This is a genomic window from Myxococcus sp. AM011 (assembly GCF_013372595.1).
In the GTDB taxonomy this organism is placed as follows: Bacteria; Myxococcota; Myxococcia; order Myxococcales; family Myxococcaceae; genus Myxococcus; species Myxococcus eversor.
On sequence record NZ_JABXEM010000035.1, the window covers coordinates 1 to 54,873 of the forward strand.

Annotated in this window: 40 protein-coding genes; 26 read left to right on the plus strand and 14 right to left on the minus strand. The window is 70.7% G+C overall.

The window, feature by feature from the left end; genetic code table 11:
• The 5 genes from HUW62_RS09845 to HUW62_RS09865 form a co-directional block, all read left to right on the plus strand.
• A partial coding sequence (locus HUW62_RS09845) for a cytochrome P450 (RefSeq protein ID WP_217911241.1) occupies positions 1–1,099 on the plus strand: 1,099 nt, incomplete at its 5' end.
• Positions 1,096–1,440, plus strand: coding sequence for an antibiotic biosynthesis monooxygenase (locus tag HUW62_RS09850; protein ID WP_163868977.1), 345 nt, complete (start codon positions 1,096–1,098; stop codon positions 1,438–1,440). The genes HUW62_RS09845 and HUW62_RS09850, both read left to right, overlap by 4 nt.
• A gap of 105 nt (positions 1,441–1,545) precedes the next feature.
• Positions 1,546–2,940 carry a class II fumarate hydratase gene (fumC, locus tag HUW62_RS09855; RefSeq protein WP_163868978.1) on the plus strand — a complete coding sequence of 465 codons (1,395 nt, stop codon included), beginning with the start codon at positions 1,546–1,548 and terminating at the stop codon, positions 2,938–2,940.
• A gap of 142 nt (positions 2,941–3,082) precedes the next feature.
• On the plus strand, positions 3,083–3,697 hold the full coding sequence (gene clpP / locus HUW62_RS09860; protein WP_163868979.1) for an ATP-dependent Clp endopeptidase proteolytic subunit ClpP: 615 nt from the start codon (positions 3,083–3,085) through the stop codon (positions 3,695–3,697).
• A 193-nt stretch (positions 3,698–3,890) separates the two neighbouring features.
• A complete protein-coding gene (locus HUW62_RS09865; RefSeq protein ID WP_163868980.1) occupies positions 3,891–4,316 on the plus strand; it encodes a hypothetical protein in 426 nt (141 codons plus the stop codon).
• A gap of 18 nt (positions 4,317–4,334) precedes the next feature.
• Here HUW62_RS09865 and HUW62_RS09870 read toward each other — a convergent pair whose 3' ends face one another.
• The gene (locus tag HUW62_RS09870) at positions 4,335–6,269 is read right to left on the minus strand and encodes a bifunctional UDP-sugar hydrolase/5'-nucleotidase (RefSeq protein WP_176434266.1); all 1,935 of its coding nucleotides are present in this window, start codon (positions 6,267–6,269) and stop codon (positions 4,335–4,337) included.
• A 126-nt stretch (positions 6,270–6,395) separates the two neighbouring features.
• Complete coding sequence (locus HUW62_RS09875; RefSeq protein ID WP_163868982.1) at positions 6,396–6,854, minus strand: DUF3293 domain-containing protein; 459 nt, start codon at positions 6,852–6,854, stop codon at positions 6,396–6,398.
• A 168-nt stretch (positions 6,855–7,022) separates the two neighbouring features.
• On the opposite strand from HUW62_RS09875, the gene HUW62_RS09880 reads away from it, so the two are divergent.
• Together HUW62_RS09880 and HUW62_RS09885 are read left to right on the plus strand one after the other, a co-directional pair.
• Positions 7,023–7,787 carry a hypothetical protein gene (locus HUW62_RS09880; protein WP_176434267.1) on the plus strand — a complete coding sequence of 255 codons (765 nt, stop codon included), beginning with the start codon at positions 7,023–7,025 and terminating at the stop codon, positions 7,785–7,787.
• Positions 7,788–7,870: 83 nt separating this feature from the next.
• Positions 7,871–8,497: a hypothetical protein gene (locus HUW62_RS09885; RefSeq protein ID WP_163868984.1), complete on the plus strand. Its 627-nt coding sequence runs from the start codon at positions 7,871–7,873 to the stop codon at positions 8,495–8,497.
• Positions 8,498–8,504: 7 nt separating this feature from the next.
• Here HUW62_RS09885 and HUW62_RS09890 read toward each other — a convergent pair whose 3' ends face one another.
• Both HUW62_RS09890 and HUW62_RS09895 read right to left on the minus strand, forming a co-directional pair.
• Entirely contained in the window at positions 8,505–9,020 is a 516-nt protein-coding gene (locus tag HUW62_RS09890) for an ester cyclase (protein ID WP_163868985.1), read from the minus strand.
• A 68-nt stretch (positions 9,021–9,088) separates the two neighbouring features.
• A complete protein-coding gene (locus HUW62_RS09895; RefSeq protein ID WP_163868986.1) occupies positions 9,089–11,428 on the minus strand; it encodes an acyl-CoA dehydrogenase in 2,340 nt (779 codons plus the stop codon).
• A 142-nt stretch (positions 11,429–11,570) separates the two neighbouring features.
• Here HUW62_RS09895 and HUW62_RS09900 point away from each other — a divergent pair, with 142 nt between their 5' ends.
• A complete protein-coding gene (locus HUW62_RS09900) occupies positions 11,571–12,851 on the plus strand; it encodes a phosphatidylserine/phosphatidylglycerophosphate/cardiolipin synthase family protein (protein ID WP_163868987.1) in 1,281 nt (426 codons plus the stop codon).
• A gap of 3 nt (positions 12,852–12,854) precedes the next feature.
• Here the strand turns inward: HUW62_RS09900 and nth are convergent, their stop codons facing one another.
• Positions 12,855–13,625: an endonuclease III gene (gene nth / locus HUW62_RS09905; RefSeq protein ID WP_176434268.1), complete on the minus strand. Its 771-nt coding sequence runs from the start codon at positions 13,623–13,625 to the stop codon at positions 12,855–12,857.
• Between the two features lie 92 nt (positions 13,626–13,717).
• On the minus strand, positions 13,718–14,224 hold the full coding sequence (locus HUW62_RS09910; RefSeq protein WP_163868989.1) for a GNAT family N-acetyltransferase: 507 nt from the start codon (positions 14,222–14,224) through the stop codon (positions 13,718–13,720).
• Positions 14,225–14,427: 203 nt separating this feature from the next.
• On the opposite strand from HUW62_RS09910, the gene HUW62_RS09915 reads away from it, so the two are divergent.
• The 3 genes from HUW62_RS09915 to HUW62_RS09925 all read left to right on the plus strand — a co-directional run bounded on the left by HUW62_RS09915 (position 14,428) and on the right by HUW62_RS09925 (position 21,669).
• Complete coding sequence (locus HUW62_RS09915) at positions 14,428–20,160, plus strand: hypothetical protein (RefSeq protein WP_217911242.1); 5,733 nt, start codon at positions 14,428–14,430, stop codon at positions 20,158–20,160.
• A 73-nt stretch (positions 20,161–20,233) separates the two neighbouring features.
• Entirely contained in the window at positions 20,234–21,190 is a 957-nt protein-coding gene (locus HUW62_RS09920) for an NlpC/P60 family protein (protein ID WP_217911243.1), read from the plus strand.
• Between the two features lie 68 nt (positions 21,191–21,258).
• Positions 21,259–21,669, plus strand: a complete 411-nt coding sequence (locus HUW62_RS09925; RefSeq protein WP_240356896.1) for a hypothetical protein — start codon at positions 21,259–21,261, stop codon at positions 21,667–21,669.
• 40 nt (positions 21,670–21,709) lie between these two features.
• Here the strand turns inward: HUW62_RS09925 and HUW62_RS09930 are convergent, their stop codons facing one another.
• On the minus strand, positions 21,710–24,247 hold the full coding sequence (locus HUW62_RS09930; protein ID WP_255203339.1) for a protein kinase: 2,538 nt from the start codon (positions 24,245–24,247) through the stop codon (positions 21,710–21,712).
• 221 nt (positions 24,248–24,468) lie between these two features.
• On the opposite strand from HUW62_RS09930, the gene HUW62_RS09935 reads away from it, so the two are divergent.
• The 7 genes from HUW62_RS09935 (at position 24,469) to HUW62_RS09965 (ending at position 40,106) form a co-directional block, all read left to right on the plus strand.
• On the plus strand, positions 24,469–34,017 hold the full coding sequence (locus HUW62_RS09935) for a flagellar hook-length control protein FliK (protein ID WP_176434270.1): 9,549 nt from the start codon (positions 24,469–24,471) through the stop codon (positions 34,015–34,017).
• A gap of 20 nt (positions 34,018–34,037) precedes the next feature.
• The gene (locus tag HUW62_RS09940; RefSeq protein ID WP_163868994.1) at positions 34,038–34,637 is read left to right on the plus strand and encodes a hypothetical protein; all 600 of its coding nucleotides are present in this window, start codon (positions 34,038–34,040) and stop codon (positions 34,635–34,637) included.
• A complete protein-coding gene (gene queC / locus HUW62_RS09945) occupies positions 34,637–35,329 on the plus strand; it encodes a 7-cyano-7-deazaguanine synthase QueC (protein WP_176434271.1) in 693 nt (230 codons plus the stop codon). Before HUW62_RS09940 ends, queC begins: the two co-directional genes overlap by 1 nt.
• 2 nt (positions 35,330–35,331) lie before the next feature.
• Complete coding sequence (locus tag HUW62_RS09950) at positions 35,332–36,024, plus strand: M15 family metallopeptidase (protein ID WP_176434282.1); 693 nt, start codon at positions 35,332–35,334, stop codon at positions 36,022–36,024.
• Between the two features lie 121 nt (positions 36,025–36,145).
• Positions 36,146–37,573 carry a von Willebrand factor type A domain-containing protein gene (locus tag HUW62_RS09955; RefSeq protein WP_176434272.1) on the plus strand — a complete coding sequence of 476 codons (1,428 nt, stop codon included), beginning with the start codon at positions 36,146–36,148 and terminating at the stop codon, positions 37,571–37,573.
• An 8-nt stretch (positions 37,574–37,581) separates the two neighbouring features.
• Positions 37,582–39,405, plus strand: coding sequence for a HAMP domain-containing sensor histidine kinase (locus tag HUW62_RS09960; protein WP_176434273.1), 1,824 nt, complete (start codon positions 37,582–37,584; stop codon positions 39,403–39,405).
• Positions 39,402–40,106, plus strand: a complete 705-nt coding sequence (locus HUW62_RS09965) for a response regulator transcription factor (protein WP_163868999.1) — start codon at positions 39,402–39,404, stop codon at positions 40,104–40,106. The genes HUW62_RS09960 and HUW62_RS09965 overlap by 4 nt, the downstream gene beginning before the upstream one ends.
• A 7-nt stretch (positions 40,107–40,113) precedes the next feature.
• On the opposite strand, the gene HUW62_RS09970 is transcribed toward HUW62_RS09965, so the two are convergent.
• Together HUW62_RS09970 and HUW62_RS09975 are read right to left on the minus strand one after the other, a co-directional pair.
• Positions 40,114–41,034, minus strand: coding sequence for a hypothetical protein (locus HUW62_RS09970; protein WP_163869000.1), 921 nt, complete (start codon positions 41,032–41,034; stop codon positions 40,114–40,116).
• On the minus strand, positions 41,031–42,893 hold the full coding sequence (locus tag HUW62_RS09975; protein ID WP_255203340.1) for a protein-arginine deiminase domain-containing protein: 1,863 nt from the start codon (positions 42,891–42,893) through the stop codon (positions 41,031–41,033). Before HUW62_RS09975 ends, HUW62_RS09970 begins: the two co-directional genes overlap by 4 nt.
• A gap of 244 nt (positions 42,894–43,137) precedes the next feature.
• On the opposite strand from HUW62_RS09975, the gene HUW62_RS09980 reads away from it, so the two are divergent.
• From HUW62_RS09980 to HUW62_RS10000, 5 genes are all read left to right on the plus strand, one after another.
• On the plus strand, positions 43,138–44,775 hold the full coding sequence (locus HUW62_RS09980; protein ID WP_163869001.1) for a DUF1800 domain-containing protein: 1,638 nt from the start codon (positions 43,138–43,140) through the stop codon (positions 44,773–44,775).
• Positions 44,776–44,892: 117 nt separating this feature from the next.
• On the plus strand, positions 44,893–45,555 hold the full coding sequence (locus tag HUW62_RS09985) for a hypothetical protein (protein WP_163869002.1): 663 nt from the start codon (positions 44,893–44,895) through the stop codon (positions 45,553–45,555).
• Between the two features lie 19 nt (positions 45,556–45,574).
• Entirely contained in the window at positions 45,575–46,981 is a 1,407-nt protein-coding gene (locus HUW62_RS09990; RefSeq protein ID WP_176434274.1) for a lipopolysaccharide assembly protein LapB, read from the plus strand.
• A gap of 126 nt (positions 46,982–47,107) precedes the next feature.
• Positions 47,108–48,337: a DUF1501 domain-containing protein gene (locus tag HUW62_RS09995; protein ID WP_163869004.1), complete on the plus strand. Its 1,230-nt coding sequence runs from the start codon at positions 47,108–47,110 to the stop codon at positions 48,335–48,337.
• A 35-nt stretch (positions 48,338–48,372) separates the two neighbouring features.
• A complete protein-coding gene (locus tag HUW62_RS10000; protein WP_163869005.1) occupies positions 48,373–49,182 on the plus strand; it encodes an alpha/beta hydrolase in 810 nt (269 codons plus the stop codon).
• 56 nt (positions 49,183–49,238) lie between these two features.
• Here HUW62_RS10000 and HUW62_RS10005 read toward each other — a convergent pair whose 3' ends face one another.
• From HUW62_RS10005 to HUW62_RS10020, 4 genes are all read right to left on the minus strand, one after another.
• On the minus strand, positions 49,239–49,679 hold the full coding sequence (locus HUW62_RS10005; RefSeq protein ID WP_205522781.1) for a CBS domain-containing protein: 441 nt from the start codon (positions 49,677–49,679) through the stop codon (positions 49,239–49,241).
• A gap of 146 nt (positions 49,680–49,825) precedes the next feature.
• Positions 49,826–50,359 (minus strand): SRPBCC family protein, encoded by a 534-nt coding sequence (locus HUW62_RS10010; RefSeq protein ID WP_176434275.1) that lies wholly within the window; start codon positions 50,357–50,359, stop codon positions 49,826–49,828.
• On the minus strand, positions 50,352–50,825 hold the full coding sequence (locus HUW62_RS10015) for an SRPBCC family protein (RefSeq protein WP_176434276.1): 474 nt from the start codon (positions 50,823–50,825) through the stop codon (positions 50,352–50,354). The genes HUW62_RS10010 and HUW62_RS10015 overlap by 8 nt, the downstream gene beginning before the upstream one ends.
• Entirely contained in the window at positions 50,822–51,193 is a 372-nt protein-coding gene (locus tag HUW62_RS10020) for a helix-turn-helix transcriptional regulator (RefSeq protein ID WP_176434277.1), read from the minus strand. Before HUW62_RS10020 ends, HUW62_RS10015 begins: the two co-directional genes overlap by 4 nt.
• A gap of 107 nt (positions 51,194–51,300) precedes the next feature.
• Here HUW62_RS10020 and HUW62_RS10025 point away from each other — a divergent pair, with 107 nt between their 5' ends.
• From HUW62_RS10025 to HUW62_RS10035, 3 genes are read left to right on the plus strand one after another with little or no spacing between them, the layout of a single operon-like run.
• The gene (locus HUW62_RS10025; RefSeq protein ID WP_176434278.1) at positions 51,301–52,185 is read left to right on the plus strand and encodes an S-methyl-5'-thioadenosine phosphorylase; all 885 of its coding nucleotides are present in this window, start codon (positions 51,301–51,303) and stop codon (positions 52,183–52,185) included.
• Positions 52,182–53,288 carry an S-methyl-5-thioribose-1-phosphate isomerase gene (mtnA, locus tag HUW62_RS10030; protein WP_163869009.1) on the plus strand — a complete coding sequence of 369 codons (1,107 nt, stop codon included), beginning with the start codon at positions 52,182–52,184 and terminating at the stop codon, positions 53,286–53,288. Before HUW62_RS10025 ends, mtnA begins: the two co-directional genes overlap by 4 nt.
• Positions 53,285–53,947 (plus strand): class II aldolase/adducin family protein, encoded by a 663-nt coding sequence (locus HUW62_RS10035; protein ID WP_163869010.1) that lies wholly within the window; start codon positions 53,285–53,287, stop codon positions 53,945–53,947. Before mtnA ends, HUW62_RS10035 begins: the two co-directional genes overlap by 4 nt.
• Before the next feature lie 7 nt (positions 53,948–53,954).
• Here the strand turns inward: HUW62_RS10035 and HUW62_RS10040 are convergent.
• Positions 53,955–54,873 (minus strand): metallophosphoesterase (locus HUW62_RS10040; protein WP_176434279.1); only part of this gene is annotated, 919 nt, incomplete at its 5' end.

Below are 54,873 nucleotides of genomic sequence, written 5' to 3' on the forward strand. Positions count from 1 at the left end.
GTACTGGGATGACTCGCTTCGGTTGTGGGTTGCCTCCAGCGCGGAGGCCGTCCAGGCCGTGCTGACCCATCCCTCCTGCCGCGTCCGCCCTCCCTCCGAGCCCGTGCCGCGCCCCCTCCTCGGGTCGCCTCCCTCCGAGGTCTTTCGACTCCTCGCTCGCATGAACGACGGCCCTTTTCATGCGCTCGCGCGACGCGCACTCGTTGGCCTCCTGGCCACTTTTGATTCGCCTCGGGTCGTCGAGGTCTCCCGGCGGTGGACCCTCCGACTCGCGCTTCCGGAGTCGGCCCATTCACTCCCCTTCCTGCTCCCGGTTCATGTCCTCGGTGAGCTGCTGGGGCTTCCTTCCGAGTCACTTCCACGGGTCGCCTCCTGGACGCGGGACTTCGTTCGCTGCATCGCTCCGGGGGCACACCCGGACAGCCTGGCGGCCGCGGTGGAGGCCACGCGGTCGCTGTGCTCATTGTTCCGCTCCTATCTGGAGGCGCAGTGCTCCTCGGGTGACGGGGCTCTTGCCTTGCTGGTTCGGGAGTCGATGGCGCTGGGGCTCCAGGACGCCTCGGACGTGGTGGTCGCGAACGCCATCGGGCTGCTCTTGCAGGCACATGATGCGACGGCGGGACTGCTGGGACAGGCTCTTCGCGTCCTCCTGCTTGACTCCTCCCTGCTGACGGAGCTGCGCGCGGAGGTTTCGCTGCTTCCCTCGTTTCTCGACGAGGTGCTCCGGTTCGAATCTCCGGTCCAGAACACCCGGCGGTTCCTGGCCACGGACGCCGTCATCGCCGGACAGTCCATGGCCTCTGGTGACGCGGCGCTCGTCGTCCTCGCCGCCGCCAACCGGGACCCCTCCCTTCATCTGGAGCCGTGGCGGTTCGACCTCCATCGGACGCAGCCTCGGGGACTTGCGTTCGGCGCGGGCGCTCACGCGTGCCCTGGCGCGGCGCTGGCGAAGGCCATCTCCCAGGGCGCTCTCCTCGCGCTGCTGCCCGCGGACCTTCGCTCGCTTCGCTCGGCCTGCCTCGGCGCTTCGTGGATGCCCTCGCTCAATGCTCGCGTCCCTGTGTTCTCCGCTCCCTCTTCCCTGGAGGCTCACTCATGATCGCCGTCATCTTCGAAGCCCGGCTCAGCGCGGATGGACAGCGCGAGTACCTGGACCTCGCCGCCGAGCTGCGTCCCCTGCTGGCTCGCATCGATGGATTCATCTCCATCGAGCGGTTCCAGAGCCTGTCCTCTCCGGACCGGCTGCTCTCCTTGTCGTTCTGGCGCGACGAGGCCGCCGTCCAGCAATGGCGTCAGCTGGAGGCCCACCGCGCCGCCCAGGCCCGGGGCCGGGACTCCGTCTTCGCCGACTACCGCCTGCGCGTCGCCACGGTCCTTCGCGACTATGGACCCCACGAGCGCGAGCAGGCCCCCGACGACAGCCGACGGGTGCACGGCTGACTCCTGGACTGCTCACGGACCGACGGTCCGCGCTCCTTCCAGGTGCCGAAGGCTCCAGCCTGTTATTCGTGGGCTCACGGACACTTTCCACCAGGAGCCCCGCGCGTGAGCACCCAGAACGTTCGCATCGAGAAGGACACCTTCGGCCCCATCGAAGTCCCCGCCGACCGCCTCTGGGGCGCGCAGACCCAGCGCAGCCTCCAGAACTTCGCCATCTCCACCGAGCGCATGCCCCCCGCCCTCATCCGCGCGCTCGTCCTCGTCAAGAAGGCCGCGGCCCTCGTCAACGTGGAGAACGGCAGTCTGCCTCGCGAGAAGGGCGACGCCATCGTCCGCGCCGCCGATGAAGTCCTCGCCGGAAAACACGACGCGGAGTTCCCCCTGTCCGTCTGGCAGACCGGCAGCGGCACCCAGACGAACATGAACACCAACGAGGTGCTCGCCAACCGCGCCTCGGAGCTGCTCGGCGGAGAGCGCGGCGAGGGCCGCAAGGTCCACGCGAACGATGACGTCAACAAGGGCCAGAGCTCCAACGACGTCTTCCCCACCGCCATGAGCGTGGCCGCCGCCACCGCCCTCATCGAGCACGTCATCCCCGAGGTGAAGGCCCTTCGCGACGTCCTCGCCGACAAGTCCCGCGCCTTCATGGACGTGGTGAAGATTGGCCGCACCCACCTTCAGGACGCCACGCCCATCACCCTGGGCCAGGAGCTGAGCGGCTACGTCGCGCAGCTGGACCTCGCGCGCTCCCACCTGGAGCGGACCCTCCCGCACCTGCATGAGCTCGCGCTCGGTGGCACCGCCGTCGGCACCGGCCTCAATGCTCCCAAGGGCTACGCCGAGCGCGTCGCGAAGGAGATTGCCCGCCTCACCGGCCTCGCCTTCGTCACCGCCCCCAACAAGTTCGAGGCGCTGGCCGCCAACGACGCGCTCGTCCAGGCCCACGGCGCCCTCAAGGGCCTGGCCGCCGTGCTCTTCAAGGTCGCCAACGACATCCGCTGGCTGTCCTCCGGCCCCCGCTCGGGTCTGGGCGAAATCACCATCCCCGAGAACGAGCCCGGCAGCTCCATCATGCCGGGCAAGGTGAACCCCACCCAGAGCGAGGCCCTCACCATGCTCTGCGCCCAGGTCATGGGCAACGACGTCGCCGTCTCCATCGGCGGAGCCTCCGGCAACTTCGAGCTCAACGTCTTCAAGCCCCTCATCATCCACAACCTCCTGCAGAGCTGCCGCCTCCTCGCGGACGGCATGCGCAGCTTCCGGCTCAACTGCGCCGTCGGCATCGAACCCAACCGCGCCCGCATCCAGGAGAACCTGGAGCGCAGCCTCATGCTCGTCACCGCCCTCAACCCCCACATCGGCTACGACAACGCGGCGAAAATCGCGAAGCTGGCCCACAAGGAGGGCAAGACGCTCAAGGAGGTCGCCGTGGCGCTGGGCCTGCTCACCTCCGAGCAGTTCGACCAGTGGGTCCGCCCGGAGAAGATGACCGGCCTGTAGGCACCCCCTGTCCTACACCTCGCCCGGACGCCCCACCGAGGGGCATCCGGGGGGCCTTCCCCCGTCCCAACCGTGGGCCAGCGCACGCTGCGGCAAGAACGAGCGGGCGCGAGCGCCACAGGACGATTAGGGTAGGGGAGCCATGAACGTCCCCTTCGTCATTGAGACCACGCACCGCGGCGAGCGGGCGTATGACCTGTACAGCCGGCTCCTCAAGGACCGCATCATCATGCTGGGCACGCCCGTCAACGACGACGTGGCCAACATCATCGTCGCCCAGCTGCTGTTCCTCGAGTCCGAGGACCCCGACAAGGGCATCAACCTCTACATCAACTCGCCCGGCGGCTCCGTCACGGCCGGCCTCGCCATCTACGACACCATGCAGTACGTGAAGTGTCCGGTGTCCACCATCTGCGTGGGACAGGCCGCCTCCATGGGCGCCCTCCTCCTGCTGGCCGGTGCGAAGGGCAAGCGCTACGCCCTGCCCAACAGCCGCATCATGATTCACCAGCCGCTCGGCGGCGCCCAGGGCCAGGCCACGGACATCGACATCCAGGCCAAGGAAATCCTCCGCCTGCGCAGCTACATCAACGGCCTCATCGTCAAGCACACGGGCCACACCGTCGAGCGCATCGAGAAGGACACCGAGCGCGACTACTTCATGAGCGCCGAGGATGCCCGGCAGTACGGCCTCATCGACGAAGTGGTGGAGAAGCAGCGCCTCATCTCGCCGCCGTCGTCCACCCCCAACAAGTAACACCCCGTCACACCGCCCCCGCTCTCGTGGCGGAGCGGGGGCCCCGGGTGGGTGCTTCGAGCCCGCCCGTTGATTCCCGCCACCCGCCGCGCGCAGCTCTTGCGCTGGTGCACCGAGCAGGCGCGAATCCCGCGCGCCGCCGTGCCCGCTCCCTCGGCTGCGAGTGGCACGGCCGATGCTCAAACTTGGACACATGTCCTGGCTCCGCTCGCGCACCCTCCGTCGCCTCCTGCTGCCCTCCGCCCTGCTGGTTGGAGCAGGCTGCGTGGGGCCCACAGGCCGCCCGCCCGTTCCCCCTTCCTCGGCCGACGTGCAGGCGGAGCTGGGCGAGCGCGACGTCATCCAGGCCGGCGAGGAATACGCCCGCAACAACAGCTTCGTCCTGGCGCAGGCCGGCGAGGCCGTGGAGGTCCGCCCCAACCTCTGGCGCATCCGCTTCGGCTTGAAGGACAAGCCCGGCCGGGGCGTGGAGCTGGAGTTCGACTCGCTTGCCCGCAGGGTGACGCGCGCCCAGGAGATTGAAATCGTCCCGGGCTCCACCACCCCCCCCGAAAAAGTCCCCGGACGCGGGGGCGAGGATGTGCCCTCCGGCGGTCAGGGGCGTGGACCCATCCCCTGACGTGGCCGGAGCCCGCCGCTACGGCAGCACGGTGACGCGATTGAGCGCGGGGGCGGGCAAGGGGCTCGCCTGACTGCTGTGCGCCTTCAGGTAGGCCTCCAGCGCGTCGCTGTCCACGGCGCCACCCAGCCGGTTCGTCCCCTCGGCGAGCACCGGGAAGCCATCACCCCCACCCGCGAGGAAGTTGTTCGCGGTGACGCGGTACTCCGCCGTCAGGTTCACTGGCACGCCGTTGATCCGGATGGACGCCGGGTCGACGCGGCTTCCGATGGGCGCCGACGCGCTGAACGCATAGGTGAAGCCCGCCGACGGAAGCAGCATGAGGGTGGCTCCCGACGGCCGCCACTGCCGCTCCAGCAGTTGCTCGATTTGCGCGCCCGTCAGCGTCAGGGTGACCAGGCTGTTGCCGAACGGCTGCGTGGTGAAGGCCTCGCCGTAGGTGACCTCGCCCTGGGCGATGTCCGCGCGCACGCCGCCCGGGTTCATGAAGGCCACCTGCGCCCCACCCAGGTTCGCGGGCTTCGTCGCCTCCAACTGCGAGTCCGCGATGACGAAGCCCAGGGTGGACTGGCCCGCGGAGTCCGTCTGTGTCCTGAGCGTCTGCGCCACCCAGCCGATGACCCGGTTGGCCCGCTGCGTGACGAGCTCCTGGTACTTCGTCACCAGCTCCTTCACCGCGCCGACCTCCTGCACGTCGCGAGTGACGATGACGTTGTTCGCTCGCGCCTGCACGACGTCGCCCGTCGCCTTGCTCAACGTCAGGTCGATGTCCGTGACGAGCTGCCCCATCGACGAGGCGCTCGTGACGACCTTGCCATCGATGACGCAGTTGTAGGCCTGATGGGTGTGGCCGCTGACGATGACGTCCACCGCGTCATCGAGGCCCTTGGCCATGCCCACGATGGCACCTGCGATGAGGCCGTCCGCACCCTCGCCCTTGCATTCGTTCACCAGCGAGCCCGAGGTCGGAATTCCACCCTGGTGCACCACCACGATGATGGCTTCGATGCCCTGCCGCCGCAGCTCCGGCACCAGCGCGTTCACCGTCTGCACTTCGTCCTTGAAGGTGAGCCCCGCCACGCCCGTGGGCGTGACGATTTCCGGCGTGTCCTCCAACGTCATGCCGATGAAGGCCACCTTCACGCCCTCGAACTCGCGCACGTCGTAGCGGGGGAACAGCGTGCGGTCCACGCCCGTGGCCACGTTGGCCGCCAGGAACTTGAACTTCGCGCCCGGGAAGCCATCCCCGTCCAGGCAGCCATCCACCGAGTGGCAGCCACCCGACTGCATGCGCAACAGCTCCGTGCTGCCCTCGTCGAACTCGTGGTTGCCTACCGCGACCAGGTCCAGGCCAATCAGGTTCATCGCCTCGATGGTGGGCTCGTCGTGGAAGAGCGCCGACAGCAGCGGCGAGGCGCCGATGAGGTCTCCCGCCGCCACCACCACTGTGTTCGGATTGGTGGCCCGCAGGGCCGCGATGTGCCGGGCGAAGTACGTCACGCCGCCCGCGCTCACCCGCACCGGCCCACCGTCGGGGGCCACGCCCGTCAGAATCTGGCCCGCGGGGGCCTCGAGCTGCCCGTGGAAGTCATTGAACGCCAGCACCTGCACGCTCACCGTGGTGGGACCCGAGTCGGACGTCCCCGAGTCGGACATCCCCGAGTCGGACATCCCCGAGTCGGACATCCCCGAGTCGGGCATCCCCGCGTCCGAGCCCGCATCCAGGGGCGGCTGCTGGGCGGGATGCTGCTCGCAGCGCTTGTCCTCGCAGACCCACTCCTTGCCCTCGGCCGGTGCGCTGTTGTCGAAGCGGCAGTCGGCGGCGTCCTGGCACTCGTCACCTCCGCAGCCGCCATGGGCGAAGAGGAACATGCCGGTGACGAACGCTCCGGCGAGCAGGAAGACGCTGGGGCGCGCTCCCAGAAGTGACGAGCGCGGTGTGGCTTGAGGCATCGACGGAACTCCAGCGAACAGGGAGGGGGAACCTACTCAAGTTCGTGGACGATGGCGCGACTTCATGGCGGCGCGGTGAAGCTCGCGCCCCGACTTCGTTTCGACAGGGGGGACTGTCGCCCGGACTCATGGTGCGGCTGGCGGCGCTTCGTTGCCACACAGCAGCAACTCCGCGGGACCTCCGGTGCGACCCACCAGGACGGCCACCTGACCGTGCGCGCGACCGAAGCGCTCCGCCTCCGCGCGGGGCAGGCCCGGGACGAAGAGGCTCTGCTCGGACCAGCTCCCGTCCTCCGCCTCGCCGATGGCGGGCGCCACCACCCAGCCTCCCGCGATGAGCTGGGAGACGAGTCGCTCCTGTGCGCGCTGGTTCTCGTCCTTGCCTCGAGGGCGAGAGCCCGGATTCCACGCCGTCATGAAGGCCCACTCCCGGTGGCCTCGTGCCGCCAGGGCGGCGTCGAGGGCGGGGTGCAGCCTTCCGACTCGCAGCACCTGCTCCACGCCATCCGTGGAGCCATGCGGGCGAATGACATACCGCGTCGTCCGGTAGGCTCCCAGCAACCGCTCCTGGTCGAGCTGTCTCATTCGCGCATTCTCGCGTTGCCGACACCCCGCTGTCAGCCCCCGGGGGCCGCGAGTCCTGACGAAAAGGTGTCTGGATTGGATATTCCCGGTGAATGTTCAGAACCCCCCAACGTCTGGAGCCCTCGCAACGTTCCAATGAGGGGGCGTTTGGACGTGGGGCGAATCCAGATGATGCGTCGTGCCGTGGTGGCTTTCGCGCTGTGCGCGGGCTTTGCGGGAACGGGCTGTGTTTCGGTGAGTCATGTGCAGACGGCGGACACGCTGGGCGCGGGCAAGTTCCAGTTCGCCATCGAACCGGGTGTCGGAGGCGCCGCAGTCATCGGCGACAGCGAGACGGGTTCGGGGGGCATCTACTATCCACACATCGACCTCGCTGCGCGCTTCGGTGTGACGGAACGCGTGGACCTGGGCGTGCGCTTCGGTTCGTCGCTGGCCGAGCTCCAGTCGAAGTTCCTGCTCACCAGTCCCGATGACCCGAACATGGCCATCTCCGTGGCGCCCTCGGTGATGGGTGTCTTCCTGGGGAGCGACGACGACACGGTGGGCAGCTACGTCAACGTGGCGCTGCCCGTGCTGGTGGGCTTCAAGACGGCGGGTGGCTCGGAGCTGGTGCTGGGTCCTCGGGTGTCCGCGACGCGAATCTCGGGGGGCAGCTCCACGGAGAGCGCGGCCGTGAATCTGCTGAGCGTGGGCGCCTCCGTGGGCTATGCGCTGCGTGTCACGGAGGGTTTCCGGCTGATGCCCGAGGTGGGCATCTCCGTCCCTGTCATTGGCGAGTTCAACACCACGGACTCCGAGTCGGAGCTGGGTGCGGGTTTCAACGGCGGCTTCATCCAGTTCAAGCTGGGCTTCCTCTTCGGCCGCGGTCGTCCCATCAACCGAGACACGCGGGTCTACGTCAACAACGCCGACTCGAACGACGTCGACATCTGACGTCACCGGTGGACGGTCCATCCGAGCCTTTTCCGCTAGGCTGTGGGGGCCCAGGGGCCGTTGGCCCTGGCGGGAGGCTCGAGATGGATTCGGTGGATGCGCGGCTGGAGCGACTGGAGCGCCGCTGTCGGCGGTTGCAGGGACTCACCTTCTCGGCGCTCGCGCTGGCGGGGGTGGGGCTGGGCACCGCGGCGCTGAAGCCCGCGCCGATGCTGGGTGGGGAGCTGGTGGCCTCGCGCCTGGTGCTCAACGACGCGCAGGGGCAACGTCGGGCTTCGCTGGGGCTGGATGACTCGGGCGCCGCGGGGTTGGTGTTGCATGACGGCACGGGCCGTCCGCGCGCCTTGCTGGGCGTGGCGGTGGATGGCTCACCCCGGCTGCGCTTCTCCACGGCCGGGGGCGAGTCCCTGGCCGAGCTCACCGTGTACTCGGATGAAGCCCCACGCCTGACGTTGTCCAAGCCGGGTGGCGTGGACCTGTTCTCGGTGGGCCTCCAGGTGGATGGCTCCTCGCGGCTGGAACTGGCGGACGCGGATGGCCGGCCCCGCGCGATTCTGGGCGCGGACGAGCACGGCTCTCCGGGACTGCTGCTGGTGGACCGCCGGGGTCAGGCCCGCGTGGAGCTGAGGGTGGGCCCGTCCGACGGGGCCAGCCTTCGCGTGGAGGGTCTCGACGGCGAGGTCTTCCAGGCGCCCGCCGTCCTCCAGTGACACCGCGTCACTGCTGGGGCGGGACGATTTTGTAACCACGTTGCAGCAGCGGGGCGAGGCGGTCGGAGATGTCCCACGACTCCACCACCTTGCCGTCGCGCATCCGGTAGAGCGAGTGGCCGTTGAGCGCGAGTTGACGGGGCTTGCCCGCCTCGTCCGTGTGCTGCGCGTCCGTGCCCTGGGCCTTCCAATGCACCAGCACCATGTCTCCGTCCGCCACCACGTGGAGGACGTCGAAGCGCAGGTCCGGGAAGGCCTGGAACGTGGCCTCGGCCTGCTGGCGCACGGCGGCCGGACCCACCACGTCCGTGGGCGCGCCCTGCGAGTGGTCGACGTAGTCCTCGGAGAACAGCTCCGCGACGCGGTCCAGCTTGCGCAGGTTGTAGAGTTCCTCGGTGAGCACCCGCGCCTGCTGGCGGTTCTGCTCCTCCAGCGCGGCGGCGCGCTCCACCGGAGATACGGACGCACACGCGGACAGCAGTCCGAGCATGCAGAGCCACATCGTCGTCGCGAGGCTTTTCATGGCCTGGGAAGCTGCGCAGCCCCACCCAGGCCGTCAGCCCCCCAGGGCCCGCGAGTGTTCACCTCACGTCACGCCGACAGGTGGCCCAGTCCGATGGGCGAGGCGAGGCAGGCGTCCGGAATGCCAAACGCATCCACCAGCGCCACCGCGTCCGGCCGCAGCTCCGTGCAGAGCTTCACGACCTCCTTGCGGATGGCCAGGGCCTTGTTGCCTTCCATCAGCCCGTTCTCCTGGAACCAGCCGCTCGAGGACTCCAGGCACGACAGGCCATAGAGGTCGCACAGCCGGCCCAGCACCACCTTGAGGCCCTCGTCCTTCACCGTCGCCACGCCGTGGAGGAACTGCTCCAGCACCACGCGTTCGATGTGCGCGTGCGCCACCGCCACCAGGTGCGCCTGGACCTGGTTGAAGGCGGTGAAGGCCTCCATGCCCGCGGACATCCGCTTGCGCAGCCGCTTCGCCACCGAGGCCAGCAGGTCCTCCTCGCGGTAGCGCAGGAGCCGGAGCTGGTATTCGCTGTCGCGCAGGTGCTCGCTGCCGGTGCGCCGCGCCGCGATGGGGTTGCGGTCCGCCACCGCGGTGGCCCTTTCGGCGATGAGCTTGAGCACCGCGAAGACGCGGTCGTCCTCGAAGCGCTGCCGGTAGTCCGTCAGCAGGCTCTTGGCGACCAACTGCATCAGCACCGTGTTGTCGCCCTCGAAGGTCGTGAAGATGTCCGTGTCCGCCTTCAGCCCCGACAGCCGGTTGGCCTCCAGGTAGCCCTGGCCTCCACACGCCTCGCGCGCCTCCTGGAGCACCGACGTCACGTTCCACGAGGCATACGCCTTGAGGCCCGCCGCCAGCGCCTCCACCTCCATGGCGTCCTCCTCGGTGCGCTTCACGTAGCGCTCCACCAGGTACTCCAGCGCGAAGTCGAGCGCGTACGTCTTCGCCAGCGGCCGGAGCAGGCGCAATTGGTGCGTCTGGTGGTCCAGGAGCCGCACCTCCGGCGCGCCCGGAGGACCGAACTGCCGGCGCATGTCTCCGTAGCGCACGGCGATGGTCAGCCCGCTCTTGGCCCCGCTCAAGGACGCGCACGCCACGCTCACCCGGCCCGCCACCAGCGTGCCCAGCATGGTGAAGAAGCGCCGGCCGTCGCTGGGGATGGAGCTGGTGTACTCGCCCTCGGCGTTCACCTGGCCGAAGCGGTCAAGCAGGTTCTCCCGAGGCACCCGCACGTGGTCGAACCAGATGCGGCCGTTGTCCACGCCGTTGAGCCCCATCTTCCGGCCGCAGTCCTCGATGCGCACCCCGGGCATCAGCTGGCCCCGCGCGTCGCGCAGCGGCACCAGGATGGCGTGCACGCCCAGGCCCTTGCCGCCGACTTCCAGTTGCGCGAACACCGTGGCGATGCGGCCGTGGACCGCGGCGTTGCCAATCCACTCCTTGCGCGCGGACTCCGTCGGCGTGTGGACCAGGAAGTTCCCGGCCTCCGCGTCGTAGCGCGCCACCGTCTCCACGTCGCGCACGTTGGAGCCGTGGCCCAGCTCGCTCATCGCGAAGCAGCCGGGCAGCTCCAGCGTGGCGACCTTCGGCAGGTACTCGCGGTGGTGCCGCTCCGTGCCGAGGAAGAGGATGCTCGCGCCGAACAGGCCGAAGTGGACGCCCGCCTTCACCACGAGGCTCATGTCGAAGAGCGCCAGCGTCTCGAACGCGGCGATGAAGGCGCCCAGGTCCGCGCCCGCCTCGTCACCCTCGGGAAAGGCGATGTGGCCCAGGCCCTCGTCCGCGAGCTGCTTGAGCCAGGTGAAGGTCTGCTCGCGCTGCTTCGCCGTGTCCAGCGTGGGCTGCTGGCGGAAGGCCGGGTCTTCCAGCCACGTGCGCACCTTCGCGCGGACGTCCGGGTACTTGCGGTCCAGCACCGCGCGCAGCGCCTCGGGCGCGAAGGAGGTGGGCTCGGTGGGGCCGATGCGGCGCGGCTCGTGCCCGGCGGAGGGGACGAGGGCGCGCACCGCATCCCGGCTGGAGACGCCCAGCACCGCCTCGACTGATGCCAGCGCGCGCACCAGCTCGGGGACGGAGGGGGGGAGCTCCGTGGTACCGGAGACCAGTTCGGCCAGCTTCGCGCCCAGCTCCGCGAGGCTGTCCTGGGCGCTGAGCGACAGGCGCGCGGCGGCGGAGCGGATGTGCTCGCGCACCAGGGCCAGCTCGTTCGACGTGGGCGGCAGCAGCGGGTCCAACCAGCGCGCGAGCACGGTGGTGGAGCGCAGGTCCAACCAGGGCTGGGCGCGGGCGGCGGCGCCGAGCATCCGAATCTCCGCGTGTGTCAGCTCTCCGTCCGTCCAGGCCACGTACAGCATGGGCACCAGGGGCGCGAGGCGCGGCAGCGACAGCAGCTCCTTCGCGGTTGGACGAATCTCTTCCACCATGGTCGGTACTCCATCAGGCGAGGGAACGGGCGCAGTGTGGCCAGCATGGCGCCGGGCGGCAATGGAAGAGAGCGCTCGGCTGTCGGGCAGGCGGGCAGGCCCTGCATGCCGGGGCGAGGAAGTGTTCCTAGCTTGCCACGTCATGGACGAGTCCCAGGACCTGTCGGAGATCGAGATTCTTCCCCAGCCCGGAGCCCACGGCTTCGACGGCGCGCGGGAGCGCAGCGAGCACGAGATGCATGGCCCGTATGTGCTGCCTCCCGGGCCCCAGGGCTTCTCGTTCTCTCTTTATCAGTCCACGGGCGCCGCGCTGATGCCGGGGCACAAGCTGGAGCTCTTGGACAACGGCGCGGTCTTCGACCGGATGTTGGAGGACATCCGCTCGGCGCGGGAGAGCGTCCACATCATGGTCTACATCTGGCGACCGTGTGACGTGTCGGACCGAATCGTGGCGGCGCTGGTGGAGCGCGCCCGCGCGGGAGTGGCGTGCCGCGTGGTGGTGGACCCGGTGGGCAGTGAGGAGCTTCGCGGCGACAAGGACTTCGACCAGAAGGTCGAGAAGGTCCTCTGTGAGGCCGGCGTGGAGGTGCACTACTACCGGCTGCTCGCGGGCAAGGTGATGGGGCGGCTGTTGGGACGCACGCACCAGAAGCTGGTCGTCGTCGACGGGCGCATCGCCTACACGGGCGGCTTCGGCTTCTGGAAGGTCTGGGAGGGCAACGGTCAGGCCCCCGAGGAGTGGCGCGACACGAGTGTCCGCGTCGAGGGCCCCTCCGCGCGTGAGATGCAGCTCACCTTCTCGCGGTACTGGCAGGAGGCGGGCGGAGGGCTGCTGCCGCCGAGCACCTTCCCGGAGCCTATGTTGGTGGGCGATGCCGAGGCGTGCTTCGTGGAGAGCTCGGGCAAGCTGGGCATCACCGACGCGGAGCGCATGGTGCGCATGGTCATCGCCGCCGCTCGCGAGCGGCTCTGGATTGCCAACGCGTATTTCTCTCCACCCAACGAGATTCTGGAGCAGTTGGAGGAGAAGTGCCGGCAGGGCGTGGAGATTCGCGTCCTGGGGCCCGGGCCCATCCACGACGTGAAGGTCATCCGCGCCTCGCAGCGCTCCACGTATGAGCGCCTGTTGGATGCGGGCGTGCGCATCTACGAGTACCAGCCGTCGATGATGCACGCGAAGACGATGCTCGTGGATGACTGGCTCGCGGTGGTGGGCTCCACCAACCTGGACTCGCTGTCGCTCAACAAGCTGGGTGAGGGCTCGCTCGTCATCAACGACGCGGAGTTCGTGCGGAAGATGGAGCGCTGCTGGGCCAAGGACCTGCGTGTCTCCAAGGAGATCTCCCTGGAGAACGGCGGCCGCACCAACCCGTGGCGACGACTGGCTCGCAGGGCGACCCAGTTGGTGGGCCATGACCGCTGACGGTCAGCGCGGGTTCGTCACGCCGACCTGACGACAGGCGTCGCGCACGGGGCACGTGGAGCACTTGGGCCGCGAGCCCGTGCACACGTGCTTGCCGAAGGGCACCAGCAGGCGATTCAGCTCCACCCAGTACTTGCGCGGGAGCTGCGTCTCCAGGGCGGCCATCGTCGCCTCGGGGGAGCGGGCCTTCACGTAGCCCCAGCGGTTCGTCACGCGGTGCACGTGGATGTCCACGCTGATGGCCTCGTGGCCGCACGCGATGCCGAGCGCCAGGTGCGCGCACTTGGGGCCCACGCCCTTGAAGGACTGGAGCACCTGGGCGTCGCAGGGCAGGGTGCCTCCGAACTCGTCCCGGGTGCGCACGGCGATGGCGTGGAGTTGGTGCGCCTTGGCCTCGTGGAAGGTGACGGCGCGGATGAGGGCGTCGATGTCGTCGGGGCTCATGCGCGCGAGGGCCTCCGGAGTGGAGGCGCGCTGGAGCAGCGCGAGGGCGGCGGGCAGGCTCACTTCATCCAGGGTTCGGATGGAGAGGATGCAGGCGACGAGCTGCTCGAAGAGGCTGTCGTGGCCTCGTGCGGAGAGCGCGAACATCGCCGCGTCCGCGAAGTCGCGCACCGACTCGCGCACGCGCGCCAGCACGTCGTCGATGTCGAAGGGGACCTTGTCGGGCCGCGGCTCGGGCTCCGTGACGACGCCTGGGGTGGGTTTCGCGCGCGCGGTCCGCGGGCTCGTGCTGGACGGGGCCCTGCGATTTCTTCGAGGTGCCGTCGACATCCCTCGCCTCCCTGGGTTTCGAGGGAAGGTGAGGGCCTGTTGATGCGGGGGCTCGTGGGTGCTTCCTGTCCGGTGGTGGGGCAGGGGGCGCGTCAGGCGCTCGGCTTCGTCAGGTCCAGCGCGTACCAGTGGTCGCAGCCGAAGTGCCCGGTGCTTCCCATGGGGGCGCAGAGCTTTTCGAAGCCCAGGCGTCGGTAGAGCTTCTGGGCCTGGGTCATGGAAGCGAAGGTCTCCAGGTAGCAGCGCTGGAAACCCGCCTCCCGGGCGAAGTCGAGGCAGCGGCGCACCATGCGCTCGCCGGCTCCCAGTCCTCGGACCTCGGGCAGGAAGTACATCTTGCGCAGCTCGCACACGCTGGGGTCACCCCCTTGCAGTGGCGCGATGCCTCCGCCGCCCAGCACCTTGCCCGCGCGCTCCACCACGAAATAGGCGTGGCGAGGATGCGCGTAGGCGGCGGTCATGGTGTCGACCTCGGCGTCATGCAGCGCGAAGCCGGGGCCATCCGCGCCGAACTCCGGCATCACCGCGCGGATGATGGCGGCGACGTGAGGGTTGTCTTCAACCTGGATGGGACGCAGTCGCAGCTCGTCTGTGCTCATGCGGGGATGACGTTTTCATGGAAGGGGGCCGAGGGCCAGCGGGACCCAGGGGCCTGACGGGTGCGTCGGGGTGCACGCACCTGTTGTGCACCCGGCTGCACAGGTGGCACACGACCGACGCACCTGGAGTCGATGGTCCGGTTTCCTCCCGTGGGAGAACCCGGGCATTCTGCGTGGCATGTCCGTTGTAGAGGGGGAACCCCATGTACTGCCCTGACTGCCGACAGGAGCGCCTGGGTCATTTCAGCCAGTGCGCCATGTGTGGCACGGCGATGACCTCGCGCCCCCGTTCCGAGCTGGAAGCGGAGCTTGCTCACGTCCACTTCCTCCTGTCCGAGCTGACCCGCTGGGATACCTCGGAGGTTCCCTCCAACGTCCGGCGCTTCCTCTCGGAGCGCTACGAGCGTCAGTCTCGAATCCTCCTGTCCGTGCTCGCCGAGTCTCCCGCGCCTGTCGCGATGGCTTCGCCGGAGATGGCGGGCTCGGCCGAGGCGGGCGTGGGGCATCACGCGGTCGCGGACGCTTCGGACGTGGAAGCGGTGCACGCGAATGTGACGGGCTTCTCGGCTTCGGGCGAGGAAGTGGCTCGGGCGGATGCGGCGCATCTCTCAGTCTCGGGGCTCTCGGATGAGGAGCTGGCGCGCGCGGGTGTGACGAACTTCGCGGCTTCGGATGTCGTGGAGCCTTCCGTCGCCTCGCAGCAGGACGCTGGCCTGCAGGGTCTGGTGGTTTCGCGGGATGAGGCGGCGCGGGAAGCCGCCGCGGCAGCGAGCGCGGCGCGGGCGGCGTCGGGCGCTTCGGTGGTCAAGGGCGAGGAAGCGGCGCGACTGCTGGCGGCCTCCGTGGAGGCGGCGCGGTCCTCGCGACATGGTGCCGCGTCGGGACCTCATGGTCCGGCCTCCGACTCGCAGACAGGGGCTGAATCCCAAGAGGCCCGTTCGGGTGCCCAGAGTCGGGTGCGTCCTCCGACGCGGCCTGGGGCGGATGCGCATCCGCTGCCGGAGAATCCCTCGCAGCCTTCGTTCGAGGCGCCTCCGCCCCGGAGCGCGACGGCGCGACTCGTCGAGGAAGTCTCCACGTGGAGCACGGTGTGGAAGCCGTTCCTCTACGAGCGCATTCCGTGGTTCATCGGCGCCTTCCTCATCCTTTCGAGCACCGTCTATCTGGTCTTCGAGAGCTGGGCGGGCATCTCCTCCGTCCACCGCTCGCTCATCGTCTTCCTCATGACGACGGTCTCCTCCGCCGGCTTCTCCCTCCTGGGCGGCTACCTCGCCCGCAAAGAGGAGCTGCGCGGTGCCGGGCGCATGCTGGGAATCATCGGCTCCGCGTCCGCGCCGCTCGTCGGCATCGCGCTGGGGCCCTTGGAGTTCGGAGATGCGCTGAACCTCGGGGGCGTCAACACGATGACGCTCATCCCGCTGCTGCTCGGCTGGTCCGTGGGCGCGGCCTTCCTCGTGCGCAAGCCCGCGGATGCGTACGACGCGCCTTCCCGTCCCTTCGTCCAGGTGGCCCTCATCGCGAGCACGCTGATGATGGGGCTGGCGCCGCTGGCCGCGAAGCTCGGGAGCGCCGCGCTGTGGCTGAACATCCTGCCGTGCGTCCTCTTCTTCCTCCTGTCCTCCCGGCCCGTGCCGAAGCCGCGCGAGGGCACCGCGCTCACCTTCGCCCTGGGCGCGTCGCTCTACCTGCTCGTCATCTACGCCGTTCGCCTCCACGTGGCGCTCGCCGCGGCCGGAACCCCGCCGGAGGTGAGCGTCTACGCGCCCTTCATCGCGTTCGTCCTCGCCGCCGCGCAGCGCTTCCGCTCGCTTCCTCCCGAGCGCGCGGCGGACCCGCTGGCCCTGGGTGTGGCCTCGCTTCAGGTGATGTGTCTGGTGGCCGCAATCGGTGCGCCGCCGCCGACCTTCTTCATCACCGCCGCCATCCTCACCTGGACGCTGGTGTCCCTGGCTCGCGGAGCCATCGGTCGCCTCCCGTGGGTGTACCCCGCCTATGCGGCGTCCTACTTCGCCTATGCCACCAGCGGGCAGCTCGTTCCCGGGCCCCTGAGGCGCCTGCTTGAGGCGTTCAAGGCCTCGCTGGGCTATCCCGTCGCGGACAAGCTGCCCGTGCAGTACGGCGCCCTGACGGCGCTTCCGTTCGTGCTCGCGGGCGTCGTGCTCGCGGTGTCGCGCCTGTGGCGCGGTGAGCGCACGGGCAATGCACGGGACATCGCCTTCGCGGAGGTGCTGTTCCGCTCCACCGCCGTGGCCAGCGTCGTCTTCACCTTCTACGGCATGGCGGGGCCCGACATGCGCCCGGCCTTCTGGAGCGCGCTCGGGCTGTCCATCGTGTGTCTGGCCACCGGCCTGCTGGTGGACCGCTTCAACCTGAAGGTGGTCGGAGCGCTGCTGTCGCTGCTGGTGCCGGTGTTGGGCGTCAGCGTGCTCTCGAATCCAGCCACCTCCGTCGTGTCCGGACTGCTGGTGCTCGCGCTCGCGGGTGTCTGCACGGTGTGCACGGCGCGGACGCGCGCGTTGCTTTCGCCCATCGTGGGCCTCGTGGCCACCGGGGGCTTCTGCCTGGGGCTCTTCCGCGACTTCAGCTTCCTGGGCATGACGGGCGCGGTGCTGTGCGCCGTGAGCATGCTCATCGTCGCGTGGACGCTCCGGAACGAGTACGCCCTGGCCTATGCCGCCCTGCTGGTGGCGGCCCTCGTTCCGAAGTTCGCGGTCCAGGTGTCCTCCACCGCGATGTCGTTCTCGCTGGTCTTCGTGGCGCTGGCCCTGGCGGTGCTCGCCGAGCGCGGAAGGGTGCTGCGTCTGCTGGGCGTGGTCGCCGTCTTCTACGCGGTGTTCGGTTTCGCGTCCGGCGTCATCGGCGAGGTGAGCGGACTGGGCATGGTGGTGCTCCTCTCCTCGGCGGCCGTCGCCGTGTCGTCGCGCATACTGCGTGGCGTCCGGCCCCTGGCGGTGGTGCTCGGCGCCTTCGCGCTGCTCCCCGACATCTCGAACTTCTACGCGCCCTGGCACGGAATGATGAAGCCGGGGATGTCCCTGGGGTTGTTCATCCTCTGGGGCCTGGGCGCCTCACTCTGCGCTGCGCGCTGGGGTCGCAGCGCGAGCACCATCACCGCCGCCGTGGTGACGTGGATCTTCCCGCTGGTCGCCGTGGAGCAGGCACGGAACTCCCAGGAGGGCTTGTTCCTGGTCGGCGCGGCGTTCGCGGCCCTGCTCACCGCTCGGGCGATACCGGCCGGGTTCAGCGTCGCGGTGGCCGCGCTGTACGCGACGATGGGATTGTATTCGGAGGGGCCGCTGGCGCTGCTGGGGTTGTCCGCCGTGCTGGCGGTGCTGGCCGTGGCGGAGGAGGTTCCAGCGGTGCTGGCCGTGGGCACGGGCGGAAAGCGCTTCGCGGGGGTGGCCACGCTGGCGTCGGCCCTGGTGCTGGCCCTCGTGGTGGTGGGCTGGGACGACGCGCATCCCGCGTGGATGGTAGCGGGCGCCATGCTGCTTCCGCTGTTGTGGACGCGCGCCAACCGGCAGCCCTTCTTGGCCAGCCTCTCGGTGCCGTACGCCTTCGCCGGCTTCCTGGCGATGGGCGGTGCTCCGCCGACCTGGGCGTACGCGCTGCCGCTGGTGTCGCTGGCCGTGGCGCGGGCCGCCGCGCACCTGCCCGCGTTCAGCTCCCTGCTGATGCGCTCCCGGGAGCAGGTGGACAGTGACACGCTGTCCATGTGGATGCAGGTGAGCCTCGCCGGCCTCACCTCGATGATGCTGATGTCGCCGTGGATGGAGCCCGTGTCCGTGTACTTCCTCACGGCGTCACTGGCGCTGATGCCAGGGCCTCGCCCGTTCATGCGCGTGTGTGGCGCCGCGCTCCTGCTGCTCGTCATTCCGGAGGCACGGCCCGTCGTCACCGTCCTGCTGCTCGCCGTGGCGCTGGCCGAGCACCATGCGCCGTCCGCGCTGTGGGCCTTCTTCCGAAGCCCGGCGGATGTCTACCTGCGGCGCGCCGCGGTCATCACCGCGCTGGCCGTCGCGGTGGTGCCGGTGCTGGATGTGCCTTCGCAGCCACGACTCGTGGGACTGGCGGCCGTGGTGGCGGCGTCCGCGTTCCTGCTGTCTCGCCGGTGGCTGCTGGTGCCCGCCGTCTGGGTGCTCGCGCTGGCGACAGTGGGGCAGACGGAGACGCATCGCTTCCTGGAGTGGAGGCCGGAGACGGGGCTCGCCTTCGTCGCGGTGGCGCTGGGCGTGGGCCTGTTGTCCGCCGTCTGTCAGGCGGGTGCCGTGCAGCGTGCGCTCAGCGCGGTGGCGTCGAAGCTGACGCCCGGGCTGGAGGGCACCTGGAGCGAGCCCTTGTGGGTGGGAAGCGCCGGAGCGCTGGCGCTGCTGCTCCTGGGCCGACTGGTGGATGCGGGGCCGGGCGCGCTCTCGGCGCCCATGGCGGCGGGCGCGGTCCTCACGTCGCTGGTGTTGATGTTCGCCCGCGAGCGGTGGATGGCGAACGTGGCCATCGGATTGCTCGCGGCCTCGTTGGTCGCCGCGGTGCCGTGGTTGTGGCTGCCCGCCGTCATCAGCGGCGCGGGCCTGGTGCTGTGCGTGAGTGGCATGGTGCTCGACGAGCGAGGGGTTCGCGTCGGGGCCTCGCTGCACCATGGTGGCTGGGTGCTGGCCCTGTTGTCGCTGGCCACGCTGAATGACCTGAAGCACGTGGCGACGCCGCTGTGCTTCCTCTTCGGTCTCGCCTCCGCGTGGACGGTGGTGTGGCGTCGGCGCGAGCGCGAGGTGGTGGGCTGGCTGGCGTCGCTCGCGGCGGCGCACGGCGCGCTGATGCACCTGGGCGCGGTGTTCTCATCCGGGCGCGGCTCGGAGTTCATCCTCCCGCACTTCGGCGCGGCCAGCGCCGTGCTCGCCGCGCTGGCGTTGTTCGTGGCGGGCGCGAAGGTGCGTCGGGGCGTGGGGCTGGGCTTCACCGTCGTCGCGCTCAGCGAGGTCCTGCTCGGCCTGACGATGCTGGGGGCGACGGGAGACGCGCTGCGCGAGGCGCTGGTGGCCTGCACGGCGCTGGCGGTGCTGTTCGTCGCGCTGGTTCGCCACGCCGCCGTGGAGAAGGACGAGCCGGCGGCGTTCCTCGCCCAGGCCGTGCTCGTGCTGGGCTACCTCTCCGTGCGCCTGTTGGGCATGGGGGCCAACCCGAGCACCGGGGACAGCCTCGCGGCGCTCGTGGGCGGCGCCCTCTTCACGGGCCTCTACTTCTTCGTGCAGCGCGAGGGCTCCAGCCTCGTTGTCTTCCGCAGGCCCGCGCTGTGGGGCGCGTTCCTCTTCCCGCTGGCGGGGTTGTTCTCCGCGCCGTGGAGCGAGCCGCTCCAGGTGGCCGCGCTGCTCGTGGGCCATGCCGCGCACTTCGCCGCGCTCGCGTCGCACCCGACGCGCAGAGGGGTGGCCTCGCTCGCGTCGGTGGTGGCCTTCAACGTGGCGCTCTACCTCGTGTGGCAGGGCACCGGAAACGGTGAGCCGCAGTTCTACGTCATCCCCGCGGGGCTCTCGCTGCTCGCGCTGCTGCGCGTGTTCCGAGGCGCCGTCGACGAGGACACCTACGCACGGCTGCGCGCGCTGGCCGTCACCGTCATCTACGTGGCGGGGGCGTGGAAGCCGCTGATGTTCAACGACGGCGGCGCCATGCTGCTGTGCGTGTTCCTCTGCGTGGTGGGCGTGGGCTTCGGCATCGCCCTGCGCATCCGCTCCTACGTGTACCTGGGCACCGCGTTCATGGTGACGTGCATCGTGGCGAACCTGGTGCGCTTCGGCATGAGGGACCACCGCATCGCCGCCGCGTCGCTGTTCGTCCTGGGCCTCGTCGTCATCGGCTCCATGGTGCTGCTCAGCGCCCACCGCGCCGCACTCCTCCAGAGGTACGCGCGGGTCCGCGCACTGCTGTCCACCTGGGAGGGCTGACACTTCGAGTTCTTGGCGGGACCCCCAAAAACGTGGGATTGAATGCGGCGCCAACTTTCGGAAGGGCCTCCGGTTGTCCCGTCTTCGCCTGCTCGCCACCGTTCCGCTGTGTGCCCTCTTCGGCTGCGCCACCGTGCAGTCCCGCGACGTCGGGGCCGCCCTGGAGGTGGCGCCACTCGCGGCGGTGGCACCCACCGAGCAGGTCGTGGCGGCGCCCTCCACCGAGCCGTCCAGCATGGTCCACGCCGAGGATGTGGGCTCGGTGGCACCGGGTGAGGTCGGGACTTCGGCGAACGTACAGACGCCCCCGGTGAAGTCCGACGCGCCAGCGGCGCCGAAGGCCGAGGTGGCTCCGCGCGTCGTGGCCACCGTCGTCTCCGAGGAGAAGGAGCGACCGCTGGTGACGGGCGTCATCGCGGCCGCGCTGGAGGCCGTCGCGCTCGTCGTCCCTCCGTCCACGGACCTGGCGGCGGGCTTCTGGGATGCGTACCGCACGCCGATGCAACTGGCGCGGCTCATCGTGACGCGCTCCATGCAACTCGTCGGTGAGCGCAACCTCGCGAAGGTCAGCCGGGGCATGCCCAATGACTGCTCCGGCTTCGTGCGCCTGGCCTATCTCTCCGCCGGCATCGACCTGGTGGCGCATGGCTTCCAGGCCGGTGAGAACGCCGTGTCCGCCATCTTCCGTCGCGCCACGGAGGGCAAGCGGCTGCATCACCGCGCGCCGCGCCCCGGGGACCTCGTGTTCTTCCGCGAGACGTATGACCGCAATCGCGATGGCCGCCGCAATGACGGGATGACCCACATCGGCGTGGTGGAGGGTGTGGCCGATGACGGCACCGTCACCTTCATCCACCGGGGCAGCAAGGGCGTGGCCCGCAGCCGGATGAACCTGTCGTATCCGGAGAAGCACCAGCTCGCGCAGGGCGGACCCGTGGTGAATGACTTCCTGCGGCCCGCGACGAAGGGCGGACGCGCGTATCTCACGGGCGAGCTGTTCGTGGCCTTCGCCTCTCCCGACGGACTGTAGATTTCCAGTCGGTGCCTCGCACCCCGCGTGGCTTTGAAGCATCGCGCGGTTGGTGCGTCATGGCGGGCATGAGAATCGCCCTGCTTGTCGGTGGTTTGCTGCTCGCGTCGGGCTGTGTCGTCCACTCGCGCTCACCGCCCCGCCCCGCGCCTTCACGTCCTCCTCCTCGTCCGTCCGCCATGTCCTACAAGGAGGCGGTGGACCGGGGCTTCGGCGAGTGTCGCGCGCGCCGGTTCGACTGCCGGCTCAAGGAAGCGCACCGGACGGGCAACGACGTCTGGAAGGTGAAGTTCTTCGCCTCGGCGCCCGGGGCACAAGGCCATCTGCATCTGGATTACGACGCCTTCTCTCGCAACCTGCTCAAGGTGGACGAGAAGGTGAAGGCCCGGCGTGGCGACCGGGATGATGACGACTGGGATGACGACGACCACCACCATGGCCGTGGCAAGAAGAAGGGCCACGCCCGGCACGACGACTGAGCACGTCCGGAGGCTCGGGCGGTGACTCACCGCCCGGGCTTCAGCCGCCCTTCCTGTTCAGCGCCTTGATGGCTTTGTTCGCTTCGCCCTGGCCGCAGTCGCCCTTGGTCTCCTTCAGCTCGGCGAGCCGGATGAGGGCGGGGACCGCGTCCATGTTGCCCAGCGCGCCCAGCCGACTGGCGGCGAGTCTGCGCACGTTGCACTCCTTCGCCTCCAGGGCCTTCGAGTAGGCCAATACCAGGTCCACTCCCTCCGTCAGCTTGGCGGACTCCAGGTAGCGGAGTGCGCCCCACTGCTTCGGTGAGTACTCGCCCTGGATGAGCTTTTCGAAGTACGGGCGAACCCGCTCCTTCGGGAGGTTGCTCAGCAGCCTGCGCAGGTCGCTGGTGCTGCCCTTGGAGTTGTCGTTGTCGCCGCCGCCGAAGTCCTCCGCGAGCCCATCCAGCAGCGAGTCCTCCACCGAGGCGCGGCCGTCCGGGTCCAGCGAGGTGAGCAGTACCCGCTCCTTGTCGTGGTTGCCCAGGGCGTGGTGGGTGGCCGCGAGGGCGCGCCGCACCGGAGCCTGCTTCTGCTCCTCGTTCGACGTCTCGTTCAGCAGCGCCAGCGCTTCGTCCTTCTTGCCCTCCTGGAGCAGCGACATGGCGCGCACGGCGGGGCTGTTCAGATGCAGCACGATGGCCACTCCGCCGCTCAGGAGCACCACGGCTCCGAGCACGGCCATCGTCGCGCGCGGCTGCGCACGCGCCAGCAGCACCGCCTTGTTCACGCCCTCCTTCACCTTGGGCGGCACCGTCAGGAACGCGTTGAGGCGGGTCAGGCCCGTGCCCAGTCGCGCCTTGCCCGAGCGCAGCGCACTGGAGACGGCCTGTATCCCCCGGGAGATGGGCGCCAGCGCCGCGCGAGTCCGTTGGACCGCCGGCGCCAGGTGCACCGCGAGGGCGTTCTGCTTCTCGAAGCGACTGCCGAAGGGAGGTCCCTCCTCCACCTGCTGGCAGCGGTAGAGCTGGAGCTGTTCCTCGCGGCCGGGGAGGGTGATGGAGCCGCAGGGTTCGACCTCCGCCTCGGCGCGGTTGCGCGCCAGGTTCACCGCCTCCGTGAAGGTCACCTGGCCCGCGGCGGCGACGTGCTCCACCGTCTCCAGCACCTCCATGGGCTCGCCCAGCACGGTGTCGGAGGTCAGCAGCACCTCGCCCGCGTGCAGGCACACGCGCACGTGCAGCCGCTCCTCGGGGGACAGCGCCTGGTTGTGCCGCCACAGCCGGTCCTGCATGGCCATGCCGCACAACACGCCCGACGTCGGCGAACGGAACACCACCAGCAGCGCGTCTCCGCGCTTCTGCACGAGCCGTCCCTCGTGCTCCCTCACCAGCGGCATCAACAGCCGGTCATGCGTCTCCAGCATCCGCGCGTTCTCTTCGTGCGTCTGCCGGCTGGTGCGCTCGGTGAAGCCCTGGATGTCGGTGAGCATCACCGTCAGGTTCTGCGGCTTCACCGTCGACGTGCTGCCGGACAGCGTGGGCTTCGTCCCGAACGCCGCCGTGCCCGTGCGCATCGCCGAGGGCGAGGGGGACGCGCTGTCCGTGCCCGGCGAGGACTCCAGGCCGAAGGCGGCGGTGCGCTGGCTCGTCCGGCTCGGAAGCGGCGCGGGTGCCGCGTCTCCCGCGCCGAAGACGGACGTCCCGCTGGGGCCACCGGTGCTCGTCGCTTCTCCCGCGCCGAAGACGGACGTGCCGGAGGGCGTGGTGGTGGTGGGCGCGCCAACGTAGGCGGGAGTCCCCAGTCCAGGCGTGAAGGCGGACAGCGACGAGTGCGCGGCGGCCAGCGCATCCGCCAGCTCGTGCGCGCTCTGGGGTCGCTTCGCCGGGTTCTTCTCCAACAGGCGCATCACCAGCGACAACAGGCCGATGTAGCGCGTCAGCGAGGGCGCCGCCCGGTCCAGTGGGAGTGGGGCGTGGGAGGCGTGCTGCGCGAGGAAGTGCCGCGCCTGCGGGCCCTCGAAGGGGAGCCGCCCCGACAGCACGCGGTAGATGAGCACGCCGAAGGTGTAGAGGTCGCTGCGCGTGTCCACCTTCGCGCCCACCGCCTGCTCCGGCGACAGGTACTCCGGGGTGCCGAGCACCACGCCCACCTGGCTGACGTTGCTCTGCGCGTCCGGTTCCACCAGCCGGGCGATGCCGAAGTCCAACAGCCGGGCCTGCTCGCCGCGCGCGCCGGGGGAGATGAAGACGTTCTCCGGCTTCAAGTCGCGGTGGATGATGCCCTTGTCGTGGATGGCGGCCAGGCCCTCCGCGAGCTGATGGAGCAGCGGCAGCGCGCGGCCCGGCGGCATGGCGCCCCGGGTGAGCACGTCGTACAGGCTCTCGCCCTCCACGAACTCCATCACCAGGCAGGCGTGGTCGCCGGACTCACCGAAGTCGACGATGTGCACCACGGAGGGGTGCTCGACAGCGGAGAGGAGGCGGGCTTCGCGCTTGAAGCGCTCGGCCATGCCGGGCTGCGCGTTGAGGTCGTGGTGAAGGACCTTGATGGCCACCTTGCGGCCCAAGGAGACCTGTTCACCCAGGTACACTTCGCCCATTCCGCCCGAACCCAATGGACGGAGTACACGGAAGCGACCGTCGAGGACGAGGGAGTCGGGAGCCAGCACGCCGGGCGCATATTGTCCGACTTCGCCCCGGCGCGCATGACGAACAACGCATGCGGCCCTGGGGTCGCCAAGCCCCTCCGGCTGCCCCCCGGGCGGGGGATTGTCATAAATTTCGGGCGCTTGGAGGCCGTGGTAGTTTCCAGGCTCCCGCGATGGCCAACGAGAGCGACTCCCTAAAGCCCACCGCGGCGCCCGACGCGCGCGCCGCTACGCCCGAGCTGCGCCTGCTGGACCGCAGGGCGTTCGTGGGCTTCCCGGCGCTCGAAGTCGTTCCGGGCCTGCGCATCTCCGACTTCGCGCTCCAGATTCCGGACGTCAGCTTCCCCTTCAACGTCAGCGCCGGGGCCACGCGTTATCAGCGCAAGAAGCTGCACTTCGGCTTCCTGGAGCTGTCCGTCGACGCGGATCTGGTGACGCGGCGGGTGGCGGAGCTGGCGGGGCGGCTCGCGGGCCTCGAGGAGCTGCGGCTGCACTTCCGTCCCGGGTACCTGGAAGGGCAGGGCCGACTGCCCGCGCCGGAGCGCACGCCCTTCACGTTCAAGGTGGCCTTCGACGCGGATGGCGAGAAGCTCGCCGTCTATCTCTACGACGTGCGCCTGTACGGCTTCTCTTCCACGCCGTCGGTGCAGGTGCCGGGGCTTCTGTCCGCCGCCGTGGGCGCGCTGGCGCTGGTGCCGGACGTGGAGGTGCGCGGCGCCTCCGGCTTCTCCACGCGGGTGCTGCCCGCGCTGTGTCAGCTCGCGGCGGTGAGCCGTGGCTACAAGATGCCGTCGCTGGACACCGCGCGTCTGTCCGCCGCCGAGGTGTCGAGCACGGGCTTGAAGCTGCGCTTCGCGGCGGGCGGTCTGCCTCCTCCAGCCACGCCGGACGAGGAGCTGCTCCTGACGTTGGAGGGCGCGCGGGCCTTCGCGGACGCGGAGGGACTCATCGCCCAGGGGCGGCTGGCCGAGGCGCGGCAGCAATACCTCCAGGCCGGAGACGCGCAGGAGGCTCACCCCTTCGCCGCCGAGCGGCTCTTGTCGCTGCTGGTGGCCGACCCGCAGGCGCACGAACTGGCCCTGGACGTGGCCGCCACGCTCCAGCGTCGTCGGGACCGCAGCCCCGCCGCGCTGTGGGGCGAGGCCGTGGTGCGCGAGCGCCGGGGCGAGGGTGCCCGCGCCGCCGAGCGCTACCTGGCGCTGTGTGCGCTGGCGCGTCGCACCTCGGAGGAGGCCGCGGCCTTCTTCTCCGCGGAGGCCGCTGCCCGCTGCTCTCGCGATACCGCGCCCCAGGTGGCGGTGAAGGCGCTGCATGAGCTGCTGGGCCTGAAGCCGGACCACCTGCCTTCGCTGAAGGCGCTGGCGCGCGCGTCGGACCAGGCGCGTGACAGGGCGGGCGCTGTGCGGGCCTACCGCCGGTTGGCGGCGCTCGCGAGAGACCCGCATGAGGCCGCCGACGCACACGTGCACCTGGCCCGGCTGTGCGCGCAGACGGAGGACGACATCGCCGGAGCGCGCCTGCACTGCGAGGCCGCGCTGCGTCTGTCTCCGGACCAGTCGGATGCGCTGTTGCTGCTGGGTGAGCTGTGCCACCGGGGCGGCGAGCACCTGCGCGCGCTGAAGGCGTTGGACCGGCTGCGCGAAGTGTCCATGGCCCGGCACGAGCTGGACCGCGTGGGCCACGCCGACCTGATGGCCGGCCGGGTGTGGGAAGAGGGCCTGAAGCAGCCGGAGAACGCGCTCCTGCGCTACCGCGAGGCGGTGTCCCTGCTGCCCGGCGAGGCGGAGCCGCTGTTCGCCGCCGCGCGCGTCGCGGAGGGACTGGGCCGGTTGCAGGAGGCGCTCGCGGGCTACCAGCAGGCGCTGGAGCTGGCGGGTCCCGCGCCTCGCTCCGAGGGCGTCCGCCATGCCGCGCACGCCAGCCATCATGCGCTGGCGCGGCTGTACCGCTCTCGCCTGGGAGACCCGGCGCGAGCGCGTGAGCACCTCGAGTCCGCGCTGGCGCTGGACCCTCGCGACGGGGTGGCGCTCGAGGAGCTGATTCCGTACTTCCGCATCACCGGGAAGTCGCTGGAGCTGGCCGACGCGCTGGAGAAGTCCGCCGCGCTCCTGGACGAGCCGGCGAAGCGCGCCGCGTCCTGGGCCGAGGCGGGTGAGCTGTATCGCGGTCGACTCCAGCAGCCGGAGAAGGCCGAGCGGCTGTTGCTGCTCGCGCTGGAGGCGGACGCGGACCACCGGCCCGCGCTGGAGTCGTTGCTGGCCCTGGCCGAGGCGCGGCGTGATGGACCGCTGCTGACGCGGTGCCTGTCCGCGCTGGCTCGACTGGCGCCGGACGTGAAGGAGCGCGCGCAGAAGTACCGCCGCCTCGCGGTGGCCGCGCGCGACCTGGCCTTCGATTTGGACCTCGCGGTGCACTCCCTCCAGGAAGTGCTGCGCGCGGAGCCGGATGACCTGCCGGCGCTGGGCGAATTGTGCGCCCTGCAGCGCAAGCGCGCGGACATGGCCGGGCTGGCCGTGGCGCTGGAGGAGCGCGCGCGGGTGGCGGAGGCGCAGGGTGACAAGCGCCTCGCGGCGGCGGCGCTGCGGGAGCTGGCCGGGGTGCTGGAGGCCCGCCTGGGCCGCGTGGGTGACGCGCTGGTGTCGCTGGAGAAGGCGGCGCGGCTGGCCCCGGACTCCGCCGTGCTGCTGGACCTGGCGGACCTGTCGCTGCGCTGCGAGCGCCCCGAGCACGCCCGACGCGCGCTGGAGTCGCTCCTGTCCACGCTGCCGCGCACCGCCGCGCCGGAGAAGCTGGCGGACGTGCGCGCCCGGCTCGGTCGCGCGTGCGAGATGTTGGGCGACCGCGAGGGCGCCATCGCCGCGTATGCGCAGGCGCTGCCGCTGCGCCGGCTGGACGACACGCTGGCCGCGCGGCTGGAGTCGCTCTACACGGAGGCCGGCGAGACGCAGGCCCTGGCCGAGCTGTGGGCGGGACGTGCCCAGGCGCTGATGGGCGCCGACCGCGCCGAGGAGGCCGCGCCCCTGTTCCTCCAGAGCGCTCGCGCCCTGCTGGAGCGGGGCGAGAAGGCCGCCGCGCTGCTGCGCCTGACGGCCGCGCTGGAGGCGAGTCCCCAGGGCCCGCTGGCGGCCGAGGTGCTGGAGTCGCTGGCCGAGTTGGAGCTGGAGCGCGGCGAGAAGCTGGAGGCCGCCCGGCTGTACGCGCGTCGCGCCGTGCTGGTGCCGGAGGCCCGCTCCGGCGCGAAGCTGCTCTACCGCGCCTCGCTGCTGGCTGCGGGTACCAGTCGCGAGGAGGCGTTCCTCGCCGAGGCCCTGGAGCGCGATTCGACCTTCGCGCCCGCGCGTCAGCGTCGCGGTGAGCTGAAGCTGCCCACCGATGCACGCGCCGCGCTGGAGGACTTCGAGGCGGTGCTGGCGCTGCCTCCGGTGGACGCGGATGCGCCGCGCGAGGCGGAGCGGGTGGCGCTCACGCGCAAGGCCGCCAGTGCCGCCGTGCGCGCGGGCAAGACGGACTCCGCGCGTCGCCTGCTGGCTGAGTACTGCATCCGGGCTCCCGAGGACCTCGACGCCCGCGTGGAGTTGGTCAACCTGCACCGCAAGGCGGGCGCTCGCGAGGCACTGGCTGACCTGCTGGTGGAGCTGTGGCCGCGCCTGTCCGGCGAGCCCCGGCGCGCGTCCCGTCGTGAGCTGGCGGAGCTGTCCCTCGTCCTCGGCCGTGCTGGCGCCGCGGTGGACTCGCTGCGAAGCCTTCGCCTGGAGGAGCCGCAGGACACCTGGGCGGCGCAGGCGCTGCTCGACCTGCTGCCTCCGCCGGGCACCGGCTCGTCGGACGAGGAGGCCGAGCGCCTGGAGTTGCTGGGCGCGCTGGTGTCGTCGGCGACGGGCGAGGACCGCGCCGAGCTGCTCGCGCGTCGCGCCGTACTCCACCGCGCCACCGGTCGAATCACCGCCGCGCGCGAGGACTTCTCCGAGGCCGCGAAGCTGGCCCGTCGTCCCGCGGCGCTGTTGCTCGCGTTGGCGGAGCTGGCACGCGAGTCGGGTGACGAGGCGGGAGAGCTGGAAGTGTGGCGCCGCGCCGTGGTCGCCGATGCCCAACTGGGCACGCGCGCTCGGGAGCGGCTGCTCGCCCTGGCCGTCGTGCTGTCGGAGAAGGATGAGCGGGGGCTCGCGCGCGAGGCGCTGGTCTCCGCCGTGGCGCTGTCCCCGTCGGATGCCGAGCGCTGCGACGCCTACTTCGCCCTGGCCGACCTGGCCCACCGCGACGAGCGTCCGGACGAGGAGGTCGCCGCGCTCGCCGAGGCCGCGCGTCAGGGTCCCACGGCCCGCCGGGTCGAGGCCCTGCTCGCTCGCGCCACGCTGCTCGAAGCTCGCGGACAGCTCGCGGACGCTCGGGAGAGCCTCAAGGCCGCGCTGGCGCTGGCACCGCGTCATGCGCAGGCCACCGTCTCCCTGCAGCGCGCGCTGCGAGCCCTGGAGGACTGGGCCGCGCTGGCGGAGCTGCTCTCGGCCGAGGCGCCTCATGCTCCTCCGTCCGAGGCGGCGGCGATGTACTCGGAGCTGGCGTCGCTCTACCTGGAGCGCCTGGAGCAGCCGGCTCCCGCCGAAGCGGCGCTGCGCCAGTCGCTGCGGTTCGCTCCCGGCGATGCGGACGTGCGACGCCGGCTGGTGTCGTTGGTGGCCGGGCGCGGTGAGCTGCGCGAGGCCGCGGCCCTGCTGGAGACGGCCGCCGAGAGCGCCACGACGTCCGAGGCCGCCTCGCTGCTTCGCGAGGGCGCCGCGTACGCGCGAGAGGCCCAGGACCTGGACCGCGCGCTGAAGCTGGCGCGCAAGGCACACTCGCTGGTGCCGGCGCGGGGCGCGGAGCTGGCGTCGCTGGCGGAGTTGCTCTACCTGCGCGGCGCGGTGCTGGAGGCCCTGCCGCTCCAAGAGACGCTGGCGTCGACGGTGGATTTCGCCGCGAACCCCGACGCGGCCGAGTCCACCTGGCTGCGGCTGGCGGAGCTGGCGGAGAGCGCGGGCGAGACGAAGCGCGCGGTGGCGGCGTACCGGAAGCTGCTGCTGGAGCGGCCGTTGTGCGAGCCCGCGGTGCAGCGTCTCTCCTCGCTGTTGGAGAAGGACGACCCGCGCGGCGCGTTCGAGGTGCTCGTCACCCACGCGCGGGCTCTGGCGCCCTCCGAGGACACAGTGCGGCGGCTCGTGGTGCTCGCGGAGAAGGCGCGCGCCGCCCTCGCCGACGCGGGTGTGGCGGCGTCGCTCCTGGCGCGCGCGGCGGAGATGGCGCAGACGCCGCTGCCGCTCCGCCTCCAGCTCGCGTCGTTGTATCGCGACACGGGGCGTTCGCTGGAGCTGCTCGCGGAGCTGCGCCACGTGGCCGCGCTCAGCCTCCAGGTGGGCGACGTGGCCGCGACGCTCGCGGCCTATGACGAAGAGGCGCGCCTCGCGGAGGCCACGGGCCGCGCGGACGAGGCGCTCCGGGCGCTGGCGGACGCGCGAGACTTGTTGGAGGCGCGGGGTCGCGCACCCGAGGCCGCCGCGTGCGAGCGTCGGCGCGCGGAGCTGCTGCGCGACGTGAAGCTGGACCTGTCCGCCGCGGAGAGCGCGTTGGACCGCGCCTTCTCGCTGGCGGAGGACCTGGGCACCGCGCGACTGGGCGCGGCGCTGGCGGAGCGCCGGGACGATGCCGACGCCGAGGCCCTCTGGCTGGAGCGCGCGCTGCCCCTGTTGGACGACGCCAAGGAAGCGGCGGCGCTGCGGTTGCGGCTGGCGAAGCTGCACCTGGGCGTGCTCTCGGACACGGAGGAGGCGGAGCGCTTCCTGCGCGGAGCGCTGCGGCAGGACCGCTCGCTGGACGAGGCCGAGACGCTGCTGGCACGACTGCTGGAGCGGGACGGACGGCTGGCGGAGCTGGCCGCCTGGTACGAGGAGTGCGCCGAGGGCGAGGCGGACTCGGAGCGTCGCGCGGCGTTGCTCCAGCGCGCGGCCGTGCTGTACCGCGACAGGGCGGGGCGTCCGGATGCCGCCGCCGCCGCCTTCATCGCCGCGCGGTCCGCCCGACCGGATGACCTGGACCTCACCGCGCAGGCCGCGGAGCTGCTGCACGAGGTGAATCGTCACGCGGACGCGGCCGAGTTCGATGCCGTGCTGCTGGAGGCCGACCCCTTCCGCGAGCCCGTCTTCTCGCGGCACCGCGCCTTCCTGGAGGAGACGCAGGATCCGCAGTCGCTCGCGGAGTTGATGCTGCGCCGGGCCCAGCGCCAGTCGGATGCCGACGCCGCGGACAGCTACCTCGCCGCCGCCCGGTCCTTCCGCGCGGTAGGTGCTCGCGAGCGCGCGCTGCTGTGCGAAGACCGAGCCTTCGAGCTGAGCCCCGCGAGCGCGGAGGCCTTCGAGCGTGTGCGCGAGCGCGCGGCCGGAGATGTGCGTCGGCTGTCGGAGTTGCTGGCCCTGCGCGCCGCGGCCCTGCCTCCCGAGGAAGCGCTGCCGTTGCTGCGCGAGCGCGCCACCCGACTGCTGGACGCGGGCGAGGCGTTGCTGGCCGCCGAGGCCTTCGACGTATACCTGTCCAGCTCCGGCGACGACGTGGAGGCGCTGTCCGCGCGCGCCGAGCTCGCCGCCCAGAGTGGAGGCCCCGCCGCCGCGCGCCCGTATGACCGGCGCCTGCTGTCGGCCGGGGGCGAGACGCTGCCCGTGACGGTGCGCGCGCGGACGTGGCTGCGGCTGGGCCATGCCTCGCTGGGCGCGAACGCGTACCACGACGCGGCGGATGCCTTCGAGTCGGTGGTGTCACTGGAGCCGGAGGGCGAGCGCGGCCGTGAGGCGCTGTCTCTGCTGGCGGAAGTGCACTCGCGCACGGGTAACGCGCCGGGCCTGTACCGGGCCTCGTTGCAGCTCGCTCGGTACGCGGAGGACACGGCGACGGCGGAGGTGCTGTACCGCCGCGCGGCGGACCTCTTCGACGACCCGAGGGACGCCATCGACGCGCTGTTGCCGCTCGCTCGGCTGCGTCCGGCGGATGCGTCCATCATCGACCGGGCGGTGGCGGGCCTGCGCGCGCTGGGCCGTCACGGTGACCTGCTGGCGGTGTACGAGTCCGGCGCCGAGGCCGCGGGTGGCGTGCGCGCCGCCGAGCTGCTGCTGGCCGCCGCCACCGTGGCCGCCGAGTCGCTCGCGGATGTGGACGCGGCCTGGGAGCTGACCCAGCGCGCGGCCGAGGCCGCTCCCGAGGACGTCACCGCGCTGCGTGCGCTGGTGGCGGGCCTGCGTGAGCGGCGGGAGACGACGCGACTGCTGGAGGCGCTGGAGCGGCTGGTGCCGCGCCTGGAGGACGCGGATGAGGCGTCCGTCCTGCGTCTGGAGCTGGCCTCACTGCTCCGTGACGCGGACCAGGTGCCGAAGGCCCGCGAGGCGCTCGAGGCCGTCGTCGAGCGCGGTGCCTCGGGTGCTGGCTACGCCATCGCGCTGGAGGAGCTGGAGAAGCTGCTGGGCGATGTGCCCGCGCGTCGGGCCGAGGTACAGGTGGCGCGCGCGGAGCTGGTCTCCGGTCGCGAGCGACTGGTGCTCCTGCTGTCCGCATCTCGGGCTTTCGAGAGCGCGGGCCGGTTGCAGGATGCGCTGAAGGCGGCGAAGGCCGCCGTGGCGACCGAGCCGGACGTGGACGCGGCAATGCGCATCGCCCACCTGCATCGCGCCCTGGGCGAGGCCCCCCGCGCCGCGAAGGCGCTGCTCCAGGCCGCGCGACTCGCCTCGCCGGAGGAGCGTCCGCCGCTGCTGCTGGAGGCCGCCGACCTCTGGGAGAAGGCGGGCGAGCACGGGGAGGCGCTGGAGGTCATCGAGCGCATCGCCACCGAGGCGCCAGACATCCTCGAGCCCGCGGAGTTGGCGGAGCGCTTCGGTCGACTGGGCGCCTTCACGCGCGCGCTCCAGGTGGGCTTCGCGCCCGCCATGGCGGCCGGCGAGCTGACGGACGCGCTGGCCATGGCCGCGCAGGCCGGAGACACCGCGCGGACACGCGAAGCGCTGTGGGCCCTCGTCGCTCAGCCCGACACGGACGCGGCCCATGCCTCCGCGCTCGCGGACGGGCTGCGTGGCGAGCGCGACGCGGAAGGGATGCTGGAGCTGGCGGCCCTCTCCCTCTCTCGCGACGAGGCCTTCGCGGTGACACTGCGCGACGAAGTCCTCCGCGCGGCGGATGCCCCGGTGCTCCAGCGCCTGCGGGCCCTGGACGAGCTGTCGTCCGACGCGAACTTCGGCACCCGGCTCACGCTGTTGTTGCCGGGGCTGGAGAAGCACCCGGTGGCGCTCTCGGAAGCGGTGCTCGGCCGGGTGCGCGTGCTGTCGGATTCGGCGCGAGTGGAAGCGCTGTTGATGGCCGCCGAGGGGTGGACGTCGCGTCGCAAGCCGTTGCTGCGCGAGCGTCATGCGCTGGAGCTCAGGCTGGGCCGCTTCGACGCCGCCGCGCGCACGCTGGCGCGGCTCATCGAGGTGGAGGAGGACTCCCGCGCCCGGGCCACGCTGCACCTGGAGCACGGCGAGCTGCTGCTCAGTCCGCTGGACCAGCCCGCCGAGGCTCGCGCGGCCTTCGAGCTCGCGCTGGACGCGGATGGCACCAGCCTGCCCGCGTTGCGCAACCTGCTGGCGCTGGTGGACGAGTCGAAGGAGCCCGCCGTCTTCGTGTCGCTCGCGGAGCGGTTGATGGTGGAGGAGGGGCCCGACGCGGCCACGCCTCATCGCGAGCGCCTGGCGGATGCCTACGAGGCCGTGGGCCAGGTGGCGGACGCCGTCGCACAGCTGGAGGCGCTGCCGGAGACCGAGGAGCGGCTGGCCCGCCGCGCGAGGCTCGCGGAGCAGCGCGGCCTCACGGGCGAGGCGCTGCGGCTGCGCGAGCGGCTCACCGACGAGCCCGGGATGTTGGAGTCCATCCTCCGGGGCTACCTGGAAGAGCAGCTCATCGCGCCCGCCGCGCGGCTCGCCGAGCGCCTCTTCGACGCGGGAGTCCTGTCCGCCGAGGTCCTCCGCCTCGCATGCGAGCGGCTCTCTCCGGTGATTGAGGGCGCGCCGTTCGCGGTGCGCGTCTGGCCGGAGCTCTTGCGCGCCACTCCGCTGGACGTGGATGGCTGGACGCTCTTCGCGGAGGCGCTGCGACTGCTGGAGCGTCGGGACGCCGCCGAGCGCGCGGATGGTGTCGGCGCGGCCTTGTCTTCCAGCACGGCGACGGTGCCCGCCGCGACGGTGTCCGCGCTGCCAGTGCCCACGGGCTTCGAGCATCCGCTGCCCCCGAATGCGCTGCCGGTGACGGCCGAGCGCTTCCCGCGACTCTTCTCCGCGCTGCGCCCCATGCTGTCGTCGCTGGGCGGAAGCCACCTGCGGGTGAGCGTGGACCCGTCGGGTGGCGTGGAGGCGTACCTGCTCAACGCGGAGGAGCTGGTGCTGGGCGCGGGTGCGCTCTCGTGCTTCGGCACGGTGGAGCTGGGCTACCTGTGCGCGCTGGCGCTCGCGCTGGGCGCGGACGGCGTGAAGCTGTCGCGTCCCGGCGAGGTGCCCGGCTTCGAGGCGGCGGCGGTGACGGCCTTCCGAGCGGTCCCCGCCTCGCTCGCCGCGGGGCGCGTCCTGGCGCGGCTGGAGGCCGAGGTGCGAGGGAGTGACCCGGCGCGGGTGGATGTGGGCGCGGTGCTCGCACGTGGGGGCGCCTTCCGGGCCGTGGCCCTTTCCGTGCTCGACGTCGGGTAGCCGTGTAGCCTCCGCGCCGTATGCGCCTGAAGCACTTCGCTTTCTCCGTCCTCCCCGCCGCCGCGCTCGTGACGGCCATGGCCTGTTTCTCGGACCCCGTGTACCCGGGCAATCAGCTCCTGGGCACCTTCCAGTTCGAGGCACGGTTGGACCCGGCCAACACCACCTGCGACGCGGCGATGCCGGAGTTCGCGCAGCTCGACGACGGCGGCGTATTCCGCTTCGAGGGCACGTTCTCCAAGAACGACGACGGAGGCGCCGGCTGGTTCACCGTGCAGGGCTTCGACCGCGAGGCGAAGTACGAGGGGCAGCTCGTCGACTCCCAGCTCAAGGCGACGGCGCCGCGCTCCTCCTGTGGCACCGGCTGCAAGGACTCGCAGATTGAGGAGTCGCTCAACGTCACCCTCTTCAGCGACAGCCAGGCGGGCCTGCTCAACCGCAACTGCGCCGCGTTCGATGGAGGCATCCCCGACGCCAGCCCGCCGGCCCCCACGGAGAATGGCTACGACGTGTCCCTGGCGTGTGGTTCGCTGACAGATGTCTTCCTGCCGGGCTCCTGTACGTGTACTCCCACGACGTGCAAGACGGCGTACAAGGTGCAGGGAGTCCGGAGGGACTGATGGCGAAGCGTGCGGTGGTGTTGATTTCGGGTGGCCTGGACTCGACGACGTGCGTGGCCATGGCGAAGGCGAAGGGCTTCGAGCCGGTGTGTCTGGCCGTGGCGTATGGCCAGCGGCACGCGGTGGAGCTGGAGCGGGCCCGTGACGTCGCGGCCGCCATGGGCGTGAAGGACTTCCGGGTGGTGAGCATCGACCTGCGCCAGATTGGCGGCTCGGCGCTCACCGCGGACATCGACGTGCCCAAGGACCGGCCGGCCGACGAGATGAGCCACGGCATCCCGGTGACGTACGTGCCGGCGCGCAACGCGCTGTTCCTCTCGCTGGCGTTGGGACTCGCGGAGGTGGTGGGCTCCACGGACATCTACATCGGCGTCAACGCGGTGGACTACAGCGGCTATCCCGACTGCCGGCCGGAGTTCATCCGCTCCTTCGAGCAGATGGCGAACCTGGCCACCAAGGCGGGCGTCGAGGGCGCGAGCTTCACGGTGCACGCGCCGCTGTCTGGGATGACGAAGGCGGACATCATCCGCGAGGGCACGCGCCTGGGCGTGGACTACGGGATGACGCACTCCTGCTACGACCCGGACGCGCAGGGGCTCGCCTGTGGGCGCTGTGACAGCTGCGTGCTGCGCAAGAAGGGCTTCGAGGAGGCCGGAGTCCCGGACCCGACGCGCTACACGGTGGGGGCATGAGCATGACGACGCGGCTGGGCTGGGCGGTGGTGCTGGGGCTGTGCGTGGGCGGCGAGGCGACGGCCCAGGATGCCGGGGCACCGAAGACGCCCGCGGCGGCGAAGTCGAACTCCACGCCGGGCAAGGGCGCGAAGCCCGGTGACATCGCGCCGCTCGTGGACGCCACGACGGTGGTGGAGGACCTGGCGCTCGACTTGAAGTACGCGACGGCGGACAACTTCCTGAAGAAGCAGGTGTACCCGGACACGGCGCGCTGCCTGCTGCTGCCGGAGTCCGCGCGCAAGCTGAAGGCGGCGGCGGACGCGCTGCGGCCCAAGGGCTACCGGCTCAAGGTCTACGACTGCTATCGGCCCCGCGCGGTGCAGTACGAGATGTGGAAGATCATGCCCGTCCCTGGCTACGTGGCGGACCCGAAGAAGGGCTCCAACCACAACCGGGGTGGGGCGGTGGACCTGACGATGGTGACGCTGGAGGGCAAGGAAGTGGAGATGCCCACGCCCTTCGACACCTTCACGCCGGCGGCGCACCACGGCTACGCGGGTGGCACCGAGGTGTCCCGTCAGCACCGCGAGGTGTTGCGCGAGGCGATGGAGGGCGCGGGCTTCGCTCCCAACCGCATGGAGTGGTGGCACTACGACCTGCCCGACGCGAAGTCCCGGCCGGTGCTGGACGTGCCCTTCGCTCCGGTGAAGTAGCGCCGAGCGTCCAAGACGCCCTGGCTCCATGATGGAACGGTGATGAAGCCGGGCGCCACCTGCGGCACGCTGGGCTGAATCCGAAGGGAAGGCTCCGCCCGGTGTCCGCGTTGGTCCCACGATGAAGACCGCTCTCCTGCGCTCCCTGCTCGGCGTCCTCCTGTGCCTCGCCATGTCGGCGTGGGCCCAGGGCGGCTCGGGCACGGTGTCGGGCTCGGTCCTCCAGGCGCGCGGCCAGCAACCTCTCGCGGGGGTGAAGGTCTCCGCCGCGTCCTCGGCCCTCGCGTCGCCGCGCACCACGCTGACGGACGCGCGGGGCCACTACCAGCTCCCCTCGCTCCCGGCGGGCCTCTACACGCTGCGCTTCGAGAAGGAGTCCTTCCAGGCCTCCACGCGCGTGGATGTGAAGGTGGAGGCGGGCCAGACGCTCACCGTGTCGGTGGAGTTGTCCCCCCTCGCTTCGCCCCTTCCTCCCGCCGTGGCGAGTGGTACCGCGTCCCATTCCTTCTCGCCGCTGGCGCCGTTCGCCCCGCCTCTGCGGCTGGAGTCGGATGGTGTCGCGTGGATGGTCGTCCCCCGTGCTGGAGACATTCGAGACAGGGCGCCGCCCTGGGCGCTGCCCCAGGCGTCGACGCTCGCGCCCGAGGGGGCGGGGCAGAGTCTCTTCTTCACTCCGGGGAGCAGGCCCCTGCGCGACTCGGACACGCGCGGCCATGGCGTCAATCCGACCATCGACACGGAGGAGGAGCGCGTCTCCACGTACACGTTGCAGGTGAGCACGGCGTCGTACGCGCTGACGCGAGGCTATCTGGAGCGCGACTCCCTGCCGGCGGAAGAGGCCGTGCGGGTGGAGGACTTCGTCAACACCTTCGAACTGGGTGAGGACGGCGACGCGGTGGGCCCGTTCGTCATCCACGTGGAGGGCTTCCCGTCGCCCAGCCGCAAGGGCTACCACGTCGTGCGCGTGAGCGTGCGGGCCCGCGAGGACTTCACCGACGTGGGCGTGCAGTTGGAGTTCGACCGGAAGGCCGTGGCCCGCTATCGCCTGGTGGGGTACGAGAACCAGTCCGCCACGCCGGAGCCGTTCGACGATGACGCGGAGCCCGTGGCCGTGCCGCTGGCGGCGGGCACTTCGGTGACGGCTGTCTACGAAGTGAAGCTGATGGGCCCCGCCATCGCCTTCGGCACGCTGCGTGTCCTCTACGAAGAGGGCGAGAACACCATGTGGCGCCGCGTGCAGAAGCTGCTGCCCTCCAGCGTCCTGCGCTCCTCCGCCACCCGCGTCGCTCCCTCCACGCGGCTGACGTACGTGGCCGCCGCCTTCGCGGAGAAGCTGCGGGGCTCCTACTGGACGCGCACGCTCGATTGGGCGCGGCTCCATGCGCTCTGGCAGGAAATCGGCGAGCCGCTGGCGAGTCGTCCGGACGTGGTGGAGCTGGGTGCGCTCATCAAGAAGGCAGGCACGCTGGACCAGCGCAAGGACCGCTTCGGCCCTCCAGGCTCGCTGTCCAACATGGACCCCGACAACCTCCCGGCCCCCGGAAGGTAGCCGCGAGCATGCTCCGCAGGTTGCTTCCCATGCTCGTCGCCCTCGTGCTCGGCCTCGCCGGGCTCGGCTGGGGACTGGGCTACCTCCATCGCATCTTCGCCAACGAGCGGGAGGACGCGCGCCTCTCGCTCGACTCGCGACGCGAGGCGCTGGAGCAGTACGCCCGCGCGTCGCTGACGCAGTCACTGCACGACAAGCTGGAGACGGCGAAGCCCGCCCTGGAGGCCGCGGTGGCGGACCCGCTCGCGCCCGCCACGGGCCTGTACCTGCGCGAGCGCGGCACCCAGGTGCTGCCCCGCCTGGCGCTTCACGACACCGGTGACGTGTCGCCCGCCCGCGAACGCTACGCACGGTTGCGCGCGGGCACGGAGGTGGCGGAGGACCTGGACGACCCGTGGGCGGAGCGGCTCGCGCGGACGCGGGCGGTCGAGCTGGCGCTCACGCGCGGAGACCGTCGGGCCTCCACGGTGGCGCTGATGGCGTTGCTTCAACATCGCTCGCAATACGTGCTCGCCTCCACGCGGGACGTGCCGGGCCTGCTGGTGGTGCTGGAGTCGCTCGCGGAGCGCGGCGACCCGGTGCCGCAGCTCATGCAGGCGCTGGTGCGTGACGGACTGGCGGATGGAAAGGGGGGCCGGTTGGATGGCCTCCAGCGGTTGCTGCTGTCACGCCGCTCGCGCTTCACCCCAGCGGACTTCCAGTTCCTGATGGAGCGGGTGGCCGCGCTGTCCACGAAGGTGGGCGCGCCAGTGGACGACTTCGCGTCGCGAGCCCGAGAGCTGACGGCGAGCCCGCTGCCCCTGCCGGCCTTGCTCCCGGGCCCAGCCCTGGTGCGTGCCGGGTGGTACCTGGAGCCCCGCGGTGGCAACCAGGTGCGCGGCGTGGCGGTGGACGCCACGGAGTTGCTGGCGTCACTCACTCGTGAGATGCGCGAGCGCGGGTTGCTGGACGCGGAGGGCAGCGTGCGATTGCTCGGAGACGCGCCAGTGTTGTCGCTGGAAGCGCTGCCGCTGGCGGTGGCCACGCCCGAGTGGGCCCGGGCGGAGACCGCGCTGGAGCGCCGCTACCGCTTGAAGACGGGCATGGTGGTGCTGTGCGCGGGGCTGGCCCTGGGCATCGCCGCGCTGGCCTTCCTCGCGCAGCACCGCAAGTACCGCTTCCTGGAGCTGAAAAGCGACTTCGTGGCCACCGTGTCGCATGAACTTCGCACGCCGCTGGCCTCCATCCGCCTGCTCGCGGAGACGCTGGAGTGGCGACTCGCCGAGGGCACCGACGCCCGCGACTATCCGGCGCGCATCGTCCGCGAGGCGGACGGGCTGGGCTTCCTGGTGGAGAACCTCTTGTCCTTCAACCGCATCGACAAGGGCCGCTGGGTGCCCAGGTTGGAGCCGGTGCGCCTGGACGAAATCGTGTCGCTCCTGCGCCGGGACTTGGAGTCCTGGTCGAAGGTCCCCGTGGAGCTGGAGGCGGAAGCAGGGGAGCTCACGCTGCGCGCCGACGCCCAGCTCCTGCGCCTGCTGCTCTCCAACCTCGCGCGCAACGCCTGCGCCTACAACACGCGCGACCCCGTGCGCCTGCGCGTGGAGACACTAACCGGTGGACGCGTGCGCTTCTCCGACAACGGCGTGGGGATTCCCCCGGCGGACTGGGAGCGCGTCTTCGGGGAGTTCGTCCGCCTTCCAGGACAGGGCAGGGAAGTGGCTGGCAGTGGCCTGGGCCTGGCGCTGTGTCGCCGCATCATGCGTCTGCACTCCGGTACCCTTCACGTGGTGGCCTCCAGTCCCGAGGGCACCACCTTCGAGCTCTCCTTTCCCCCGAACGCGACGCCATGAACCCCACCCAGCCCACCATCCTGCTCGTGGAGGATGACCCGAACCTGCGGCTCGCGCTGCGCGACAGCCTGGAGCACCAGGGCGGCTACGCCGTGGAAGAGGCGGCCACCGTGCGCGAGGCTCGCGAGCACCTGGCGCGCCGCGCCTTCCAGCTCCTCCTCCTGGACGTCATGTTGCCGGACGGAGATGGCTACACGCTGTGCCGGACGCTGCGCGAGGAGGGCGTCACGTCGCCCGTGTTGATGCTCACCGCGCGCACGCTGGAGGACGACGTCGTGCGCGGCTTCGAGGCGGGCGCGCAGGACTACCTGGGCAAGCCCTACCGCCTGCGCGAGCTGCTGGCCCGGGTGGGCGCGCTGGTGCGCCGCGCGGGTGGCGGTGCTCCGGCGAAGCAGGTGCGCTTCGGCGGCTACCGGATGGACCTGGACCGCCGCAAGGTGGAGACGCCCGAGGGCACCAACGTGGAGCTGACGCGCACGGAGTTCGACCTGCTCGCCTTCCTGGTGCGCGAGCGTGAGCGCGTGCTGCGCCGCGACGACATCCTGGACGCGGTGTGGGGCCGCGACGTCGTCGTGGACCCGCACACCGTGGACAACTTCGTCTCCAGCCTGAAGAAGAAGCTTGGCTGGAACAGCGCCTCGCGCTTCGCCATCCAGACGGTGCGCGGCGTGGGCTACCGCATGGAAATCGAGGCGCCCTGACGCCGCTTCAGCGCAGCGGGTTGTGCAGCATCCGCTGCTCCAGGTCCTCCAGCGCGGCGCGGCGCGGCTCCTCTGTCCGGGTCCGCATCGCCTGGATGAGCGACACCGTCTCCGGTGCATCCACGCGCAACAGGGCCTGGGTGATGGCCTGCTGGATGTCGCCGGTCTGTTTCATCCAAGCGCCGACCAGGGCCTCGGCGGCCACGCGGCGCACGGCGCCTTCCTCCTCGCGGGACTTCGATTGCGAGGTCTTCCACGCCCAGAAGGAGCCGACGTCGCCCAGCGCCACGGCGAGCCGACGCGTCTCCGAGGGCGCCGGATTGAGCGCGAGGGCCTCCGCCAGCGCCTGCGCCATCACCAGCCTGCGACACCGGCCCATGGCCTCTCGCACCGTCTCTCCTCGCGAGCCTTCCTGATGGGAGAGGGCGATGAGCAGCGCCGCGGCCTCCGGGGACTCCAGCTTCGCCAGGGCCGTCGCGGCGGCACGGCGCGCGGGACGCCGGGTCTCCGAGCCTTCCAGCAGGCTCTTCCACAACGGCAGGAGCCGCGCGTCGCGCAAGTCACCGGTGGCCTCCACCATGCCCACCTGGAGCGCCAGCTTCGCGGAGTCGCGCACGGGCTGCGGCGCCTGCCCCGCGTCGTCGAAGGCGAGCCGCTCCACCATGGGCCACAGCGCCTGCGCGCCCAAATCCCGGAACAGCGCGGCGGCGGCGGCGAGCGTGCCCCGCTTCCTCGCGTCCAGGACCGTCACCTGCGGGATGACCGCCTCCAGGCGCACGAAGGCCTCGGGCGTCTCCTTGCGCGCGCGCGCCACTTCCTCCCGGAGCGCGCCCAGCCCGTCGTCGGTGCCCGTCTGCGCGCGGGCGGAAGAAGCGGACAGTGTCAACAGCAGCGCGGCTCCCATGCTCCAGGTCAGTGCGCGAATCATCGGCCGCTCTCCCACCACTTCGCTGAAGGCACGTCGCGCGCGCTGTTCGTCGCGCAGTGAATCTCGCCGCCGCCCACGTGGTAGAGGTCCCAGGTGTCCGTCCAGTGCACGCGGATGCCGTGCGGCGCCAGGGCCTCCTCGAGTTGAGCCTTGAAGATGTCCTTCCCGTCGATGACGAGCCCATGCGGGTCCGGCGCGATGACCATCGAGCGCGACACCGACAGGAGGTTCACCGTCCCGGGTTGCAGCGCCGTGGCGCCGTTGGGCGCGCTCTGGAAGAGGAAGGGCACGCGGACAATCTCGTCGTCGGTGAGGCCCGTCTCCGCGCGGAGGATTCGCAGCTGCTCGTCGATTTCGAGCGCCGCCCTCGCGCTGGTGTCCATCACCCCGGCATGGTCCAGCAGCGCCGACACCGTCACCTCCGCGGGGCGGTCGTACAGCCAGCGCCTGTCCTCGAAGAGCTTGGACTCGCCGTGTCCTTCCTCCAGGGCCTTCATCAACAGGCGCCGCGCCTGGGCGGGGTCGGCCACCAGCGCAATCCAACCGCGCGGTGTGTTCGCGGGCAGGAAGCTGATGGTCTCATCCACGTGCGCCACCGCGAGCCAGGACGTGTCCAGGTACACCACCGGCTGGACGGCCTGCGCGTCCAACATCTTCGTGAAGCTGGGGTCGGGCTGGAAGTCGGGCTCGGAGCTGGGGCCCCGGCCGCGCAACAGGCGCCCCAGGGGATACTTCACGCCGTCCTTCTCATAGGGAGGAATGACCTCCGTGTTGCCCAGGGAGTTGAGCGTCTGGGATTCGGCGGACAGGCCTGGCTGGTATTGCGACACCGCCGCCTGGTCCCTGCCTCGGAGCCAGTAGACGATGCGGCCCGCCTCGCGCAGCGGAATCCGGGACGAGTTCCAGTTCGCGTTGGCCGCGCGGTAGTTGACCTGGATGACGTGCTGGGCGCCTCGGCCACCCAACCTGGGCATCGACATGTACGCGGGCTCGAAATAGTCCTGCGCCCACAGGTCATCCACCGCGAACTCGGAGAAGGCCGTCGGCTCACCGGACTCGGCGAGTGCCCCGCCCAGCTCCTGCCGGAAGCGCGACGAATCCTCGTCATCCAGCCGCGATACGTAGACGTTCCGCACCGGCGTCAGGTGGTGGAACATCACCACCGGCGCGACGCGCAGGCGCACCGTGTCCTGGAAGCGCTCCGTCGGCCGGTCCACGTGGTAGATGGTCAGCACCACGTCCGCGTACCCGTCCCACAGGTCCGGGTCCCTCACGATGTCCTTCGCCTCGAGGGCGATGCTCACGCCCTCCCTCAAGTCCTTCGCGGACAAGGGCAGGAGGTTGGGGATGCGGAACGAGAAGAACTCGTCGCCAATCTGCTTGAACAGGCGCACCTTCTCGCTCGCGGGGCCTCCCACGGAGACGGTGCCCACCGCGTAGTCCGGGGCCTCCGCCCAGCGCTCCACGCGCAGCCGCGCCAGGTCCCACAGGTCCTCGTCTCCGTTGATCTCCGAGTCCGCCGCGTCGTTGCAGGCCTCCAGCGCGTCATCGCTCATGGCGGACGGAGACATGCTGAAGGCACACCGCTTCTGGTCATCGTCGATGTTGGCCAGGAAGATGGCGCCCCGCTCGGCGGTCCACAGCTCCTCGTCCGTTTCGTCGGCCGCGTTCACCGTGCCGTCGCGATTCACGTCCGCGAGCAGGTTCACATGGGGCTCGAAGGGCGCGGTGAGGCGGTCCGAGGTGCCGCTCGTGTCGCTGTTCCAGTCGAAGGCGTCGCAGCCGCTGAGCAGCATCAGCGAGAGCAGCACGCCCAGGGACGCTCTCGCGGGGACGCGCATGTCGGGTGGAGGGCTCATGTAGGTCCGGGTCGATGGTTGACCGGCCTGGTGCCGGGGGGCACCCATCCATCGTTGGAATCCATACGAAAGGTATCCTGGCCCCAGGTTCAAGCAACGATTGGTGTGGTCTGGGGCGGACCTCGCGCGGCAAGTGATGGTTGACATCGCGAGTGCTTTCGTCGAGGCGGCCCGAGGGGAGGGCAGACGAGTGCCGATGAACGCGCTGTAACTTCGGGCGCCTCCGCGTGTTCAAGGCTTCGTCATGCGCCTTCTGTCCCTCTGCTCCCTGGCGGTGGTGCTGCTCTCATGTGCGAGCACCCCGCACCCTGTCGTTCGCAGTGAAGCGCCACCGGACCAAGGCCCCGGGGCGGAGGTGCACCTGCTTCAGCGGTGGGCCTTCGGGCCATCGGAGAGAGACTTGGCGGAGGTCCGCCGGCTGGGCGTGCGGGGCTGGGTGGAGGAGCGGCTCGCGCGGAAGGACGCCCCGGTGTCTGCGGCGTTGGAGGCGAAGCTCCAGGAGTTTCCGACCCTGACGATGTCGATGACCCAGCTCGCCAGCGACTATCCGGGCAAGAAGGAGCGGGAGCAGGCGCTGCTGGATGGCCGCGAGCTGATGCGGCCCGTGCGGATTGGCTTGGAGCTGTCCGCCGCCAAGGTGCTCCGGGCGGTGGAGGGGCCCAATCCGCTCGAGGAGGTGCTGGTGGACTTCTGGTTCAACCACTTCAACGTGTCCGCGGACAAAGGCGCGGTGAGGTGGATGGTGACGTCCTACGAGCGCGACGCCATTCGCCCGCATGTCTTCGGACGCTTCAGGGATTTGCTCGAGGCGACGGCGCGCCACCCGGCGATGCTCTTCTACCTGGACAACTGGAGGAGCACTCGCGACGGGATGCCGAAGCTGGGGCAGCGTCTGACGAGGCGTGGCGTGGCGCCGATGATGATGGAGGATGACGGGGACGGCGACGACGAGGACCCCGCCGAGTCCGAGCCGAAGCCGGGCCTCAACGAGAACTACGCGCGCGAGCTGCTGGAGTTGCACACGCTGGGCGTGGACGGCGGCTATTCGCAGCAGGACGTGCGGGAGGTGGCGCGCAGCTTCACGGGGTGGAGCATCCGGCGTCCGCGTCGCGAGCCGGAGTTCGTCTTCCGGCGGCGGGCGCATGACATGGAGGCCAAGCAGGTGCTCGGACAGGTCATCCCCGCGCGCGGTGGCGAGGCGGATGGAGAGAAGGTGTTGGACCTGCTCGCGCGGCACCCGGCGACCGCGCGTCACCTCGCGACGAAGCTGGCGCGGCGCTTCGTCTCGGACACGCCGCCGCCGGCGCTGGTGGACCGGTTGGCGAAGGTGTTCCTCTCCTCGGATGGGGACCTGCCCACGATGTACCGCGCGCTCATCGACTCGCCGGAGTTCTGGGCGCCCGAGGCACGCGGGGCGAAGGTGAAGACACCGTTCGAGTTCGTCGTGTCGGCGTTGCGCGCGACGGGGGCGCAGGTGGAGGTGCGTCCCAGGTTGGTGCAGGCGCTGGCGAGGATGGGGGAGCCGCTCTACCGCGCGCCCGCGCCCACGGGCTTTCCGGAAGTGGCGGCGCCGTGGGTGAACAGTGGCGCGCTGGTGGCCCGGCTCAACTTCAGTCTGGATTTGGTGTCGGGGCGAGTGCCAGGAGCGCGCGTGTCACTGGCGTCACTGGCCACGCCGTCGACGCCCACGGCGGAGGCTTGGGTGGACACGCTGGGGCGCGCGCTGTTGGGGACGACGCCCTCGGAGGAGACACGGGCCACGGTGCTCGCGGCGCTGTCCAAGCGCACCGAGGCCGCCAGCGCCGAAGGAGAGCCGAGCCCCGTGGATGTGCAACTCGTTGCCGGGTTGTTGCTCGGCTCGCCGGAGTTCCAGCGACAATAGATTGCTAAAGACACACGCTCATGAGCCGTGCCCTCGTGCGTTATCGAGACAGAAGGCACAGGGCGTCTGGACGGACCCGGGAGTCAGTCCTGGTGGAATGAGGTTAGACTTCCAGACATGGACAGAGTCGCCCTCTTCTTCTGGCTGTGGGTGCTGTTCCTCGCGGTCAACGTGATGTGGGCGCTGGCGCAAGCGGTGGTGGCGAGTGCCTTCGGGGCGCGCCCTCTCGCGGTGCGCATCGGCTACGGGCCCCAGTTGGTGGCGTGGCGCATGGCCGGCATCGGTTGGAGCCTGCACCCCATCACCCTGGGCAGCTCCGCGTCGTTCGTGCCTGAGGCGGAGGAAGGTTCGACGGAGACGCTCAAGAGCCGGCTGCTCGCGCTGCCACCCCCGCTGCATGCCCTGGCCCTGGCCGTGCCCTGGTACGTGCAGATTGGCGTCGCCATGGCGTGCCTGGGGCCCGCGGAGGGTTTCCATCAGTTCACCGAGGGCTTCCCCGCGGTGTTCAACCTCCCCGCGCTGCCGGGGCGCGTGGAGCGCTTCGTCGGGTTGCTCCGTGACGGAGAGCTGGTGCGGGCGTGGGGCATCATGAGCGCGCGGATGGCGTCCCTGAACCTGCTCCCCATTCCCTCGCTGGCGGGCGGCTACCTGATGCTCTTGCCCTGGCGCGAAAAGTCGCCGACGCCGACGTGGGTGCGCCCGGTCGCCGCCGTCCTGCTCGCCATTTCACTCCTCTGGGCCGTGTGGGTCTCATCTCTCTTCGTCAGGGCCATTCTCTAGGCAGCCATCTGGAGGGGACATGGCGCTCGACCTGAAGCTGCGCGTCACCGAGTCCGGCGGAAGAGCCGGGCCGAAGGGTGCGGAGCCTGTTCCCGCCCGGAACCGGACGATGCAGGTCAGGCTGGAGCGGGACTGGCTTCGCTATCGCGAAGCTTCAGGGACGGACGTCCTCCTGGATTTCGCGCGCCGCCGTCGCATCGTGCTGGATGAGGCCGCGAGGACGTACCGGGAGGAGTCGCTGTTCGCGACCGTGGGCTTTCGTCACATGGAGCTGGCCAACCGTGAGCTGGGTCGGTCCGTGATTGCCGCCGGAAAGGGCGACACGGCGGAGCTCGAGCCCGTCATGGCGGAACATCACCTCTCGGCGCTCGACAAGTCGCGAGGGCGGACGATTGACAGCGAGACTCCTTGGAGCGGCGGGCTCCGTGGCTTCTTCCGGTCCGTCATCGGTGGGTCGACGCGGAGCGATATCTCGGTCGTGTCGGAGCGGGGGCACACCGTGTTCGCCACCGCCGCGGGACGTCGGCTGTTCTCGTTCTCCGACGAAGGGACGGATGCTCCGCCCGAGCAGGTCCGACAGTTCGTCCAGTTCCTGCGGTACGTCTATCAGGGCCACCCACTTGTCCTGGAGCGACTGGCCTCTGGGGACCGCATTCCTCGCGACATCCATTATTTCGCGCGGCAGCCATTCGAGTCCCCGGCACATGAAGTCTCGCTGCGCGTCCACGCTGTCGACGTCGTGCCCGATGTCGCGCTTCCGCTCATAGGACTTCGCCGGGTGCTTCGCCCCCATGAGGACAGCCCCGTCAACGCCTCTATCGAGCGTGTGCTCCTGGGGGAGGTGCCTGACAACCAGGAGGTGGTGACGCGACGGATGGCGGAGGCGAAGCAATCCCTCCAGGCCGGTCGCGGGCTCGAAGGGACGCTCGCGCTGATGGAGCTGAGCCTGGAGACCGATGTGTCGCCGTCGGAACTCGGGGCCCTCCTTCAGCAGGAGACCGACGTGCACGTGCGGAGGCTGCGAGAGGCCCTCACGCAGCCTCCTCGCAACGAAGCGGAGGCCCGGGCCGTGGTCGCCACTTATGTCGAGCTGAGAGGGCCCGCCGGAAACAAGGCACACGTCCTCAATACGTTCCAGGCCAGCACCCACCGCGCGCTCCAGGAGGATGAGGAGGCACGCGGACTGCTGCTCGACGCCATCGAGGTCAACCCGTTCCTCGCGGGGGCCTACAAGGACCTGGGTGACATCTACTTGAGCGAATACGCGACGGGGGATGCCTGGATGTGCTGGGAGGCGGCCCGGAAGCTCGCGCCGGACCATCGGTTGTTGAAGGACGTCAACGAGTGGGAAGCCACGCTGGTGGCCGACCATCCGGAGTATTTTGAAGGGGGACGGGCGCTCGGCTTCGACACGCGCCTGCACTGAGCCCTCCGCGAGTGTCTGGAAGAGGGGGACAGGGCCCCCTGAATCGCGGTTCGTAACTTCCGGCGGGGTCCGGTGTTGTGTCGCTGGACGGAGCCTGTCTCCACTCGCCGGAGCTTCACGGAAACCATGAGCCTGCTGCTGTCCCGACGCCTCCTGCTGCGCGCCCTGGGCCTCTCCGGTGTGGGGCTGGCCTTCGCCCCCTCGCTCTCCAACCGGGCACTCGCTTCACCTGCCTCGCGTCGCACCCTGGTGACGGTGTTCCTGCGGGGAGGCGTGGATGGCCTCTCCCTGGTTCCTCCCGTGGAGGACGCGGCCTACCACCGCGCGCGGCCCACGCTGGCGCTGCGAGCGACGGGCGAAGGCGCCGCGCTGAAGCTGTCGGGTCCGTTCGGCCTGCATCCCCAGCTGGCTCCCTTGATGTCACTGTGGAACGAGGGCCACCTCGCGGTGCTGCACGGCGTCGGGCTGCCCACGCCGGTGCGCTCGCACTTCGACGCACAGGACTTCGTGGAGTCGGGGACGCCGGGCCGCAAGTCGACGCCGGACGGTTGGCTCAACCGCGCCCTCTCCGCCGAGGAGTCCGCCGCGCCGCTGCGCGCCGTGGCCCTGCAAGCCACGCTGCCTCGCGCGCTGTTCGGTGACGCGGGCGCGCTGGCGATGGGTCGCCTGGAGGAGTTCCGCCTCCGCGCGGGAAAGCGGGGCGCCGAGGCGACGCGGGGCTTCGCGGCGCTCTACGCGGGTGCGGTGGACCAGGCATTGCGCACCACGGGCCAGGGCGCCTTCGATGCGCTCTCCCAGTTGGACGAGCAGCACCTGGCGCGGCTGCCTCCCACCTCGGGCGTGGAGTATCCGCGCGGCCCGCTGGGGCAGCGGCTCGCCGATATCGCTCGGCTCATCCGCGGCGACGTGGGCCTGGAAGTAGCGGCGACGGAGATGGGCGGCTGGGACACGCACGCGGCGCAGGGCGCGGCCACGGGCACCTTCGCCAACCGGTGCACGGAGCTCGCGGGCGCGCTGTCCGCCTTCGCGCGGGACGTGGGTCCGCTCCTGGGGCGGGTGACGGTGGTGGTGCTGACGGAGTTCGGCCGCACGGTGCGGGAGAACGGCAGCCGGGGAACGGACCACGGCGTGGGCAGCGCGATGCTGGTGCTCGGCGGCGGAGTGAAGGGTGGCCGCGTCTACGGGCGCTTCGAGTCGCTCACCCCGGACCGGCTCCAGGACGGCCGGGACGTGCCCGCGTGGACGGACGTGCGCGCGCCACTGGCCGAGGTGCTGAGTGCCTGCCGTCCTGGCGTGGACCTGACGCGGGTGTTCCCAGGCTTCACCCCGGGCCCGTCGCTGGGCCTCTTCGCGTAGCGCGGGCCAGGATGGGGCAGACTGGAGGGACTCTCATGGTCCGGCCACGTCGCGTGCTCCTCATCGTCCTCTCCGTCTTCGCGGTGGTGTACCTGGGCCTGTGTGTCGCGGCCTTCGCGCTCCAGCGTCCGTTGCTCTACCCGGCGCCCAAGGCGCCCATACCGCTGCCAGCGCAGCTCGGCTTCCGGCGCCTGCCGTTGACGGGTGAGGCATACGTGGACGTGCTCCAGCTCCCAGGGCCTCCTGGGGCGCCGACAGTGGTGCACTTCCATGGCAACGGAGAGCAGCTGCTGGACCAGCTCGACCTGGGCACGGTGATGAACCAGAACGGCCTGGGCTTCCTGGCCGTCGAGTACCCGGGTTATGGCGCGTCGCCCGGACAACCCTCGGAGCAGGGCATCTACGCGGCTGCCGAGGCGGCGCTGGCGATGCTGCGAGGGCAGGGCGTGCCGTCGGAGCGCACCGTGCTCAGTGGCCGCAGTCTGGGCACGGGCGTGGCGGTGGAGATGGCGCGTCGGGGCCACGGCGCGCGCATCATGTTGGTGGCGCCCTACACCTCCATCTGGGAGGTGGCGGGGCTGGCCTTTCCATTCCTCCCCGCGTCCCTGCTGATGAGGGACCGCTTCGACTCCACGTCGAAGGCGCCGGATATCACCCTGCCGGTGCTCATCATCCATGGGGAGCAGGACACGCTCATTCCGGTGGAGATGGGGCGCAGGCTGGGCGCGCGCTTCCCTCACGCCACCGTGGAGACGGTGCCCGGAGCGGGCCACAACGATGTGCTGGAGCAGTCGGGGCTGGAACGCGTGCGCCGCATGGCCGTGTTCGCCCTGGGCGGAAGCTGAAGCGGGCCCCGGGGCGCGGGTGTCGTTGTCGCGCGCCCCGAGGGGGTGTCTTCGATTCAGTGGACCTGCGAGGGGGACTCGGAGTCGACGGACACCTCGCGCATCAGCTCCGCGGTCTCCTCCGCGCCCAACTGCTTCACCAGGTCCGCCTGCGCCACCATGCCGCAGACGGAGCCTTCGTCATCGAGCACCACCATGCGACGGACCTGGCTCTGCTCCATCAACTCCAGGCAGTCCTCCAGGCTGGTGTCGCGATACACGGTGGCCGCGGGAGTGGACATCGCATCGCTCACGTTGAGCATGTAGGGGTCCTTCCCCTTGGCGATGATGCGACAGGTGATGTCCCTGTCAGTGATGACGCCGATGGGCCTGTTGTCCACGTCGATGATGGGCAGGGCCCCGCAGTCGCATTCCACCATCCACCGCGCCGCCTGCTCGATGCCGGTGTCCGGCAGGCAGGTGACGGGGTTCTCGGACATGACTTCTTCGACGTTCATGGCGGCCTCCCGGGGCGTATGACTCTCCCCGGGAAGGTGGACCTCTTCGCGGAAGGCGACAGGGTGAGTCCAGAGCGTCCGCCGTTCGGTCGGCCCGGGATGCGGGGGCGTGGTTCGAGGACTGGCCAGCGACGGGGCGAGGGGCGTCAGTCGTGGGGAAGTCGCTGCTCGTACTCGGCTTCGAGTCGGGCATGCGTGGACCAGAAGCCCCGAGGCTCCCGACCGGAGAGCCGGTCGTCGAGGATGCCCAGGTGTGTGTCCCAGCCGCTGGCGACGTTGACCCTGTCCGTGCGAGTGACGAGCCGGCGGTGCGTGAGGACGAGCAGCACCTCGGTGCCGCGCTCGCTCAGCTCGAACGTCACCTCGGAGGGAGCGCCCGTCTGCTCGGCCCAGGTGTAGCTCAGCGCGTGGGGAGGCTCGTAGCGGGTGACGTGACCGATGTGCCGGTGGCCATCGCGCATGACCTCGTAGCGCTTGGGCACGGGCTCGTGGGAGAGCGTGGAGTGGAGGAAGCGCAGCTCGACGCGGCCTCCCTCGCGCGGCTCCAGCGCTCCTGCCGCCAGCCACTGACCGCGCTTCTCCGAGTCCGTGAGGAACTCCCAGACGCGTTCGATGGGCCCGGGCAACACGCGCTCCAGGCGCACCGTCTGCGGCTCGGTGACGGCTCCGTACTCAGCCATGGTGCGACTCCTGAGGGACGAGCGCGCGGGTGAGGGCGGTGAGCATGGTGGCCCAGCCCGCCTGCGTGCGGTCGGCGTACTCGGCCCACTTGGAGGACATGACGTGGGTCAGCGTCAGCTCGCAGCCCGTGCCCTGGGGACGGAAGTCCAGACTCACTCGGCTGATGTCCTCTTCCGTCATGACGTCCTCGCGAATGGCCCAGGTGAAGACGAGGCGGCGCGGACGGTCGACCTCCAGGTACGTGCCGATGTGGTCGATGTCCGTCTCCCCTCGACGCACGAGGAAGGAGAACGTGCCGCCCACGCGAGCGTCGACGTGGAGGTGGAGGACCTGCTCGGTGCGGACGCGCGGGCCGAACATCCACTGGCCCAGGAACTTCGCGTCGACCCAGGCGTCGAAGACGCGCTCGGCGGGCGTGTCGAAGTGGCGGACGAGCTGGACCTGGATGGAGGTGTCGGTGCTCATCGCGAGCGTCCTTTCTTGCGAGGGGATGCAGCGGGGGAAGGTGTGTCTGCTCGAAGGAGCGCCTCCAGGGCGTCCAGGCTCTCGCTCCAGAAGCGCTCGTAGTAGTGGAGCCAGTCGCGCACCTCCGACAGGGGCTTCGCGTCCAATCGGCACACGTGCGTGCGGCCCTTCACCTCGCGGCGCACCAGCCCCGCGCGCTCCAGCACCTTGATGTGCTTGGAGGCGGCGGCCAGGGACATCCGGAAGGGGGCCGCCAGCTCGCCCACGCTGCGCTCGTGCGAGGACAGGCTGCGCAGCATCGCCCGTCGGGTCGGGTCCGACAGCGCGTGGAAGGTATTGTCGAGCTGGGTGGCATGTTGTTCAACCATAAGGTTGAATATAAGCCCGTGCTCGGGACTGTCAACCTGCGAAGCTGGGGCCTCGGGTGGAGAGGCTGGTACGCTCGGCGCGCCTTTCATTATCGGGAGACGCGCCCATGTCCCATGCCTCGACACCCGTCATCGGCATCATCGGTGGCAGCGGCCTGTACCAGATTGACGGTTTGAAGGACGTCACCTGGAAGAAGGTGGCCTCTCCGTTTGGCGAGCCGTCCGACGAGCTGTGCTTCGGCACGCTGGAGGGGCAGCGCGTCGTCTTCCTGCCGCGCCATGGCCGGGGCCACCGAATCGCCCCGAGCGACATCAACTTCCGGGCGAACGTCGACGCGCTCAAGCGCAGCGGGGTGACGGACCTGCTCTCGCTGTCCGCCGTGGGCAGCCTGCGCGAGGACCTGCCGCCGGGCGTCTTCGTGGTGGTGGACCAGTTCATCGACCGGACCTTCGCGCGGGAGAAGAGCTTCTTCGGCACGGGGCTCGTCGCGCACGTGTCCATGGCGAAGCCGGTGTGCTCGCGGCTGGCAGACGCGGTGATGTCCGCATGCGAGACGCTGGGCGTGGCCGCTCGGCGGGGCGGCACCTACCTGGCGATGGAGGGGCCGCAGTTCTCCTCGCTGGCGGAGAGCCGGCTGTACCGGACGTGGGGCTGTGACGTCATCGGCATGACGAACATGCCGGAGGCGAAGCTCGCCCGGGAAGCGGAGCTCTGTTACGCGACGGTGGCCATGGTGACGGACTTCGATTGCTGGCATCCGGACCATGACGCCGTCACCGTGGACCAGGTGGTGTCCGTACTGCTGGGCAACGCGGGCAAGGCGCGCGGGCTGGTGAAGCAGGTGGCCCCGCTGCTCGGCGGGCACGAGGGGCCCTGTCGCCAGGGTTGCCAGCGCGCCCTGGACCACGCGCTCATCACCGCGCCCGAGGCTCGGGATTCCGCGCTCGTACAGAAGCTGTCCGCCGTGGCCGGCCGGGTGCTGAACCGATGAAGGTCCAGGGCAAGCCCACGCGCTCCCTCTGGCTGGAGCCCGACGGGCAGGCGGTGGGAATCATCGACCAGACGCGCCTGCCCCATGCCTTCGTCACCGCGCGACTCGTCACGTTGGAAGAGGCCGCGCACGCCATCCGCGAGATGCGGGTGCGAGGCGCTCCGCTCATCGGCGCCACCGCCGCGTATGGCGTCTGGCTGGCGCTGCGCGAGGACGCGTCGGACGCGGCGCTGAGCCGGGCCCTCTCCGTCCTGGGCGCGACGCGTCCCACCGCCGTCAACCTGCACTGGGCGCTGGAGCAGATGCGCCGGCTGCTGGAGCCGCTGCCCGTCTCCGAGCGAGAGGGCGCCGCGAAGAAGCGCGCGGCCGAGCTGTGCGACGAGGACGTGGCCATCAACCGCGCCATGGGCGGGCACGGCCTGAAGCTGCTGGAGGCCGCCTGGGCGCGGAAGGGCCGTCGGGGACGGCTGGACGTGCTCACGCACTGCAACGCCGGGTGGCTGGCGACGGTGGACTGGGGCACGGCGCTGTCGCCCATCTACCTGGCGCACGACGCGGGGCTGCCCGTGCACGTCTGGGTGGACGAGACGCGTCCTCGCAACCAGGGTGCGGGGCTGACGGCCTGGGAGCTGGGCCAGCACGGCGTCCCGCACACCGTCATCGCCGACAACGTGGGAGGCCACCTGATGCAGCACGGACAGGTGGACCTCTGCATCGTCGGCACGGACCGCACCACGGCGCACGGGGACGTGGCGAACAAGATTGGCACCTACCTGAAGGCGCTGGCGGCGAAGGACAACGGCGTGCCCTTCTACGTGGCGCTGCCTTCGCCCACCATCGACTGGAGCCTGAGGGACGGCGTGCGGGAGATTCCGATTGAGCAGCGCGACGGCCGGGAGCTGAGCGACGTCACCGGGCGGCTGGCGTCGGGTGAAGTGGCCACGGTGCGGGTGACGCCGGAGGGCAGCCCTTCCGCCAACTACGCGTTCGACGTGACTCCAGCGCGGCTGGTGACGGCGCTCATCACCGAGCGGGGCGTGTGTCCCGCCACCGAGGAGGGGCTGCGCTCGCTCTTCCCGGAGCGCGCGAGGGGTGTGTCGTGAGCGGCCGGGATGACCGCGCCTCGCGCGAGGCGATGATTGCCACCTGCCGGAAGATGAACGCGTCGGGGCTCAACCAGGGGACATCCGGCAACCTGAGCCTGCGCGTGGAGGAGGGCTTCCTGCTGACGCCCACCGGCATGGACTACGACGCACTGACGCCGGAAGACATCGTCCTCATGCGCATGGACGGGAGCCACGAGGGACGCAGGCGCCCCTCGTCGGAGTGGCAGCTCCACCGGGACATCCTGGTGGCGCGTCCGGAGGTGGGCGCGGTGCTGCACGCGCACTCCATGTTCTGCACCACGCTGGCGTGTCTGCGCCGGGGCATTCCCGCCTTCCACTACATGGTCTGCGCGGCGGGAGGCGTGGACGTGCGCTGCGCGGCCTATGCGACGTTCGGCACCGATGCGCTGGCGCGTCACGTGCTGGAGGCGCTGGAGGGCCGCAAGGCCTGCCTGATGGCGAACCACGGCATGCTCGCGCTGGGGAGCAATCTGGCCGGAGCCTTCAAGCTGGCGGTGGAGGTGGAGACGCTCGCGGCCATGTACTGGCGGGCGCTTCAAGTGGGCGAGCCCGTGCTGCTCGACGACGCGGAGATGGCGCGGGTGCTGGAGAAGTTCAAGACGTACGGGCAGCAGTCGCCGCCCGTGGCGTCCTGAAAAAAGCCTACGCCGCGCGCAGCGTGAGCACCGTCACCTCGGGCGGGACGCCCAATCGGAAGGGCAGCCAGTGGCCGGTGCCGCCGGACACATAGAGCTGATGGTCCCCTCGGCGATAGCGGCCGAGCATGTACTGGAAGGCGAACCAGAACGCGGGCACGCCGAAGAACGCCACCTGGCCGCCGTGGGTGTGGCCGGCGAGGGTGAGCCGCGCACCGCGCTCCGCGGCGTTGTTGAAGAAGTCGGGGTGGTGGGACAGGCAGAGGATGACTTCGTCGGGGGAGGTGCCCTGGAAGGCCTTCTCGGCGGACTGGAGCATGCGCTCGGCCTTCACGCGGTGGCTGCGGCCGGACATGGGGTAGTCCACGCCGACGACGCGCACGCGCTGACCGCCGTGCTCGATGACGTGTGACGAGTCCACCAGCAGCCGCACCGGGCCGCCGCGCGCCTGGGACTGCGCATAGGCCCGCACGACTTCGTCGAGGCCGCGCCAGTGCTCGTGGTTTCCGAGCACCGCCAGCATGCCGTGACGGGCCTTGCACGACTCCAGCGCGGCCATGGTGCCGTCGAGCTGGTCCAGGTCGTCGATGAGGTCCCCCGTCATCACCTGGAGGTCCACCTGGGCCTCGTTCATCGCCGCCACGGTGTCCCGGAGGTACTGGGTGTCGATGAAGGTGCCGACGTGTACGTCGGTAATCTGGCCGATGCGAAACCCGTCCAGCGCGGGGGGCAGCCCAGGCAGGCGCACCTCCACCGACTTCACGGTGAAGCCCGAGGAGCCGCCCGCGACTCCCATCGTGCTCGTTCCCGCCGCGAACACCGGCACCGCGCGCCCCGCGTGGGTCAGCAGGGTGCGGCGGCTCATCCCACCCAGGGCGGGGGGCGCGCGGTGCCGGTGTTCGCGGCGGGAACGAGCACGATGGGAG

Coding starts and splice junctions, on each gene's coding strand:
- HUW62_RS09960 (WP_176434273.1), top strand. CDS start 37,582: ATGCTCCGCAGGTTGCTTCCCATGCTCGTCGCCCTCGTGCTCGGCCTC.
- HUW62_RS09940 (WP_163868994.1), top strand. CDS start 34,038: ATGCGCCTGAAGCACTTCGCTTTCTCCGTCCTCCCCGCCGCCGCGCTC.
- HUW62_RS09885 (WP_163868984.1), top strand. CDS start 7,871: ATGGATTCGGTGGATGCGCGGCTGGAGCGACTGGAGCGCCGCTGTCGG.
- HUW62_RS09975 (WP_255203340.1), bottom strand. CDS start 42,893: ATGAGCCCTCCACCCGACATGCGCGTCCCCGCGAGAGCGTCCCTGGGC.
- HUW62_RS09895 (WP_163868986.1), bottom strand. CDS start 11,428: ATGGTGGAAGAGATTCGTCCAACCGCGAAGGAGCTGCTGTCGCTGCCG.
- HUW62_RS10005 (WP_205522781.1), bottom strand. CDS start 49,679: ATGAACGTCGAAGAAGTCATGTCCGAGAACCCCGTCACCTGCCTGCCG.
- HUW62_RS09870 (WP_176434266.1), bottom strand. CDS start 6,269: ATGCCTCAAGCCACACCGCGCTCGTCACTTCTGGGAGCGCGCCCCAGC.
- HUW62_RS09850 (WP_163868977.1), top strand. CDS start 1,096: ATGATCGCCGTCATCTTCGAAGCCCGGCTCAGCGCGGATGGACAGCGC.
- mtnA (WP_163869009.1), top strand. CDS start 52,182: ATGAAGGTCCAGGGCAAGCCCACGCGCTCCCTCTGGCTGGAGCCCGAC.
- HUW62_RS10000 (WP_163869005.1), top strand. CDS start 48,373: ATGGTCCGGCCACGTCGCGTGCTCCTCATCGTCCTCTCCGTCTTCGCG.
- HUW62_RS10025 (WP_176434278.1), top strand. CDS start 51,301: ATGTCCCATGCCTCGACACCCGTCATCGGCATCATCGGTGGCAGCGGC.
- HUW62_RS09980 (WP_163869001.1), top strand. CDS start 43,138: ATGCGCCTTCTGTCCCTCTGCTCCCTGGCGGTGGTGCTGCTCTCATGT.
- queC (WP_176434271.1), top strand. CDS start 34,637: ATGGCGAAGCGTGCGGTGGTGTTGATTTCGGGTGGCCTGGACTCGACG.
- HUW62_RS09865 (WP_163868980.1), top strand. CDS start 3,891: ATGTCCTGGCTCCGCTCGCGCACCCTCCGTCGCCTCCTGCTGCCCTCC.
- HUW62_RS09910 (WP_163868989.1), bottom strand. CDS start 14,224: ATGAGCACAGACGAGCTGCGACTGCGTCCCATCCAGGTTGAAGACAAC.
- HUW62_RS09970 (WP_163869000.1), bottom strand. CDS start 41,034: ATGATTCGCGCACTGACCTGGAGCATGGGAGCCGCGCTGCTGTTGACA.
- HUW62_RS09995 (WP_163869004.1), top strand. CDS start 47,108: ATGAGCCTGCTGCTGTCCCGACGCCTCCTGCTGCGCGCCCTGGGCCTC.
- HUW62_RS09900 (WP_163868987.1), top strand. CDS start 11,571: ATGGACGAGTCCCAGGACCTGTCGGAGATCGAGATTCTTCCCCAGCCC.
- HUW62_RS09965 (WP_163868999.1), top strand. CDS start 39,402: ATGAACCCCACCCAGCCCACCATCCTGCTCGTGGAGGATGACCCGAAC.
- clpP (WP_163868979.1), top strand. CDS start 3,083: ATGAACGTCCCCTTCGTCATTGAGACCACGCACCGCGGCGAGCGGGCG.
- HUW62_RS09880 (WP_176434267.1), top strand. CDS start 7,023: ATGATGCGTCGTGCCGTGGTGGCTTTCGCGCTGTGCGCGGGCTTTGCG.
- HUW62_RS09875 (WP_163868982.1), bottom strand. CDS start 6,854: ATGAGACAGCTCGACCAGGAGCGGTTGCTGGGAGCCTACCGGACGACG.
- HUW62_RS09935 (WP_176434270.1), top strand. CDS start 24,469: ATGGCCAACGAGAGCGACTCCCTAAAGCCCACCGCGGCGCCCGACGCG.
- HUW62_RS09925 (WP_240356896.1), top strand. CDS start 21,259: ATGAGAATCGCCCTGCTTGTCGGTGGTTTGCTGCTCGCGTCGGGCTGT.
- HUW62_RS09915 (WP_217911242.1), top strand. CDS start 14,428: ATGTACTGCCCTGACTGCCGACAGGAGCGCCTGGGTCATTTCAGCCAG.
- HUW62_RS09930 (WP_255203339.1), bottom strand. CDS start 24,247: ATGGGCGAAGTGTACCTGGGTGAACAGGTCTCCTTGGGCCGCAAGGTG.
- nth (WP_176434268.1), bottom strand. CDS start 13,625: ATGTCGACGGCACCTCGAAGAAATCGCAGGGCCCCGTCCAGCACGAGC.
- HUW62_RS09950 (WP_176434282.1), top strand. CDS start 35,332: ATGACGACGCGGCTGGGCTGGGCGGTGGTGCTGGGGCTGTGCGTGGGC.
- HUW62_RS10015 (WP_176434276.1), bottom strand. CDS start 50,825: ATGAGCACCGACACCTCCATCCAGGTCCAGCTCGTCCGCCACTTCGAC.
- HUW62_RS10010 (WP_176434275.1), bottom strand. CDS start 50,359: ATGGCTGAGTACGGAGCCGTCACCGAGCCGCAGACGGTGCGCCTGGAG.
- HUW62_RS09955 (WP_176434272.1), top strand. CDS start 36,146: ATGAAGACCGCTCTCCTGCGCTCCCTGCTCGGCGTCCTCCTGTGCCTC.
- HUW62_RS09985 (WP_163869002.1), top strand. CDS start 44,893: ATGGACAGAGTCGCCCTCTTCTTCTGGCTGTGGGTGCTGTTCCTCGCG.
- HUW62_RS09890 (WP_163868985.1), bottom strand. CDS start 9,020: ATGAAAAGCCTCGCGACGACGATGTGGCTCTGCATGCTCGGACTGCTG.
- HUW62_RS09990 (WP_176434274.1), top strand. CDS start 45,575: ATGGCGCTCGACCTGAAGCTGCGCGTCACCGAGTCCGGCGGAAGAGCC.
- HUW62_RS10020 (WP_176434277.1), bottom strand. CDS start 51,193: ATGGTTGAACAACATGCCACCCAGCTCGACAATACCTTCCACGCGCTG.